The sequence below is a fragment of the Haloferax sp. S2CR25 genome (assembly GCF_031624535.1).
GTDB classification, from domain to species: domain Archaea; phylum Halobacteriota; class Halobacteria; order Halobacteriales; family Haloferacaceae; genus Haloferax; species Haloferax massiliensis.
This window is the reverse complement of record NZ_JAMQOO010000018.1, coordinates 1-40,435: the sequence shown is the minus strand read 5'-3', so window position 1 is coordinate 40,435 and position 40,435 is coordinate 1. Positions and strand designations below refer to the sequence as shown.

41 protein-coding genes and 1 tRNA gene are annotated in these 40,435 nt (G+C 65.0%); 32 read left to right on the top strand and 10 right to left on the bottom strand.

Going from position 1 to position 40,435, the window contains the following annotated elements; all coding sequences use genetic code 11:
• Positions 1-206: 206 nt before the first annotated feature.
• Both NDI65_RS21460 and NDI65_RS21455 read left to right on the top strand, forming a co-directional pair.
• Positions 207-283: transfer RNA gene (locus NDI65_RS21460), tRNA-Cys, on the top strand.
• Positions 284-759: 476 nt separating this feature from the next.
• A complete protein-coding gene (locus tag NDI65_RS21455) occupies positions 760-1,614 on the top strand; it encodes a hypothetical protein (RefSeq protein WP_089777046.1) in 855 nt (284 codons plus the stop codon).
• A 140-nt stretch (positions 1,615-1,754) separates the two neighbouring features.
• Here NDI65_RS21455 and NDI65_RS21450 read toward each other — a convergent pair whose 3' ends face one another.
• The gene (locus NDI65_RS21450) at positions 1,755-4,340 is read right to left on the bottom strand and encodes a heavy metal translocating P-type ATPase (protein WP_089777045.1); all 2,586 of its coding nucleotides are present in this window, start codon (positions 4,338-4,340) and stop codon (positions 1,755-1,757) included.
• 141 nt (positions 4,341-4,481) lie between these two features.
• Positions 4,482-5,081: an AsnC family transcriptional regulator gene (locus NDI65_RS21445; RefSeq protein ID WP_089777044.1), complete on the bottom strand. Its 600-nt coding sequence runs from the start codon at positions 5,079-5,081 to the stop codon at positions 4,482-4,484.
• A gap of 131 nt (positions 5,082-5,212) precedes the next feature.
• Here NDI65_RS21445 and NDI65_RS21440 point away from each other — a divergent pair, with 131 nt between their 5' ends.
• The 3 genes from NDI65_RS21440 (at position 5,213) to NDI65_RS21430 (ending at position 6,199) form a co-directional block, all read left to right on the top strand.
• Entirely contained in the window at positions 5,213-5,410 is a 198-nt protein-coding gene (locus NDI65_RS21440; protein WP_089777043.1) for a heavy metal-associated domain-containing protein, read from the top strand.
• Positions 5,411-5,546: 136 nt separating this feature from the next.
• Positions 5,547-5,729 (top strand): hypothetical protein, encoded by a 183-nt coding sequence (locus NDI65_RS21435; protein WP_007275386.1) that lies wholly within the window; start codon positions 5,547-5,549, stop codon positions 5,727-5,729.
• 110 nt (positions 5,730-5,839) lie between these two features.
• Positions 5,840-6,199 carry a hypothetical protein gene (locus NDI65_RS21430; RefSeq protein ID WP_004967592.1) on the top strand — a complete coding sequence of 120 codons (360 nt, stop codon included), beginning with the start codon at positions 5,840-5,842 and terminating at the stop codon, positions 6,197-6,199.
• A gap of 40 nt (positions 6,200-6,239) precedes the next feature.
• Here the strand turns inward: NDI65_RS21430 and NDI65_RS21425 are convergent, their stop codons facing one another.
• Positions 6,240-6,866 carry a GNAT family N-acetyltransferase gene (locus NDI65_RS21425; protein ID WP_310894338.1) on the bottom strand — a complete coding sequence of 209 codons (627 nt, stop codon included), beginning with the start codon at positions 6,864-6,866 and terminating at the stop codon, positions 6,240-6,242.
• 123 nt (positions 6,867-6,989) lie between these two features.
• Between NDI65_RS21425 and NDI65_RS21420 the strand changes: the two genes are divergently transcribed.
• The 4 genes from NDI65_RS21420 to NDI65_RS21405 all read left to right on the top strand — a co-directional run bounded on the left by NDI65_RS21420 (position 6,990) and on the right by NDI65_RS21405 (position 10,750).
• Complete coding sequence (locus NDI65_RS21420; protein ID WP_089777039.1) at positions 6,990-7,526, top strand: DoxX family membrane protein; 537 nt, start codon at positions 6,990-6,992, stop codon at positions 7,524-7,526.
• Positions 7,527-7,755: 229 nt separating this feature from the next.
• Entirely contained in the window at positions 7,756-8,757 is a 1,002-nt protein-coding gene (locus NDI65_RS21415; RefSeq protein ID WP_089777038.1) for an FAD-dependent oxidoreductase, read from the top strand.
• Entirely contained in the window at positions 8,754-9,869 is a 1,116-nt protein-coding gene (locus NDI65_RS21410) for an iron ABC transporter permease (protein ID WP_089777037.1), read from the top strand. The genes NDI65_RS21415 and NDI65_RS21410 overlap by 4 nt, the downstream gene beginning before the upstream one ends.
• Positions 9,869-10,750 (top strand): ABC transporter ATP-binding protein, encoded by an 882-nt coding sequence (locus tag NDI65_RS21405; protein WP_193310920.1) that lies wholly within the window; start codon positions 9,869-9,871, stop codon positions 10,748-10,750. Before NDI65_RS21410 ends, NDI65_RS21405 begins: the two co-directional genes overlap by 1 nt.
• 84 nt (positions 10,751-10,834) lie before the next feature.
• Here the strand turns inward: NDI65_RS21405 and NDI65_RS21400 are convergent, their stop codons facing one another.
• The 3 genes from NDI65_RS21400 to NDI65_RS21390 form a co-directional block, all read right to left on the bottom strand.
• The gene (locus NDI65_RS21400; protein WP_089777036.1) at positions 10,835-11,308 is read right to left on the bottom strand and encodes a peptidylprolyl isomerase; all 474 of its coding nucleotides are present in this window, start codon (positions 11,306-11,308) and stop codon (positions 10,835-10,837) included.
• A gap of 63 nt (positions 11,309-11,371) precedes the next feature.
• Positions 11,372-12,136, bottom strand: coding sequence for a ferredoxin Fer (gene fer / locus NDI65_RS21395; RefSeq protein ID WP_089777035.1), 765 nt, complete (start codon positions 12,134-12,136; stop codon positions 11,372-11,374).
• A gap of 155 nt (positions 12,137-12,291) precedes the next feature.
• Positions 12,292-13,272, bottom strand: coding sequence for a hypothetical protein (locus NDI65_RS21390; protein WP_089777034.1), 981 nt, complete (start codon positions 13,270-13,272; stop codon positions 12,292-12,294).
• A gap of 506 nt (positions 13,273-13,778) precedes the next feature.
• Between NDI65_RS21390 and NDI65_RS21385 the strand changes: the two genes are divergently transcribed.
• On the top strand, positions 13,779-14,069 hold the full coding sequence (locus tag NDI65_RS21385) for a winged helix-turn-helix domain-containing protein (RefSeq protein WP_089777033.1): 291 nt from the start codon (positions 13,779-13,781) through the stop codon (positions 14,067-14,069).
• A 150-nt stretch (positions 14,070-14,219) separates the two neighbouring features.
• On the top strand, positions 14,220-14,453 hold the full coding sequence (locus NDI65_RS21380) for a hypothetical protein (RefSeq protein ID WP_089777032.1): 234 nt from the start codon (positions 14,220-14,222) through the stop codon (positions 14,451-14,453).
• 342 nt (positions 14,454-14,795) lie between these two features.
• Here the strand turns inward: NDI65_RS21380 and NDI65_RS21375 are convergent, their stop codons facing one another.
• Complete coding sequence (locus NDI65_RS21375) at positions 14,796-15,335, bottom strand: Lrp/AsnC family transcriptional regulator (RefSeq protein ID WP_089777031.1); 540 nt, start codon at positions 15,333-15,335, stop codon at positions 14,796-14,798.
• A gap of 192 nt (positions 15,336-15,527) precedes the next feature.
• Between NDI65_RS21375 and NDI65_RS21370 the strand changes: the two genes are divergently transcribed.
• The 13 genes from NDI65_RS21370 (at position 15,528) to NDI65_RS21310 (ending at position 27,754) form a co-directional block, all read left to right on the top strand.
• The gene (locus NDI65_RS21370) at positions 15,528-16,010 is read left to right on the top strand and encodes a hypothetical protein (RefSeq protein ID WP_089777030.1); all 483 of its coding nucleotides are present in this window, start codon (positions 15,528-15,530) and stop codon (positions 16,008-16,010) included.
• Positions 16,011-16,313: 303 nt separating this feature from the next.
• Positions 16,314-18,002, top strand: a complete 1,689-nt coding sequence (locus NDI65_RS21365) for an ABC transporter substrate-binding protein (protein WP_089777029.1) — start codon at positions 16,314-16,316, stop codon at positions 18,000-18,002.
• A 51-nt stretch (positions 18,003-18,053) separates the two neighbouring features.
• A complete protein-coding gene (locus tag NDI65_RS21360; protein WP_089777028.1) occupies positions 18,054-19,073 on the top strand; it encodes an ABC transporter permease in 1,020 nt (339 codons plus the stop codon).
• 2 nt (positions 19,074-19,075) lie between these two features.
• On the top strand, positions 19,076-19,981 hold the full coding sequence (locus NDI65_RS21355) for an ABC transporter permease (RefSeq protein ID WP_089777027.1): 906 nt from the start codon (positions 19,076-19,078) through the stop codon (positions 19,979-19,981).
• 1 nt (position 19,982) lies between these two features.
• Positions 19,983-21,110: an ABC transporter ATP-binding protein gene (locus NDI65_RS21350; RefSeq protein WP_089777026.1), complete on the top strand. Its 1,128-nt coding sequence runs from the start codon at positions 19,983-19,985 to the stop codon at positions 21,108-21,110.
• Complete coding sequence (locus tag NDI65_RS21345; RefSeq protein WP_089777025.1) at positions 21,107-22,171, top strand: ABC transporter ATP-binding protein; 1,065 nt, start codon at positions 21,107-21,109, stop codon at positions 22,169-22,171. Before NDI65_RS21350 ends, NDI65_RS21345 begins: the two co-directional genes overlap by 4 nt.
• On the top strand, positions 22,168-22,530 hold the full coding sequence (locus NDI65_RS21340; RefSeq protein WP_089777024.1) for a hypothetical protein: 363 nt from the start codon (positions 22,168-22,170) through the stop codon (positions 22,528-22,530). The genes NDI65_RS21345 and NDI65_RS21340 overlap by 4 nt, the downstream gene beginning before the upstream one ends.
• Positions 22,527-23,609, top strand: a complete 1,083-nt coding sequence (locus NDI65_RS21335; protein ID WP_310894337.1) for a DUF917 family protein — start codon at positions 22,527-22,529, stop codon at positions 23,607-23,609. Before NDI65_RS21340 ends, NDI65_RS21335 begins: the two co-directional genes overlap by 4 nt.
• Before the next feature lie 8 nt (positions 23,610-23,617).
• Positions 23,618-24,535, top strand: coding sequence for a DUF1177 domain-containing protein (locus NDI65_RS21330; protein ID WP_310894336.1), 918 nt, complete (start codon positions 23,618-23,620; stop codon positions 24,533-24,535).
• 1 nt (position 24,536) lies between these two features.
• Entirely contained in the window at positions 24,537-25,196 is a 660-nt protein-coding gene (locus tag NDI65_RS21325; protein WP_089777023.1) for an AroM family protein, read from the top strand.
• 1 nt (position 25,197) lies between these two features.
• Positions 25,198-26,145: an aminopeptidase gene (locus tag NDI65_RS21320; protein ID WP_089777022.1), complete on the top strand. Its 948-nt coding sequence runs from the start codon at positions 25,198-25,200 to the stop codon at positions 26,143-26,145.
• A complete protein-coding gene (locus NDI65_RS21315; RefSeq protein ID WP_089777021.1) occupies positions 26,142-27,095 on the top strand; it encodes a nitroreductase family protein in 954 nt (317 codons plus the stop codon). Before NDI65_RS21320 ends, NDI65_RS21315 begins: the two co-directional genes overlap by 4 nt.
• Positions 27,095-27,754 (top strand): aspartate/glutamate racemase family protein, encoded by a 660-nt coding sequence (locus NDI65_RS21310; protein WP_310894335.1) that lies wholly within the window; start codon positions 27,095-27,097, stop codon positions 27,752-27,754. The genes NDI65_RS21315 and NDI65_RS21310 overlap by 1 nt, the downstream gene beginning before the upstream one ends.
• 176 nt (positions 27,755-27,930) lie before the next feature.
• Here the strand turns inward: NDI65_RS21310 and NDI65_RS21305 are convergent, their stop codons facing one another.
• Positions 27,931-28,731: a helix-turn-helix domain-containing protein gene (locus tag NDI65_RS21305; protein ID WP_310894334.1), complete on the bottom strand. Its 801-nt coding sequence runs from the start codon at positions 28,729-28,731 to the stop codon at positions 27,931-27,933.
• 385 nt (positions 28,732-29,116) lie between these two features.
• Between NDI65_RS21305 and NDI65_RS21300 the strand changes: the two genes are divergently transcribed.
• Positions 29,117-29,911, top strand: a complete 795-nt coding sequence (locus NDI65_RS21300; RefSeq protein ID WP_310894333.1) for a helix-turn-helix domain-containing protein — start codon at positions 29,117-29,119, stop codon at positions 29,909-29,911.
• Between the two features lie 50 nt (positions 29,912-29,961).
• Here NDI65_RS21300 and NDI65_RS21295 read toward each other — a convergent pair whose 3' ends face one another.
• On the bottom strand, positions 29,962-30,288 hold the full coding sequence (locus tag NDI65_RS21295) for a hypothetical protein (RefSeq protein WP_310894332.1): 327 nt from the start codon (positions 30,286-30,288) through the stop codon (positions 29,962-29,964).
• A gap of 347 nt (positions 30,289-30,635) precedes the next feature.
• Here NDI65_RS21295 and katG point away from each other — a divergent pair, with 347 nt between their 5' ends.
• From katG to NDI65_RS21270, 5 genes are all read left to right on the top strand, one after another.
• Entirely contained in the window at positions 30,636-32,792 is a 2,157-nt protein-coding gene (gene katG, locus NDI65_RS21290) for a catalase/peroxidase HPI (protein WP_310894331.1), read from the top strand.
• Between the two features lie 441 nt (positions 32,793-33,233).
• Positions 33,234-33,749: a hypothetical protein gene (locus tag NDI65_RS21285; protein ID WP_193310919.1), complete on the top strand. Its 516-nt coding sequence runs from the start codon at positions 33,234-33,236 to the stop codon at positions 33,747-33,749.
• Positions 33,750-33,834: 85 nt separating this feature from the next.
• On the top strand, positions 33,835-34,194 hold the full coding sequence (locus NDI65_RS21280; protein WP_226908679.1) for a hypothetical protein: 360 nt from the start codon (positions 33,835-33,837) through the stop codon (positions 34,192-34,194).
• Between the two features lie 471 nt (positions 34,195-34,665).
• Positions 34,666-35,811 (top strand): Fic family protein, encoded by a 1,146-nt coding sequence (locus tag NDI65_RS21275; RefSeq protein WP_089777302.1) that lies wholly within the window; start codon positions 34,666-34,668, stop codon positions 35,809-35,811.
• 49 nt (positions 35,812-35,860) lie between these two features.
• Positions 35,861-37,189: a hypothetical protein gene (locus NDI65_RS21270; protein ID WP_089777015.1), complete on the top strand. Its 1,329-nt coding sequence runs from the start codon at positions 35,861-35,863 to the stop codon at positions 37,187-37,189.
• A gap of 237 nt (positions 37,190-37,426) precedes the next feature.
• On the opposite strand, the gene NDI65_RS21265 is transcribed toward NDI65_RS21270, so the two are convergent.
• Positions 37,427-38,443 (bottom strand): site-specific integrase, encoded by a 1,017-nt coding sequence (locus NDI65_RS21265; RefSeq protein ID WP_089777014.1) that lies wholly within the window; start codon positions 38,441-38,443, stop codon positions 37,427-37,429.
• A gap of 689 nt (positions 38,444-39,132) precedes the next feature.
• Here NDI65_RS21265 and NDI65_RS21260 point away from each other — a divergent pair.
• On the top strand, positions 39,133-39,366 hold the full coding sequence (locus tag NDI65_RS21260) for a winged-helix domain-containing protein (RefSeq protein ID WP_089777012.1): 234 nt from the start codon (positions 39,133-39,135) through the stop codon (positions 39,364-39,366).
• Positions 39,367-39,374: 8 nt separating this feature from the next.
• Complete coding sequence (locus NDI65_RS21255) at positions 39,375-40,325, top strand: hypothetical protein (protein WP_139043096.1); 951 nt, start codon at positions 39,375-39,377, stop codon at positions 40,323-40,325.
• Positions 40,326-40,435: the final 110 nt, after the last annotated feature.

The window sequence follows — 40,435 nt, the reverse complement described above, 5'->3', positions numbered from 1 at the left end:
GATCCTCTGGGAAATCCAGTTCGCCGCCCCCACTCATACAGAGCCCGCTGGACTTCGGTCCAGTGGGCTTTTTTCATTTACAGCGAGCGGACGTCCGCTCGCACGCACACACTCAGAGCGACCGCGTCGAGTCGAGACACCGAAAACGCCCGACTCAGGTCGCACACCGTCAGGCTTAAGCACAAGACCGGGATACCAGTAACTGCGCCAAGGTGGCAGAGTTCGGCCCAACGCATCCGCCTGCAGAGCGGAACCCCCGCCGGTTCAAATCCGGCCCTTGGCTTTTCGTTTCGGATGTTGCTCCCGTGAGCGCGCGTCCCGGAATCGAATCAGCGAGTGACGACGCTATCGCACGACTGTGCTTCGAGTGCGTCCGGCGCGGTCTTCCGCGCTCGAACCCGTCGGGGGGCGAAACCGCAGTCTCCACGGATCGCACGTTCACCTTCCCGAGAGTCATCTCTGCGGCGGCCGTGGTCGTCACCGAGCGCCGCCGCTCGTTCGTGGGTCCGTTCTTCACGTGACGCGGTCGCCCGCGCGCATCACTCATCCATCACGATGCGGTACTGTCGCGCGACTGGTCAGTAACTCGCGGAACGTCCGTTGGGCCGACAGATTCAACCCGTCTCGACGCTCCGGGACCGGGACCGCCCGCCCGTCCCGCCGTATTGAGGGTGAGAGTCGTCGCCGGCGGTCGCGCGACGCGGTGACACGCTCCGAGGAAAAGTAATCGTTATACGCCGCGTGGCCCATGCCGAAACCATGCAACGACGCGCCGCGGTCATCTCCGTCGTGTTCTTCCTGGTCATCGGTGCCGGTGCATACTCGCTCATCGCGACTGCATCGACGCCGTCGGTCAGTTTCGAGAACCCCGAGTACTCGCTGGCACAGGGAGACGAGTTCTCCGTCCCCGGTAGCGACCAGGCGTACACGGTATCGTCGATAACCGAAGAAGAGGAATCGGGCGGCCACGGTGGCGGCACCACGCTGGTCCGTTCCGGCGAGCTCACGTACGTGAACGATTCGGCCCGTTACACGGAGACGTGGGACAACGAGAGCACCGTCACGCTCGACGGCACGGACTACCGTGTCGAGATCGCCAACGTCTCCGAGCCCAGCGAGGCGACGCTGGTCGAACTGTACAACGAGACGGCGATTCTCCAGGCCGACTCGAACGCCGACAACGAGACCGTCACCCGTGACGGCGAGCGGTACGTCGTCGTCAACGACTCGACGCTCGTCTCGGTCGACGAGTACTTCCCGGAAAACGAGACGCGCACCGTCGCCGAGGGCGACTCCTTCGACTACAACAACCAGTCAGTCACCGTCGCCGCCGTCGAGACTTCCGGCGTGACCGTCGAGTGGTTCGCCCCCGAGGAGAACACCGTCACCGTCGACAACGAGGCGAACCTGACTCTCTCCGGACAGCAGTACCTCGCGTACTTCCCGGACGGCGAGACGCTCGTCCTGACGCAGAACTACGACAGCTATCAGACCCAGCTGTCCGAAATCGAGCACTTCCACGAGACGGAAAACGGCCTCTGGGGTGTCACCATCGTCTCGTTCACCACGGTCATCCTCCTCATCGGCATGGCGTTCCTCCCGTCGCGGTACTGAACGCCACGTCGGTCACCGTTTTTCGCGCGCGCTGCCCGCGTCGAGCCACGCGACTCCCATTCCGTTGGCGATAGCTGAACAGCGACCCGCGTATCTGGAACGCCGCAATCGCGAGGAGAAAAGCGAAGGCGGCGGACCGACTACCGCCGCAGGAAGTCGAGGAAGTGGTAGTCGTGGTCCGGCGTGTAGGTCCGAAACAGGAGGCTGTTCGTGAGGACGGACACCGACGACAGCGCCATCGCGCCCGCGGCGAACACCGGCTGGAGGAGGCCGAGCGACGCGAGCGGAATCATCGCGGTGTTGTAGCCGAGCGCCCAGAACAGGTTCTGTTTGATTTTGGCGAGCGTCCCCGCGGAGATGCGGATGGCCTTCACCACGTCGAGCGGGTCGTCGCGCATGAGCGTCACGTCGGCGGCCTCGATGGCCACGTCGGTGCCGGAGCCGAGCGCCGTGCCGACGTACGCGGCGGCGAGCGCGGGCGCGTCGTTGACGCCGTCGCCGACCATCATGACGCTCGTCCCGTCGACCTGCAGAGACTCGACCGCGTCGGCCTTGTCCTCGGGGAGGACGCCCGCGCTGACGTTCTCGGGGTCGATGCCGACCTGCTCGGCGACGGCGCGGGCGGTGCGCTCGTTGTCGCCGGTAATCATGTGGACGGTCACGTCGCGGTCGCGGAGCGCGGCGACGGCCTCGGCGGCCGACTCCTTGATTTCGTCCGCGTCGGCGACGACGCCCGCGAGGTCGCCGTCGACCGCGACGAGCATCGCGGTCTTGCCCTCGCCTTCGAGGTCGCGGAGCGCGTCTTCGGCCGGCGCGGGGTCGACGCCCGCCTCAGAGAGGAGTTTGCGGTTGCCGACGAGGACGGTCTTTCCCTCGACGGTCGCGCGAATCCCGTGGCCGGGAACGTTCTCGAAGTCCGCCGGCTCCGCGAGGTCGAGGCCGCGGTCTTCCGCACCGGAGACGATGGCGCGGGCCAGCGGGTGCTCGCTGTTGCGCTCGGCCGAGGCGGCGTACCGGAGCACGGCGTCCTCGTCGAGCGTCCCGTCGTCGGCGGTGACGACGCCGGAGCCGTCGGCGGCGGGGCCGACGGCGACCACGTCGGTCAGCGTCATCTCGCCTTTAGTGAGCGTGCCGGTCTTGTCGAAGACGACCGTCTCGACGTCCTTGACGCGTTCGAGCACGTCGCCGCCCTTGAACAGGACGCCGTTTTGCGCGCCGATTGTCGTCCCGACCATCGTCGCGGCCGGGGTCGCGAGGCCGAGCGCGCAGGGGCAGGCGATGAGCACGGCTGAGGCGAAGACGACGACGGCGAACTCGAACGTCGAGACCGCGCCGCCCGCGGCGACCGGACCGCCCGCGACGAGTCCCCAAAGCGGGAGCGACCGGATGAAGCCGGAAAGCGCCTCGGGGAAGAGGAACCAGACGACGCCCCACAGGAGGGCGTTGGCGATGACCGCGGGCACGAAGTACGCCGAGATGCGGTCGGCGAGGTTCTGAATCTCGGGTTGGCGGCCCTGCGCCTCCTTGACGAGCGAGACGATCTGCTGGATGGCCGTCTCGGAGCCGACCTTGGTCGCTTCGACCACGAGGACGCCGTTTTGGTTCACCGTCGAGCCGACGACCTCGTCGCCTTCGGCCTTCGAGACGGGGACGGACTCGCCGGTGACCATGGACTCGTCGACCGCGGAGTCGCCGTCGACGACGACGCCGTCGGTCGGAATCTTCTCGCCGGGGCGGACCTTCATGCGGTCGCCGACCTCGACCTCGTCGAGGGGAATCTCGCGTTCGGTCCCGTCGTCGTCGACGAGCGTCGCGGTGTCGGCTTCGAGTTCGAGGAGGGTCCGGAGCGCCTCCGACGCCTGTCCCTTCGAGCGCGCTTCGAGGTAGTTCCCGAGCGTGATGAACACCAAGATGAGCGCGGCGGTGTCGAAGTAGAGACTACCGGCGAGGAGGCCGCTGAGGACGGCAATCGAGTAGACGTACGCCGTGGACGACCCCATGGCGATGAGCACGTCCATGTTGGCGGTGCGGTTCCGGACGAGCGCCGTGTAGGAGTTCTCGTAGAACTCGCGGCCGAGGAAGACCTGCACCGGCGTGGCGAACGCGAAGCCGACCCAGCCGACCGGGACGCCGGTGCCGGGTATCGTCTCGGGGAGGCCGCCGCCGAACAGTTCGACCGCCAGCATCGCCAAAAGCGGGAGCGACAGCGCCGCGCCGAACAGCGTCAGGCGCTTCTGTCGACGAATCTCCTCGTTGCGGGCGGCGTCGCGGGCGTCCTCTGCGTCTCCCTCGTCGTCGCCGTCGTCTTCGCGAATCGGCGTGTAGCCGGCGTCTTCGACCGCCCGATACATGTCGTCGAGGCTCGCGTCGGCGGGGTTGTAGGTGACGTGCGCCTCGTCGGTGGCGAAGTTGACTTCGGCGGCGACGACGCCCGGAACCGACTCCAAGGACTTCCGGTTCGCGTCGGCGCAGTTCGCACAGCTCATCCCGGTGATGCCGATGGTTCGGGTCTCCGAGAGCGCCTCGTAGCCGGCGTCCTCGATGGCGTCGTATATTTCGCCGAGCGATACCTCCTCGGGGTCGTACTCCACCGACCCCTCGTCGGTGGCGAAGTTGACGCTGGCGCTCGTCACGCCGTCGAGCGCCTCCAACGCCTCGCCGACGGTGCGCGAGCAGTTCGCGCAACTCATTCCGCGGATGTCTAAATGGGCCGTTCGGCTACTCATCTCACCTAGACGTACGTGCCCCTTGCTTACCTCGGTTGCCCCTTCAGAACCGAACGTCCGAGAGGGGCGGAACTTTAGATTCGAAACCGGCGGGTTCGACGCTCGGTCGCCGCCAGCACCGCCCGACCGTCGCCCGCCCGCTCAGTCGTCGTTCGCGCCGGCTTCGAGGCGGTCGTATCGGTCTTCGAACCGGCCGAGACAGGACGAACAGCAGAAGTGGTAGAGCGACCCGCCGATGCGGGCGCTCTCGCCCTCGCTCGTCACCGTGTTGCCGCACTCGGCGCATTCGAGGGCGAAGCCGGTCCCGTTGACCGTCGGCGTCCACTCGGCGGACTCCACGAGGCTCACCTCGTAGTCGCGGACCCGCGAGAGGTCGACGAGCTCGTCCAACTGGGCGCGGACGGACCCTCCGTCGAGTCGGGCGTGGGCGGTCACTTCCCCGTCGGCCGCGACGAACAGGTGTTGGACCGGGTCGGCCGCGCGGAGGGCGTCGCGGACCTCGTCGACGAACTCCGGGCGGACGGTGAGCCTGACGAGGACGGGCGTCCCGCCCGAGAGCGTCGACTGGTCGAGGTCGACGGTGAAGCGGCGGATGATGCCCTCCTCGCTGAGGCGGTCGATGCGGTCGGAGACCGCCGGCGCGGAGAGTCCGACTTCGGCGGAGATGTCGCTGAACGGTCGGCGGGCGTCTTCGGCGAGGAGTTCGAGGATGTGGAGGTCGGTTTCGTCGAGCGCGCGCATGGTCACGTTTAGCACTGCGATGTCATAGGTGTTCCCCGCGTTCGGCTTTGGATTCGAAAGCCGACACCGGTGGTTCGGCGAACCGACGAAAGGGAAATCCACTAAATCGAGAAGCCCCTATCTCGAACCGTATGCCGACAACCCTCACCGTCACCGGGATGACCTGCGAACACTGCGAACAGCGCGTCGCCGACGCCCTCGCCGGCGTCGACGGCGTCGAGGACGCGACCGCCGACCGCGAGGCGGAGCGCGCGACCGTCGAAGGCGACGCCGACGCCGACGCCCTCGTCGCGGCCGTCGAAGACGCGGGCTACGACGCGAGCGCCTGAACCCGAGGCGACGACGGGCCGGACCCCGCGAGCGGGCTCGAACGATGAAGACTCGAAGAATCGGACGGCGCGACCGACAAGTCGGTTCGACGCGCCGACCTGAACGGTTTTAGCCGGCGACCCGCTACGCTCGACCATGCACGCGCGGTCGTGGGCGACCGTCCTGTTCGCGCTCGCCATCGGGCTCCTCCTCGCGCTCGGCGTCGTTCGACTCGCCGCCGGCGACACCGGGGACTTCGCTCGAAACGCCGGAATCGCCGCCCTGCTGACGATTTTCGCCGTCGCGCTGGTCAGGGACTGGGAGTCGAGCGCGGAGTGAACCGGCGGGCGGCGAGTCGGAGTTGTGCCGGTCCCGCGGCGAACTGTCATCCGCCTGTCTTTCACTTCGGCTGTAGGCGGTTACAAGAGGCCGCGGTTCCAACCCCGTCTGTGTCTCCACCGAGCGACGACGACTTTCGCACGCACTCCCCCACCGCCCCGATAGACGACACGCCCACCGTCTCGTGTTCGCGTTGCGGCGAGGAGTGGGACCTCTCGTACGAACTGGACGAGCTACAGCTGGGGAACCAGTCGGTCGAGCAGTTCGCGCTCGACCATCGCCGCCACACCGGTCACTTCCCGGACGACGTCTCGCCGTGGGTCGTCAGCTGTCGGCGGTGTCCCGACGGCGAGCAGTTCCTCTCCGAGGCCAGCGCCCGCCGGTGGGCCCGCGCGCACGCCCGCCACACGCGACACGAGGTGTCGATGGACCACGCCGACGACGACGGGGTCGTCATCACGCCCGAGTGAGGCTCGGCGGCGTCCGGTTAGTCGCGCCGCTGGCGCGTGGTCAGTCACCGCCGCCGGTGTCGGTCGCCGGCCGCGCGGCCGGCGGGACCGGCGACCCGAAGTCGAGACGCATCTTCGTGTCCGCGCTCGGTGCGGGGACCGCTTCGAACCCGAGTTCGCGGTAGACGTGGACGGCCCGCTGATTCTCGGGGGCGACGTGGAGCACGAGCGCCTCGCGGTCGGCGTCCGCGGCGTCGGCGAGCGCGTGACGACAGAGCTCGGTTCCGATGCCGCGGTCGTGGCTGTCCTGATGGACGAACACCGCAAGCTCCGGCTCCGGGTCGTCGCTCGCGACGTACGCGGCGTGGCCGACGATTCCCGCGTCGGCGACGGCGACGAAGTTGCGGCCGCGCTCGACGAGCGTCGAGAGCCACGCGGCGATGTGCGCCTCGTCCGCCGGCGGCAGTCCCATCGACCGAGCGTCGGGGTCGTAGTCGCGGTACATCTCTCCGAGGGCGTCCCGGTCGGCTTCGTCGTACAGGCGGACGACGAGCGCCCGGCCGTCCTCGCTGACGAACCGCGGGCACCGCGGGGGACAGTGCGGCGTCCCGGCGCAGCGACTCGCGTCCCAGACGCCGTCGGCACCGCTCGTGCCGTCGGCACCGGCTGAACTGTCCGCTTCTGCCATACCGAGAACGCGTGGCCACGACCCTTGAGGGCGGTCGCCGATTCCCAGATTCCGAGGACTCGAAAATCGGTCCGGGTTTATACCTTCCCGGCGGCCCACGCTTCACATGTGAGGTGACAGACGATGGCCGCAACCGGCGAAATCGAGATGCTGGGGAACCGGATGGAGTTCGACTACGCCGAGGGCGTCACCGGCTACGTGCTCGTGTTCGCCCGGCTCGTCACGGGGTACTGGTTCCTCCACGCGGGGGTGACGAAGTACCTCGCCGCCGAGCCGTTTAACGCGGGCGGCTGGCTCGTCAACGGCACCACCGGCGCACCCGGTCCGGTCCACGCGTTCCTCGCGTGGGTCGGCCAGACGCCGGTGATGCTCGAATTCACGAACTTCATGGTCCCGCTGGGCGAGACGCTCATCGGGTTCGCGCTCGTCACCGGGGCCGCGGTCCGCCTCGCCGCCGCCGGGGGGACGTTCCTCATGACGTTCTTCTACCTCGGCAACGCCGAGTGGGGTCACGGGCTGGTCAACGGCGACCTGCTGGGGCTCGTGATGTTCCTCGTCGTCGGCGCGCTCGCGGCGGGCCGCATCCTCGGCCTCGACGCGTACCTCGAAGAGATGGAGTTCGTCCGCCGTCGGCCCGCGCTCAAGTACCTCCTCGGTTGAGGGGGACGCCCCGGCCGCGTTCGCCGCCGTTTCTCTCGGCCGGTATCGTCGAATATTCGCGTTCGTGAGCCTTCCTCCGGGGTATTTCGAAGCGTGCCGGCACGTTTAGGAGTCCCTAAAATCCGAAAGTGGTTTATTGTATTAGGGACGCCTAAAACGTATGAACGAAGACGGAGTCGACTTCGACCACGCGTTTCGACGGGCTGTTCTCACGGGGGCGGTCTGAGCCGTGACCGCCCGAGGCACCGACTCCGACTCCGACCTCGACTCGGCGGACGTGGTCGTCGTCGGCGGGGGTCCCTCCGGATGCGCCGCGGCCGTCTTCACCGCGCGGTACGGCCTCGACACCGTCGTTTTCGACCGGGGCAACGCGGCCTTGCGTCGGTGTGCCTACCTCGAAAACTACCTCGGCTTCCCCGCCGGAATCGGCGTGGACACCTTCACCGCGCTCGTGCACGAACACCTCGCCGAGGTCGGCGCTGACTACGTCGCGGACATGGTCGTCTCGGTCGAGCGACCGGGCGACGAGAGTGAGGTCACGGACGCGAGCGAGGCCGAGTCGGACGCGGACGACGCCGACGCCCCCCGCTTCGTCGTCCGCACGCAGGAGGGTCGCCGGGTCGAGGCCGACCACGTCGTCGCCGCCGCGTGGTACGACGGCGACTACCTCCGCGGCCTCGACGACGACGACGCGATGTTCGAGGAACACGACCACCACGGCGAGGTCCACGAGCACTTCGATTCCGACTACGCCGACGACGACGGGCGGACCCCCGTCGAGGGACTGTACGTCGCCGCGCCCTCGGGCGCTCGGAACGCGCAGGTCGGCATCGCCGCCGGACAGGGCGGTCACGTCGCCCGGTGTCTCATCGAGGACCGCCGGCGCGAGCGGGGCTTCCCCGGCGACCTCGCGCGCCACTACGACTGGCTCCGCGCCGACACCGAGTTCCAAGGCGAGTGGGGCGACCGCGACCGCTGGCGCGAGTGGTTCGACGGCGAGGTGCCGGACGACGCCGACCTCGACGACGAGCGCCTCGCGGAACTCCGCGAGTCCTACATCGACCGGGCGTTCGACACCCGTCGGACCGACCGCGAAGTCGAGGCCGCGGAGTCCCGCGGTATCCGGCGACTCGTCGAGACAATCGGCACCGAACGCGTCCTCGACGCGCTTCCCGACGAGGCGCTCGCTGACTACCTCGACGGGCGCGAACTCGGAGGTGTCGAGCAGTGAGCGGGACGACGCCGACAGAGCGCTCGTCCGAGTCGGCGCTGACCCGGCTGTTCGGCTGGATCGACGGCTCGCTCCTGTCGCTTTGTCTCGCCAGCCTCGTCGTCGTCGTGGCCGGCGGCCTCGTGCAGGTCAGTTTCGGCGCGTTCTCGATGACCATCGGCGAGGCGTGGCGCGCCGTCTTCGACCCCGCGGTCATCTTCGACCCGCAAGTCTGGCAGGTGTTCCTCCTCGGGGGCGAACTCCCCGACCTCGGTCGCCGGACGCTCATCGTCTGGAACATCCGACTGCCGCGGGTGTTCGTCGCCGTCCTCGTCGGCGCGAACCTCGCGATTTCCGGCGCTATCTTTCAGGCGGTCACCCGGAACGAACTGGCCAGTCCCTTCATCCTCGGCGTCTCGTCGGGGGCGGGACTGCTCATCCTCCTCACGCTCGTCGTCTTCTCGGGGCTCGCGGCGTACCTCCCGCTTCTGGCGGCGCTCGGCGGGATGTTCGCGTTCGTCCTCGTCTACCTCATCGCGTGGAAGAACGGCACGTCGCCGGTCAGACTCGTCCTCGCGGGCGTCATCGTCGGCACCGTCTTCCAGAGCCTCCAGACGGGGCTGTTCTTCTTCGTCGACGACATCGGCGTCGTCCAGTCGGCCATCGCGTGGACGACCGGCTCCCTCACCGGAACCGACTGGGAGCAGGTCCGCATGGCCCTCCCGTGGTCGATTATCGCCGTCACCCTCGCGCTCGCGAGCTCTCGGCAGCTCAACGTCCTGCTCCTCGGCGAGCAGACCGCCCGCTCGCTCGGGATGTCCATCGAGAAGGTGCGGTTCGCCCTCTCGGGCGTCGCGGTCCTCGCGGCCGCGGCGAGCATCGCCGTCGCCGGCATCGTCGGCTTCGTCGGCCTCGTCGTCCCGCACCTCGTCCGGAACGTGGTCGGAAGCGATTACAAGCGCCTCGTCGTCGGCTGTCTGTTCGCCGGCCCGGCGCTGATGGTCGCCGCCGACGTGGGCGCGCGCCTCGCGCTCAATCCGGTTCAGCTCCCGGTCGGAGTCGTCACGGGCCTCGTCGGCGGGCCGTACTTCCTCTATCTCATGCGCAAACAGCAGAACATCGGTGAAGTGTGATGTCGAACCAGCAATCAGAGAACCCCCAACAGATGGCACAACACGGCGAAACGGCCGCTGACGACAGCGGAAACGCGAGCGTCGAAGGTGAGACCGACCGCGAGAGCGCGGTCACCGGCGACGCGCTCGAACTCTCGTACCCGACGAGCGAGGGCCCGGTCGTCGAGTGCGACCGCATCGACATCCCGCGCGGCGAAATCACGGCGCTCGTCGGGCCGAACGGCTCCGGCAAGAGCACGCTCCTGAAGTCGCTCGCCAAACAGCTCACCCCCGACAGCGGGAGCGTCTACCTCGACGGGAAGTCCATCAGCGAGTACGACGACAAGGCGTTCGCCCGCGAGTTGGGGATGCTCTCCCAGCAGCACGACTCGCCCACGTCGCTCACCGTCGAGGACCTCGTCTACCACGGCCGGTACCCCCACCGGAGCTTCTTCGAGCAGGTCAGCGACGACGACCACGAGGCGGTCGAGCGCGCCATCGACCTCGCGGGCGTCGAGCACATCCGCGACAAGCAGATCGGTAACCTCTCGGGCGGACAGAGCCAGCTCGCGTGGATCGCGATGGTGCTCGCACAGGACACCGACGTCCTCCTCCTCGACGAGCCGACGACGTACCTCGACTTGCACCACCAGCTCCGCGTGCTGGAGACGGTCCGCCAACTCAACGAGGAACGCGGCGTGACGGTCGCGGTCGTCCTCCACGACATCGCGCAGGCCGCGCGCTTCGCCGACTACCTCGTCGCCATGCAGGACGGCGAACTGTACGACTGGGGCCCGCCGCGAGAGGTCGTCACCGAGGAGCTCCTCGCCGACGTGTTCCGCGTCGAGGCCGCGGTCAACTACACGCCCGACCCCGAAATCGTCCCGAAGCACTCGCTGTAGCGGGTCGACGCTCTTTCTCGTCCGGACGCGACCCCGCCCGACGGACGGGTCGAGACGGCTCCGACCCGGCCCGGTCCCGAACCCCTACTGGACGGCGAGGATTTCGATGTCGAAGACGAGCGTCTTCCCCGCGAGTTCGTGGTTGAAGTCGACTTCGACCGCGTCGTCGCGGACGGCGGTAACGTCGCCGTGTAGCCCGTTTTCCGCGTGGACGTGGAGGCCGACCTCGGGCTCGTCGCCGACCATCCCCTCGAACGTCTCGGGGTCGTAGGTTCGGATTCGGTCGGGGTCGAACTCGCCGTAGGCGTCTTCCGGCGGGACGGTCACGGTCGCCTCCTCGCCGGCCGACATCCCGACGACGGCCTCGTCGAGCCCCGGAATAATCTGCCCCGCGCCGACGACGAACGTCTGGGGGGCGTAGTCGTCGCGGTCCTTCTCCTGGGCCTCGAACAGGCCGTGTTCGACCGCCACCTCGTACCGCGAGGTGTTGAAGACGGTCCCGTCTTCGAAGCGTCCGACGTACGCGAGCGCGACGCGGTCTCCCGACTCGATTGCCATAGCGGGGGTCGGCGGAGGACGCGCATAAAAGTCGTCATCGAGGCATCCCACCGGGGGTTCGCGTCAGTCCCCCGGACTCATCTTCCGGGCGTGCTGCGGGGGGAGTCGGAGCTCGTCGAGTCCGGGGAGGTGTTCGATGTTGTAGACGACCCGGAGGTCGTCCGTCACTGGGAGGCTGATACACGACAGCCGGACGCCCTGCTCCAGCATCTCCTCGGAGAGGATGTGGTTCGAGGGCATCTTCACCTCGCCGTCGACGACCGCCACCGCGCAGTTCGCACAGGCCCCGCCGCGGCAGGCGAAGGGCCAACTGTGGCCGGCGTCCTCGGCCGCTTTCAGGAGGTTGGTCCGCGGCTCGACGAACACCTCGCCGTAGGCGTCGCCGTCGAGGCCGCTCTCGGCGGCCTTCTCGAACAGGTCGTCGTCGGTGAGCGACCAGCCGCGGTCGGTGAGCACGTCGTAATCGAGGAACTCGACCCGCGCTCCACGCCGGTCGGGTTCGGGCTCCGAGTCGGCGTCGACGCCAGCGCCCTCGCCGCCGGTCCCGTTTTCGGCGTGGCCGTTCCGGGCGGCACCGGCGTCGTGCCGTCCGTTTCGGGCCGCACCCTCGTCGGTCGGGCGTCGGCCGTCCGTCTCAACGGGTTCGAGTTCGTCGCCGGGCTCGTAGCCGCCCCGAATCGCCTCGTAGGCCGTCCGAACCGCCTGAAATTCCTCCGCCGACCCGCCGTGGTCCGGGTGGGCCGACTTCACCCGTCGACGGTACGCGTCGACGAGTTCGTCCTCGTCTGCGTCCGGGTCGATGTCGAGCGTCTCGAACGGGGAGTCCACATCGGGGCTAGTAGGAACTCGCGAGCATAAATCCACGGCCACCGGCCGTCTCGTCGTGGTTTACTCCTCGAACCGCGGTGCGACCACTCGGCCGACCGCGGCCGCGAGCCGCGGCAGTGCCGGTCGCCTCGGCGCGAGCGCGGGACGAACGCGAGTCAGTCGGCGGTGCGCTCGTGGATGGGGACGCTCGCCAGTCCGACCGCGTTCGACGTCGCGGAGACCGAAAGCGTCGCGTGCCAGCCCCCCTCGGTCGGCGTGACGTGCAGGGAGACGGGCTTCCACGACGACGCCCGGCGGTAGAGTTCGACGACGACCGGCAGCACCGGGAGCCGGCCCTCGCGCGCCGAGAGGGCGTAGCCTTCGAGGGTCAGTTCCGTGGCCCTCGTCGTCGCGTCCGGGCCGGGTCGCCACGGCGAACAGGTGTACGATTCCACGAGGTCGAGCCGTTCCATCTCCGCCAGCGTCGCCGCCAGTGCCCCCGTGGAGCCGGGCCGCGACGCGAGGTACGAGGCGGCGCGTTCGAGCACGTCAGCCTGCTCGGCCGACCCGAGATGGACGTGGAGCGCGGTCGCCATGCTCTCCAACAGGCGCAGACAGAGGTCGTCCGCGCTGGCCATCGTCTCCGCGAGGTCGAAGTACGCGTCCATCACCGCGGTCTCGACCGCCCGGTGGCCGGCGTCCACGAGCGCCTCGAACACCGCCGCCGCGACCCGGTGACAGAACTCGACCCGCTCGGCGCGGTCGCCGCCGTCGGCGCACTCCGCGCGGCCGTCCGCGTCGGGTCCGAGGTCGCGGGGGGGTTTCGGGAGTCCGGGCGTCGCCCCGGCGGTCGCCCACCCCTCTGCGGTCGCGCCCGTGTTCGCACTCGCGCTCGCGCCGCCGAACCCCGGACGCTCCTCGTGCTCCGAGACGATGAGGTCGTAGTACGGGACGTTCGGGTCGTACCGCCGGAGGGCGGAGCGATATCTCCTCGCCGCGCGCGCGGCGGCCTCCGCGGTCGTGCGGTCCTCGAACCGGAGGCCGTCCACCGGAACGGGGCGTTCGCCGGTCCGTCCGCAGACGAGTTCGTAGCTCCCGTCGTCGCTCGCAAGCGATTCGATGTGGGTCCGAATCTGGGTGAGTGTCGTGCCGACCATGATGTGTCAGTGCGTCGGTTCGCGGGCCGTCGCCGACGCCGCGGTCCGTTCGTCGCTCGCTCGACACATTGTTTAGGCTAACCTAAAACGTGTCGGTTCGAGCGGTCGGTCGGGAACGGTTCGGGCCGTTCGCCGCGGCGTCCGGTTCCGCACCGCGACCCGGCGCGCCCTGTTTCGAGAGGCCGCCCGCGACGCGACCTCTCTCAGCCGTCTGCCCGCGCTAACGCGCCCGAGTCGCTCGTTTTCGGTTCGAATTTGGGTCTAATTTGTGCCCCTCTCGGGGGCAACTCTGCGTCGAGTTCGGCGAATCGTTATCCGCGGGAACGCGACTAGATTAGGTAGACGATGCAACTCACGGACTGTGGGACGAACACGCTCGCGGCCGACCGGAAGACGACCGAGGCGGTCGAGCGACCATGACGAACTACAGCGGGGGCAAGCAGGCGCTGCGGCAGACGGCGACAGATGCACGTCACGAACACCGACACGGCGGCCCCGGAACCCAGATGCGGCGGCTGTTGTGGTGGCTCGTCGGCGGGACCCGCGGCGGGAAAAACCGCCTCAGAATCATTCGCGCACTGCACGAGCGGCCGCTGAACACGAATCAGCTCTCGAACGAACTCGATCTGAACTACAAGACCGTCCAGCACCACCTGGAGATGCTCACGGACAACGGCGTCCTCACCACGAGCGGTGAGGAGTACGGCAAACTGTTCTTCCTGACGCCCAAGATGGACGACAACCTCGACCTCTTAGACGACATCGCAGAGCGAACCGCGTTCGACGACGGCGACTGAGGCGACGCCGCGCGGTGTCTCCGGCCTCGCTTCGCCTCGAACTCCTTTCCCGCCCGCGGCGCGAACTCGGTGAGAGTTGTGCCTCATCTGGCCCCGAATTGGCCGTAAGTTCGGAAATCGAATTTCACCTCGCGGCCCGCACCCCGAGCCATGAGTTCCGATAGTGCACCCTCCAAGCGGGACCGACTCGAACAGTACCTCTCGACGCGCGCCTCGGAGGGCGCGTTCTACTTCAAGAGCAGACACATCACCGACGAGGTCGGACTGTCTTCGAAGGAAATCGGGTCGCTCGTCGAGTTGCTCCAGCGCGAGGCCGAGGCGCTCCACATCTCGCGGTGGGGGTACGCCCGCAGCACCTCGTGGTACGTCGAACCCGCCGACTGAGTTGCGAAGGCGCTCGACTGACGGCGTCGCAAAAGAATGTTGGTGGGGTTCCGGCCCGAAGTGGCAGGGCAACCGGGTCCGAGGCGGTGTGCAAGTCCGGGCCGACGGGGAGACGGGGAACGCGGCGGCCGACGACCGACCGAGCGACCGAGGGGCGGTGCTCGGTGGACGCGGCGCGCCGCCGACAGGGTCCGTCACAGAGAGGGGAGTTCTGTTCCCCGTCTTCGAATGAGCTAACGGTGAAATAGCGCTTTTCCGAACTTCGGGACAACACCGACCGAACTCCGGCCGAACTCCGTTCGGATTACACCCAATTCTCGCTCGCGGCGACCCGCGACTCGGTCACGACGCGTCGTCGGCGTCTTCGCCCGGCCTGTAGAACGTCCGGTGGAACATCTTGTAGGAGTCGGTGATGGGGACGATGGTGTAGGTGTCGACCACGTCGCTGTCTTGGAGGAGTTCGCGGACGTAGCTGTTGATGCTACTCAGGGAGGACTGCCAGACGCGAATCAGCAGGTCGTACTCGCCGATGCACTCGGCGACTTCGTACACCAACCCCTCGTCGAGGAGCCGCTCGATGAACGCCGTTATCTCGTCGTTCGTGGAGTGGCTGTCGTAGGAGATATGGACCTCGGCGTAGGGATAGTTGGCCGCCCGAAAGACCAACAGCGCGAAGATTTCGAGAATGCCGTCCTCTTGGAGCATCTTCCGTCGCCGCCGCGCGGCCGTCCGAGAGAGCCCGACGCGGTCGGCCAACTCCGTGTCCGAGATACGCCCGTCTTTGTTCAACTCGCGGAAGATGCGGACGTCCTTTTTGTCCATCCGGTCTTCGAGAAGCTCGACAACGCGCGGGTCCTCCATCCACTCCTGCGAATCGGGCATTGCTAGTCTCACGGTTATACCGCTTAGCTTCATATATATGAATGTTTCCTCGAAATCTCCGAATTGGATACAGTATGTGAACGAATCGTTTACTCGCGCCAAGGCGGCGGACGACCGAAATCGCAGGCCGTCGGTGGAACGCGCGTTCAGGCCCCCAAACACTTTTACTCCGCGTTCACGGAGGGTGACGACATGGTTCGCGGAAAAATCAATCGAACGAACAAGGCCCTCGCAGATTGGGCCGACATCCTCACTGAAATCGACGAGGTCTCGGCGGAACTCGAAGATTCCGGCTGGGAGACGCTCGTCCTTCACCCGGGAGACGTTTCCACGACGGACGCGGCGGCGGCCGCCGACTCCGGATTCCGGCTTCTCGTTCCGGATTCAGAACTCGAAGCCCTCGAATCGACAGTTTCTGGCCCTGATGCGGCGTTCGAACAGTTCGAGGTCTACCGCGCCCGCGACACCAACGTCCGAATCTTCGTCGTCGTCGTGAAATCCGAGGAAACGATGGAAGCGGTCCTCTATCCCGTGTTTTACGACGCCGACACCGACTCGTCGTTCGTCGAAACGCTCCGGACCGAATCCGAGATTCGGACGACGGTGAGCGACCTCGGAAACAGTCGCCGCTGTTCGTTCCGACACACCGAACCCGGCCTGTTTCTCCCCCAGTAACTGCCCGCGGGGTCGCTGATTCCGTCTCGTCCCCGACCGCTCTCGCCGCGACGTTCTCGTGATTGACGAGCCGAGTCTGTCCACTATTCTCACGATTAGCTGTGCATATTCGATCTCTATCGGGGAAGCCAAGACCGAATCGGCTTCTATATCTTCTCATGGGGTGTATTCGTCCATATCTGTGGGTTCTCGGTTCTCTCCAATATTATTACGAACTTACAATTAGATGAATCAACTTCTTTTATAGACGATATGTTCAATCACTAGGAAAGCTTTATACGAATGGGGTATCCACAAACCTCCATGCCAACCGGCAACATAGAGCGCAGAAAACTGCTGAAACTCATCGGTGCGGGCGCGACGAGTGTCGCGCTCGCGGGCTGTCAGGGGACCCAGCAGACCGAGACGAGCGACGGGAGTTCCGGGAGCGACTCGACTGCGACCGAACAGACGAGCGACGGCGGAAGCGGCGGAAGCGGCGGCAACGACTTCCACTTCATCGCCGGGCAGGTGTTCGGGACGCTCGACCCCGCAGAGCAGGTCGACTACACGCAGGGGCTCGCGGCGCAGAACCTCTACGACGAACTCATCACGGTCGACGCCGAGACGCTCCAGCCGACCGCCCACATCGCCGAGAGCTGGGACACCGAAGACGAGGGCCAGACGTGGGTGTTCACCCTCCGCGACGACGTGACGTTCTCCGACGGCACGCCGCTGACCGCCGACGACGTGGCGTACTCGCTCACCCGGATGCTGGAACTCCAGCGCGGCTACTCGTCGTTCTGGCTCGACTACCTCGACCCCTCGAACATCTCCGTCCGCGACGAGCAGACGGTCGCCTTCGAGTTCAATCAGGCGTACGGGCCGGCGCTGGCGACGTTCGTCCAGTTCTACATCGTCAACAGCGCCGTCGTCCAAGAGAACGAACAGGACGGCGACTACGGGAACGCCTACCTCCAGAGCAACTCCGCCGGGTCGGGCGCGTACGTCCTCGACGACTGGGAGCAGGGGAACTCCATCGAGGCGACCGCCTACGAGGACTACTGGAAGGGCTGGAGCGAGGACAGCTTCGACACGTTCCGCTCGACGGTCATCACCGAGGAGTCCACCATCAAGACGACGATGCAACAGGGCGAAGGCGACATGACCGACCAGTACATGGGCACGCAGGCGTACGCCGAGATGGACTCGTACTCCAACGTCCGCGTCCCCGAGGTGCCGCAACTGCAGTTGTTCCACTTCCCGCTGAACTGCCGGAAGGCACCGACCGACGACATCAACGTCCGGAAGGCCATCGCCTATGCCTTCGACTACGACAGCGCCGTCAACGACATCATCGGCGGCGGCGGCGTCGCGGCCGGGCCGGTCCCCCGTCAGATGGCGGGCCACAACGGCGACCTCGTCCCGATGGAACAGGACCTCGACAAGGCCAAGGAGTTCCTCGACAGGGCGGACTACTCCGTCGAGGAAATCAACGAAATCGGCCTCGAACACGTCGTCGTCGCCGGCACCGAGCTCCAGCGCCAGATGGGGCTTCTCAATCAGGCCGGGCTGAACGAACTCGGCATCGACCTCGAAATCAACCCGCTTCAGTGGGCCCGCCTCACCGACCGCGCGACGAGCGCCGAGTCGACCGCCCACATGACGAACATCTTCCACACGGCGAAGATGCCGTCGCCGGACAGCCACACCTACCTGATGTACCACCCCTCCTCGTTCGGGTCGTACATCTCCCAGTCGTGGTACTCCACCGACGAAATCGCGGCCACCCTCGAAGAGGCGCGCAAGTCCACCGACCTCCAGAGCCGGCTGGAGAAGTACGAGGAGGCGCAGGCGCTCATCGTCGAGGGCATGCCCAGCGTCTACATCGCCAACCCGCCGTACCGCATCGGCATCAACGAGAACGTCGAGGGCTGGCAGTACCGCGGCGTGATGTCGTTCGACTGGGACGTCCACTCGATGACTCGGAGCGGCGAGGGTCGCGCGGAGTAGCCGCCCGACGACTTCCGACGCCCCGCCTCGGGCCGTCTTTCCAACTCACCAATGTCATACGTAGATTACCTCGTTCGGCGCGCAATCCACTCGGTCCCCGTCATCTTCGGGCTGTCAGTGCTCATCTTCCTGATATCCCGCGTGATTCCGGGCGACCCCGTTCGGTTGGCGCTCGGACCGGAAGCAACTGACCAGCAAGTCGCGGCACTCCGCGCCGAGATGGGCCTCGACCAGCCCCTGCCGATGCAGTACGTCGACTGGCTCGTCGGCGTCGTGCAGGGCGACTGGGGGATGTCGCTCCGGACGAACAACAACGTCTTTTCCGACATCGTCGCTCGCCTGCCCGCGACGCTCGAACTGACCGTCGTCACGCTGTTTTGCGCCGTTCTGTTGGCGATTCCGTTCGGCGTCGTCGCCGGCACCAACAAGGACCGCTGGCAGGACCACCTCTCGCGCATCACCGCCCTGTTCGGCGTGTCGATGCCGCGGTTCTGGGTCGCTATCGTCCTGCAAATCGTCTTCGTCGTCAGCCTCGGACTGTTGCCCCTCTCGGGGCGACTCAGCGACGGCGTCGCTCCCCCGCCGGCGGTCACGCGCCTGTATCTGGTCGACAGCCTCATCGCCGGCCAGTTCGGGACGTTCCTCGACGCGGCCACGCACCTCCTGTTGCCGACCGTCGCGCTCGGCCTCGCCACGCTGGCGCAGGTGATGCGGCTCATCCGCTCGGACATGATCGACGAACAGCGCAAGGACTACGTCCTCGCCGCGCGGGCCTACGGCCTTCCGAACGCCCTCATCGAATACAAGTACATGCTCCAAAACGCCTTTACGAGTTCACTCACGGTGGTCGGCCTCGCGTTCGGCTTCCTCCTCGGGAACGCGTTCCTCGTGGAGATCGTCTTCGCGTGGCCGGGGATGGCGCGCTACGGCGTCCAGGCCATCCTCTATCAGGACTTCAACGCCATCGTCGGCGTCACCATCGTGGTCGGTATCGGCTTCGTGACCGCCAACTTCGTGGTCGACCTGCTGTACGGTTACCTCGACCCGCGGGTGCGGCTGGAGGAGGGATAGCCGTGTCCACGAAGACCTCCATCCCGTTTCTCGACACCGAGAGCGCCGCCCGGAAAGAGCGGATTCGACAGCTCAAACGCGGCTTCCGCACCTTCGCGGGCAACAAGCTCTCGCTCGTCGGACTGGCGATGATTCTGACGCTCATCATCGCGGCGCTTCTCGCGCCGTACATCGCGCCGTTCCCCGAACACGCCGGCGCGGGCGTCTACTTCGACCAGGCGAGCGAGCCGCCGAGCGCGACGCACCTGATGGGCACCGACACGACCGGCCGCGACATCTTCAGCCGCGTCCTGTTCGGCGCGCGCCTGTCGCTCCTGATGAGCGGTATCGTCCTCTCTATCGCCATCTCCATCGGCGTGACGCTGGGCCTCATCGCGGGCTACCTCGGCGGGACGACGAACACCGTCATCATGCGGGTGACGGACATCTTCCTCGCCATCCCGCCCACGCTCCTCGCCATGGCGGTGGTCGCCGCGACCGGCGCGTCGCTGTTCAACGTCATGGTCGCAATCGCCTTCTCGTGGTGGTCGTGGTACGCCCGCCTCGTGCAGGGCGAGGTGCTCTCGATAAAGGAAGACGAGTTCATCGAGTCGAGCCGGGCGCTCGGCTCGGGGTGGGTGCGGACGACGTTCAGGGAGATTCTCCCGAACGTCGTCAGCCCCATCACGGTCAAGGCGACCCTCGACATGGGATTCGTCATCCTCGTCGGCGCGGGCCTGTCGTTCCTCGGCCTCGGCGCGCAACCGCCGACGCCGACGTGGGGCGCGATGATCGCGCAGGGCCGCAACTACGTCACGAGCTTCTGGTGGATCGCCGTGTTCCCCGGACTGGCGATTTCCTTCGCCGTCCTCGGGTTCAACTTCATCGGCGACGGCCTGCGCGACGTGCTCGACGTGGAGGTGGACTGAGATGGGTGAGCCCATCTTGGAGGTGAAGAACCTCCACGTCCACTTCGAGACCCACGACGGGACGGCCGAAGTGATAAACGGCATCGATTTCACCATCGAGCGCGGCGAAACCGCGGCGCTCGTCGGCGAGACGGGCTGTGGCAAGAGCGTCACCGTGAAGTCCATCATGGGACTGCTCCCCTCGGCGACCATCCCCGAGGGCGAGATTCGCTACAAGGGCGAGGACGTGCTCTCTCTCTCCGACGCCGAGCGCCACTCGCGGCGCGGCAAGGAGATGAGCATGATAATGCAGGACCCGATGACGAGTCTCAACCCCGTCCTGACGGTCGGCGAGCAGATGATGGACGTGTTGAAGTGGCAGGGGCGGCCGCGGCTGTCGCTGTCGAAGCTCGTCCGCGACGCGCTGTCGACCGGTTCGAAGGCCGAACACCGGGAGCGGGCCATCGAGATGCTCGGCGAGGTCGAAATCTCGGCCCCCGAGCGCGTCTTCGAGAGCTACCCGGTCGAACTCTCCGGGGGGATGCGCCAGCGCGTCCTCATCGCCATCGCGCTCCTGTCGGAGCCGGACCTGCTCATCGCCGACGAACCGGGCACCGCCCTCGACGTGACGACCGAGGCGAAGGTGCTCGACCTCCTCGACGAACTCGTCGAGGAGCGCGACACGAGCGTCCTCTACATCACCCACGACCTCGGCGTCGCCCGCGAGGTCAGCGACCGCATCAACGTGATGTACGCGGGCGAAATCGTCGAGCAAGCGCCGACCGCCGACCTGTTTGCGAACCCCCAGCACCCCTACACCCGCGGGCTGTTGGAGAGCATCCCGACGCTGTCGACCGGCATCGGCGACGGCATCGAAGGGCACCTGCCCGACTACACGGACCCGCCGGTCGGCTGTCGGTTCGTCGAGCGCTGTCCGCACGCGGAGCCGGCCTGTTACGACGCGTACCCGTACCCGCGGCAGACCGGCTCAGACCACGCGACCGCGTGCCATCTGTTCGACGGCCCGCCCGCCCGCGAGCGCCACGAATCGCTCGCCGCCGACCCGGTTGACATCGGCACCGCGCCGTGGCTGGTCGCCGGCGGCGACGCCCCGGGAGACGTCTCAGCAGACGGGGGGACGGACCAATGAACGACTCAGCGTACACGACCGACTCGACGGCGGCGGCACAGCGCGACCGGGACCTCGACGACCCGATGGTCACGGTCGAGAACCTCAAGAAACACTTCCCGCTGTTCGAGGGTATCCTCCAGAAGAAGGCGGGGGAGGTCCGCGCCGTCGACGGCGTGAGCTTCTCCATCGCGGAGGGCGAGACGTTCGGCCTCGTCGGCGAGTCCGGCTCCGGCAAGACGACGACCGGCCGGTCGATGCTCCGCCTGACGGAGCCGACGAGCGGGCGGGTCGAAATCGACGGCCAGAACGTCGTCGACCTCTCCGACGGCGAGCTCAAGCGGTTCCGCCGGAACATGCAGATCGTCCATCAGGACCCGTCTTCGAGCCTCAACCCCCGCCACCGCGTCAAGTCGATCATCGAGGCACCCCTGAAGATTCACGACTACGGCGACTCCGAGGCCCGGCTCGAACGGGTCGAGGAACTCTTGGACATGGTGGACCTCCCGCGGGAGTTCATGTACCGCTACCCCGGACAGCTCTCGGGCGGCCAGAAACAGCGCGTCGGCATCGCCCGCGCGGTCGCGCTCAACCCGAAGTTCGTCGTCCTCGACGAGCCGACGAGCGCGCTCGACGTGAGCGTGCAGGCCCGCATCATCAACATCCTCGAAGAGATACAGGCGGAGTTCGGCATCACCTACCTGTTCATCACCCACGACCTCTCGCTCCTGAAGAACGTCGCCGACCGCATCGGCGTCATGTACCTCGGGCGGCTCGTCGAGGTCGGCGACGTGGACTCGGTGTTCGGGTCGCCCCAACACCCCTACAGCCGGGCGCTCCTCTCCGCCATCTCGACCATCAGCGAGGAGGACGAACTGGCGAAGCCCGACCGAATCACGCTCGACGGCGAGGTGCCGGACCCGAGAGAAAAGCCCAGCGGCTGTGCGTTCCGGTCGCGCTGCGCCCACGAGTTCGACGCCTGCGCGGTCGAGGAACCCGAACTGTACGAGCGCGGCCCGGACCAGGTCGCGCGGTGTTTCCTCCACGACGACCGGTTCGAGGAGGGAGCGGAGTGGGAATGACCGGGGAGCGCACAGACCGTCTCGCCGCCCTCCGGCGGGCGCGACGGAACCGCCCGTGGACCGACGAACTGCTCCGGTCGTGCGCGTCGGACCCGGCGGCGTTCAAGGCCGCCCAGCCGGCGTGTTCGGCCTGCGACCGGCCGTGCCGCGACGACGAGGTCTGCGCCACGGCGGTCGCGAAGTCCGACGGGCTGTTCGAATCGATGGGCCGCGACCAGACGTACCACCTGCTCGCGGCGGGCATGAAGCGACTCCGGGCGCGGGGGACCGCGACGCTTCGCAACGCCGACAGACAGCGGCCGAACGCCTTCCTCAGCGCGACGGCCGACGACGCAGACACCCCCGAGGCACCCCAATGACGACAGACGACACGCGGACGATAACGGCGGAATGGGTCGAAGACATCGCGGTCGGCGGCGCGGTCCTCGGCGGCGGGGGCGGCGGCTCGCTGACCAAGGGCATCGAGTTCGGCGAACTCGCCGTCGAGTACGGCCGGCCGACAATCGTCTCGGTCGCCGACCTCGACCCGACGGACGTGGTGCTGACCGTCAGCGGCGTGGGCGCGCCCGCCGCGACGGAGAGCCACGTCGACCCCGCGGACTACGTGCGCGCGGTCGAACTACTGGTGGACAGACTCGCGGCCGACGGGACGACCGTCGGCGCGCTGATGACGAACGAGATGGGCGGGTTCGCCACCGTCAACGGCCTGCTCCAGTCGGCCGTGACCGGGCTCCCGCTCGTCGACGCCGCCTGTAACGGGCGGGCGCACCCGACCGGGCCGATGGGCTCTATCGGGCTGTCGCAGGACGCCGAGTCGGTGCAGGCGGCGGTCGGCGGCGTGCCGGGCACCGCGGCCCGACTGGAGACGGTCGTCGAGGCGGAACTCGGCACGGCGGCGTCGCTCGTCCGGCACGCGGCCGAAGACGCCGGCGGCCTCGTCGCCGTCGCTCGCAATCCCGTTCCCGCGAGCTACGCCGAGGCGAACGCGGCGCTCGACACGTACGACCGGGCCGAGGCGGTCGGTCGCGCGGTCAGACTCGCGGACGACGGCCGCGACGCCGCCGACCGCGTCGCCGACGTGCTCGGCGGCGAGGTCTCGCTCGTCGGTCCCGTCGAGTCGTTCGCGCTCGAAACGACCGGCGGCTTCGACGTGGGCGAGGTCGAAATCGAGGGGCGCGAACTCACCTTCTGGAACGAGTACATGACGCTCGACCTCGACGGCGAGCGCCTCGCGACGTTCCCGGACCTCATCACGACGCTCGACGCCGAGACGGGGATGCCCGTCTCGACGGCGGAACTCGCGGAGGGTCGGTCGGTTGCGGTCGTCGTCGCGCCCGCGGCGAACCTCTCTCTGGGCGCGGGGATGGCCGACCCGGCGCTCTTCGACCCGGTGGAACAGGCGGTCGGAAAAGCGGTCAAATCACACGTATTCAACTAACGACACTCATGTTCGACAAGATTCAGCAAGCCTACGACATCCTCAGCCGCCCCGACGCGGACGGCGAACTGGTACGCGACGCACTCGAAACGCACGGTCTCGACACCGAGGTGACGACCATCTCGACCGACGAGGGATCGACCGACTTCGTCAAGACGGTCGTCCCCGGTCGCGACCCGGACGCGCCGACGCTCGGCGTCGTCGGTCGCCTCGGCGGCGTCGCCGCGCGGCCGGCCGAACTCGGCCCGGTCTCCGACGCCGACGGGGCCATCGTCGCCCTCGCGGTCGCGCTCCACCTCGGCGAGATGCGCGCCCGCGGCGACGTGCTCGCCGGCGACGTCCGCATCGCCACGCACGTCTGTCCGGACGCGCCGACCTCCCCCCACGACCCGGTGCCCTTCATGGGCAGTCCGGTCGATACGAGCACCATGAACGAACACGAGGTGGACGAGGAGATGGACGCCGTCGTCTCCGTCGACGCCACGAAGGGCAACCGCGTCCACTGCGAGCGCGGCTTCGCCATCACGCCCACGGTCAAGGAGGGGTGGGTGCTCAAGGTGAGCGACAGCCTCCTCGACATCCAAGAGCGGGCGACCGGCCGCCCGCCGAGCACGCTCACGCTCACGATGCAGGACATCACCCCCTACGGCAACGACGTGCACCACATCAACAGCATCCTCCAGCCGGCGACGGCGACCGACGCGCCCGTCGTGGGCGTGGCGACGACGAGCGTCTCGCCCGTCCCCGGCTGCGGGACCGGCGCGAACTACCTCACCGACCTGCTCGACGCGACCGGGTTCGTCGTCGAGACGGCCAAGGACTTCACTCGCGGCCGCGCGTCGTTCTACGACGAGGCCGAATACGACCGCCTCACGTCGCTGTACGGTTCGATGGGTCGCCTCCAGACGCTGGGCGAGGGCGTCTGAGATGTCGACGCTCGGACTCGTGACCATCGGGCAGGCCCCCCGGACCGACGTGACGCCCGACATCGCGGCGATGCTCTCGCCCGAGGTGGAACTCGTCGAAGTCGGCGCACTCGACCGGTTCGACTCGGCGGCCGAGGTCGAAGCCGCGGTCGGCCCGCGCGAGGGACAGCCGGTGTACGTCTCCCGACTCGCCGACGGGACGGCCGTCACCGTCGACCGCGAGTCGGTCGTCGACCTCCTCGGAGCGCGCATTCGCGACCTCGAATCGGAGGTGACGGCCATCGGCGTCCTCTGTACGGGTCACTTTCCGCCGTTCGACGTCAGCGTCCCCGTCTTCGAGCCGAGCGACCTGCTTTCGGCGTGGGTTTCGACCATCCTCGACGGGGGCACCCTCGGCGTCATCATGCCCAAGGAGGAACAGGAGGCCATGACGTTCGAGAAGTGGGCCGACTACGACCTCGTCACCGCCGCCGGGTCGCCGTACGCCGACGAAGACGAGGTGTCGGCCGCCGCGGCCGACATCGGCACCGACGCCGACCTCATCGTGATGGACTGCATGGGCTACACGCCCGAGATGAAGGCGACCGTCCGCGAGATAACGGACACGAGCGTCCTGCTCGGGCGGTCGGTGCTGGCGAAGACCGCAGAGGAGGTGCTCTGACGTGGCCGACTACCGCGCCGTGGCGAAGCGACTCCTCGCCGAGAACATGAACGCCCGTCCCGGCGAGACGCTCCTCGTCGTGACCGACACCGACACGAACCACATCGGTCGGCCGCTGTTCGAGGCGGGGGTCGACCTCGGCTTGGAGTCCGGCCTGTTCGAGATTCCGCCGATGGAGCGAAACGGGATGGAGCCGCCGGAATCGGTCGCCCGCGCCATGGAGTCGGCGGACATCGTGGTCTGTCCGACCAGCGCGTCGCTGACGCACACGCGGGCCCGAGAGGCCGCGACCGAGGCCGGCGCGCGCGTCGCCACGATGCCCGGCATCACGGACCAGATGTTCAGCGAGGGCGCGATTACGGCCGACTACGAGGAGGTCGAGCGCCTGACGGCGGCGCTCACGGAGAAGCTCACCGCGGCCGACGAGGCCCGCATCGAGGCCGGCGGCGCGTCGGCGACGATGTCGCTTTCGGGCCGCGACGGCATCCCGAGCGACGGCATCATCGCCGACTCCGGCGACTCCGGCAACCTCCCGTCCGGCGAGAGCTACATCGCGCCGGTCGAGGGGACGGCGACCGGAACGCTCGTCTTCGACGGCGGCCTCGCGGGCGTCGGCGTCCTCGACGACCCGCTGACGGTCGAACTCGACGGGGGACGCATCGCGTCCGTCGAGGGCGCGGCCGCCGACGAGTTCCTCGACGCGACGAGCGGCGACGACTGCGCCCGCCGGGTGTGCGAACTCGGTCTCGGGACGAACCCGGCGGCGAGCATCATCGGCACCGTCCTCGAAGACGAGAAGGTGTACGGCACCTGCCACGTCGCCTTCGGCGACAACCTCGGCTTCGGCGGCACCATCGACTGCGACTCGCACCTCGACGGCGTCATCCTCGAACCGACGGTCTCGCTCGACGGCGAGGTCGTCGTCGCCGACGGCGAGGTGCGCGTGTGAGCGACCGCACGCCCCCGGCCGGTGACCGCGCGAATACAGACTACACGGACCACACGGACCGGCCCGCGCTCGCCGCGGCGGCCGCCGAGGTGCCGGACCTCGCGCCGTGGCTGGCGCGCCGCGCGACGGTCCGCCAGTTCGACACCGACGCCGAGATTCCCGACGACGAGGTCCGCGCGATGGTCGACGCGGGTCGGAAAGCCCCGACGAGCGGGACGACCCAGATGTACAGTTTCGTCTGGATACGCGACCCCGACCGCCGCGAGCGGATTCACGAACTGTGTAGCCGCGGTACCGTGCAGGTCGAGGAGGCGAGCCAGTTCCTTCTGGTCTGCATCGACGTCCGCCGGATTCGACTGCTGTTGGAGCACCGCGACCGGGAGTTCCGGACGACGCCCGCGATGGGGCTGTTGGAGGGGTCGATAGACGCCTCGCTGGCCGCGATGGGCGTGATGCTGGCCGCCGAGAGCCGCGGCTACGGCGTCTGTCCCATCGGCAACATCCTGAACAACCTCACCGAGGTCGCCGCGACGGCCGACCTCCCCGCGGGCGTCCTGCCGATTTTCGGCCTCTGTCTCGGCGTTCCGCGCCACGGCGAGGCGACCGAGAACGCCCCGAGGGTTCCGCTCGACACGGTGCTCCACGAGGGCGGCTACCGCGACCCCACCGCGGCGCAACTCGACGCCTGCTACGACGCGATGAACGAGATGTACGGCGACAGCGTCTACGGCGACGACCGCCGCGAGTGGCAGGAGACGCTCGAACGCTACTGGGGGCCGAACGGCTTCATGAACCGCCGCGAGGGCGAACTGCTCGACGCGCTCCGACAGCAGGGCTTCTTCGCGGCCCGCGGCATCGACGAGCCGGCGGACGCGGACACGGCGGACGCGGACTCGGGCGCGCCGGACCCGGACGCCGACCGGAACGGGAACGGCGGGGGTGCCGCCTGATGGTCGAACTCGGCGTCCTCCGCGTGCTCACGCTGGACGACCCCGAGGAGGTCGCTCTCCACGGACGACTCGTCGAGCGACACTACCCGCACGTCTCGACGCTGTCGCGGTGCATCCCCGACCACCCCGACGGGATTCCGAACGCGGCCGCCGAGGCCGACGCACTCCCGCACATCGAGGCGCTCGGCCGCGAGCTGGCGACCGAGGTCGACGCGCTCTGCGTCAGTTGCGCGCTCGACCCCGGCGTGGAGGCGCTCGACGAGGCGCTCGACATCCCGGTCGTCGGCGCGGGCGCGAGCGTGGCGGCCGTCGCGTCCGCCCGCGGCGAGCGCGTCGGGACGCTCGGTCTCGAAAACGGGGCCGGGTCGAGTATCCGACACCTGCTCGGCGACCGGCTCGCGGCCGAGGAGGTCGTCGAGGACGCGGCGACGACGAACCACCTCACGACCGACGACGGGCGGGCGGCGATTCGCGCCGCGGTCGACCGCCTCGTCGACGCCGGCTGTGACGTCGTCGCGCCGAGCTGTACCGGCATCTCCTCGTCGGGCGCGATTCCCGACGTGCGGGCCGACGTCCCGATACCCATCGTCGACCCTGTCGTGGCGATGGGCGCGGTGGCGACGACCGCCGTCGCGCCGCCGCGTCCACCACGGCAGTAAGCTGCCGGACCACCCCGACGGCATTCCGCGCCGCTCGCGCCGCGCTCGGGGTCACGCGCGAGCGATTTTCTCGACAGTCGTCGGTCGATTGTACCGAGCCGCAGTAACGAGGTTCCGACTTCGAACGCTTCCGTCTCCGTGTTTCGAACCGCCCAAAGAGTCGGCCGGCCCCCGTCTCAGTCGTCGAGGTCGTCGTTTTCGAGCCGCCACGTGAATATCGCCCGGAGCACCGCGACGAGGCTGTTCGTCTCGCCGGCTCCCCAAATCGCCGTCTCCGAGCGGGGGTCCGACGGAGCCGCGTCTCTACCGTTGACGAGCACGCTCACGAGCGTTTGCGTTCCGTCGACCATCATGAGGCGGCCCGCTGGCGTGTCCGACCACATCCACAGCGTGTCGAACAGCTCCGCCTCGGGAATCTCTTCGTGAAGCGTGTCCTGAACGTCCGGTGAGACACCCGCGAGCCGAATCGAGACCCCGCGGTGTGCCGCCTCGCTCAGCGCCTCGGTGACGTCCTCGGTGAGCAGTCCCTCGACGGTCATGTAGACGATTTCGTCCTCCGCGCCGCCGATGAATTCGAGGACACGGTCCGTGACGGCAGGCTGGCCTTCAACCGTCCAGACGCCACGCTGTTCCTGCTTGCGCTGGGCAGTTCCGAGTTCCTGAAGCGCCGTCGTCAGAAGGGAGGTCCGCTGTCTCATCTCCTGTTCGAACTTCTGGCACGTCGTCTCCGCGGACACCACCCAGAACTTCTTCGGTGAGGACTGCTGGACGTCGACGAGTCCCCGTTCGCGCAGTTCGTCGACCGCGTCGTACACCCGAGTTCGTGGGACCTCGGAGACCTCGCTAATCTCCGTTGCCGTGCCGATACCGAGGCTGGTGAGCGCGACGAAAGTCCGTGCGGCGTACGCGCTGAGGCCGAACTGTTCCAGTTGTTCGATTGCGACAGAACGGAAGTCGTCGCCCGAATCTGTACTCATAATGGGTGCCTCGTTGTCTGCGAAACTCAGCCACGTCAGGTGGCTGAGGCGGCACGTGTCAATTGTGGTTGGGACACAGTACTTCGCTGTGTGCCGCGGTGGGTATTCGTCTCGGCTCGTTATAGTTGTTTGTGATTAACTGAGTGAATTCATCAAATGTCGATTGTCCGGACGTGGCGTCCGAGAACTGTGGGGTACTTCTCTGTCACTGAGAAAATAACAACGACGTGCTTAGAAACACGGCGTAAGCACGGGCACAACCCCGAACTAACTCGGCTGGCCAATCCCGTCGGAACGTATTCACTCGAAAAGTAACAATTGTTATCCGTTCGCCGATACAAGGGTTCGTGAGGAGACGGGACGCCTCCGAGTGCGGTTGAGACATATGAGCACGGAAGATTCACAAGAGGATGCTATCGACGTACTTCAGCAACTCGGACTCAAAGAGTACGAGGCAAAATGTTTCGTCGGTCTCACTCGCGTCTCGACGGGCACGGCGAAGCAACTCAGCGAGATTACCGACGTACCGCGGACTCGCGTGTACGACGCGGTTCGCGTGCTGGAGGCGCAGGGGCTCGTCGAAGTCCAGCACTCGAGTCCGCAGCGGTTTCGGGCCGTTCCGCTCGCGGAGGCGACCGAGACGCTCCGTGCGCAGTATCAAAACCGAATCGACCGGCTCACGAACGCGCTGGAGCGGACCGACAGAGTCGACTCGGACAAACAGGGCTCGGTTCAGGAAGTCTGGGCCATGTCCGGGGCCGAGGCCATCGCGAACCGGACGCACAAGCTCATCGACGACGCGGACGACGAAATCGTGCTCGTTCTCGGCGACGACTCGCTTCTGACCGACCGGTTCGTCGATGACCTGAACGCCCGAGCCGAGGCTGTGGACGTGCTCATCGGGGCGGCGACCGAATCCCTGCGACAGCAGGTGCGGGCGGCCGTCCCGAGCGCGACGACGTTCGTCTCCGGCCTCGAGTGGCTCCGCGGCGAGAAAACCGCCGAGAACCTCGCTATCGGCCGGCTCTTACTCGTCGACCGCTCGTCGATTCTCGTCAGCACCATCGTCCCCGCCACCGGCGAAGAACACGCGATTTTCGGCAGTGGGTTCCAGAACGGCCTCATCGTCATCTCGCGTCGGTTGCTGTCCCAGGGATTGCTCGGCCGCGACTCGGAGTAATCCGCTCACGACGCTGCCGTTCGTTCGCACGTCGGTTCGCTCGACGACGCCTACAGTACGTCGTCCGGCAGTTTCTTTCGGTGGTCGTCGATGACGCGCAACAGCGGTTCGATATCGTCGAAGCGCGGACCTCTGCGGATGTCGTACCAGTTCCCGTTCGGCTCGATGAGGCCCATCCGTTCGAGCTTCGGGAGGTGGACGTGGTACATCTGCAGTTTCAGTTTCCGAACATCGGTTCCGGGCCGAGCACGGCCGTCGTCGAGCGCGGAGCCGCTGGAAGTCGCCGTGAGAAGCGCGAGAAGCAGTTGGCGTCGTTCGACGTGTTGTATCGCCGCGAGCTGCGAATCAAACGAGAGACCGGGTGTTTCGTCGTTCATCGTGCGCGATATGTACGACCGTCACAGACCTAAATATTAGATAAATTCATACCTACTATCTTTTTGATTATCTGAGTGAGTACTGGGACCTCCCGTGCTAGCCGAATCGACCCGGCGTTGACCGACCCCGTTTGTCCGTACCGGGGCGTCAGTATAACCGGTGTACGCGGGCGCGAAATAAACCGCGCGCTCTCTCCGGTTAGCTACTCGAATTCGAAATAGAATCTGCACCTCGTGAGCGTCCTCATCGAGGATTATTCATAAATTAAAAAGATCGCTTTGGCTATAGCCAAGACTTAATTCAAAATCAGTCAATTTTATCACCCAAAAGCGGTAACTGTTGGCGTATGAATGGCTCCGACCATGACTGGTGGCCAGACCAGTTAGACCTCGAAATCCTCGACCAGAACGCCCAACAGATCGACCCGATGGGAGAAGAGTTCGACTACGCCGAGGAGTTCCAGAACCTCGACTACGACCAACTGAAAGCGGACATCGAGGAGGTCTTGACCGACTCGAAGGACTGGTGGCCGGCCGACTACGGCCACTACGGACCGCTTTTCATCCGGATGGCGTGGCACAGCGCCGGGACGTACCGCGCCCGCGACGGCCGCGGCGGCGCGTCCGGCGGCCACCAGCGTCTCCCTCCCATCAGCAGTTGGCCGGACAACGTGAACCTCGACAAGGCGCGACGCCTCCTCTGGCCCGTCAAGCAGAAGTACGGTAACCAGCTCTCGTGGGGCGACCTCATCGTCCTCGCCGGCAACGTCGCCCTCGAATCGATGGGCTTCGAGACGTTCGGCTTCGCCGGCGGCCGCGCCGACGACTACGCGGGCGACAAGGCCGTCAGCTGGGGTCCTGAAGAGGAGTGGGAGACGACCTCCGCCGAGCGCTTCGACGAGGAGGGTAACCTCAAGGAGCCGCTCGGCAACACCGTCATGGGCCTCATCTACGTCAACCCCGAGGGCCCCAACGGCGAACCCGACCTCGAAGGCTCCGCGAAGAACATCCGCGAGACGTTCAGCGGCATGGCGATGAACGACAAGGAGACCGTCGCGCTCATCGCCGGCGGCCACACGTTCGGGAAGGTCCACGGCGCCGACTCCGGCGACAACCTCGAAGCGGAGCCCGAGGCGGCTCCCATCGAGGAACAGGGTCTCGGCTGGAAGAACAACCACGGCTCCGGGAAGGGCCCCGACACCATCACCAGCGGCATCGAGGGTCCGTGGACCAGCGCGCCGACCCAGTGGGACATGGGCTACGTCGCCAACCTGCTCGACTACGAGTGGGAGGCCCACAAGGGCCCCGGCGGCGCGTGGCAGTGGCGGCCGGCCGACGAGTCGCCCGCGGACAAGATTCCGGACGCGGCTCCGGACGCGCACCTCCCCGACCAGTTCGTCGACCCGATGATGCTCACCACCGACATCGCGCTGAAGAAGGACCCCGACTTCCGCGCGGTGCTCGAAGAGTTCCGCGAGGACCCCGCGGAGTTCCAGGAGTCGTTCGCCAAGGCGTGGTACAAGCTCCTCCACCGCGACATGGGCCCGCCGTCCCGGCTCGTCGGTCCCGAGGTTCCGGACGAGGCGATGCTGTGGCAGGACCCCATCCCGGACGCCGACTACGACCTCATCGACGACGAGGACGTCGAGGAGCTCAAAGCCGAGCTTCTCGACTCGGGCCTCTCCGTCTCCCAGCTGGTCAAGACCGCGTGGGCCGCGGCGTCGACGTACCGCGACAGCGACAAGCGCGGCGGCGCGAACGGCGCGCGCATCCGCCTCGAACCTCAGCGTAGCTGGGAGGTCAACGAGCCCGACCAGCTCGATGACGTGCTCGGCACCCTCGAAGCGATTCAGGCGTCGTTCAACGACGCGCAGTCCGACGACACCCGCGTCTCGCTCGCGGACCTCATCGTGCTGGGCGGCGCTGCGGCCGTCGAGCAGGCGGCGGCGGACGCCGGCTACGACGTCGAGGTTCCGTTCGAGCCCGGTCGGACCGACGCGTCGCAGGAACAGACCGACGTCGAGTCGTTCGAGATGCTCAAGCCGGACGCCGACGGCTTCCGGAACTACATCGCGGACGACGTCGAGGAGCGACCCGAGGACCTGCTCGTCGACAAGGCCGACCTGCTCGCCCTCTCGGCGCACGAGATGACCGTCCTCGTCGGCGGCATGCGCGCGCTGGGCGCGAACTACCAGGACTCCGACCTCGGCGTCCTCACCGACGAACCCGAGACGCTCACGAACGACTTCTTCGTGAACCTGCTCGACATGGACTACAAGTGGGAGCCGGTCTCGGACGACGAGTACCTGTACGAGGTGCGCGACCGCGAGACGGGCGACGTCGAGTGGGAGGCCACCCGCTTCGACCTCATCTTCGGCTCGAACTCCCGCCTGCGCGCCATCGCGGAAGTGTACGGCGGCGACGACGGCGAAGAGGAGTTCGTCGAGGACTTCGTCGAGACGTGGCACAAGGTCATGAGCCACGACCGATTCGACCTCGAATAACCGCTCCGTCCGCTCTCGGCTGAGGCGTTCTCGAAGCCGGACCGCGGTGTCGGTCCCGTTTCTCTCACGTTTTCTTGTGACGCCTCGGAACGACTGTCAATTCCGACAGCTGACTCTTCGCCGCGAGTTCGGATGGCTAGCGCGCTCGTTCTTTGGTTCTAAAACGTTCCAGAAGTCTGCGGTCCCGATGGAGATTCGGTACGACACGAAACAACATCGGATTCAACGTGACCCACCGCGAAACGGGCCCGACGGGCTTTCGTGCGGTGAATGGACGGAGTCTAGATTTCAGTTGATTGAGGGTCTGTACGGCGCATTTTCAGCGGGGGGCAGTCGACCGTATTTTTGAATTCATTTCGTTCGCCAGGCGAACGCTGTCCTTTGCCCAATCTATATTTCCAATCTAGTGGATATATGTTCCATCGTCTCGTAGAACCGAGTATGCCCGACAAAGCCCGGAACGACCCCCACGCTTCGATGACCCGGGGTGAGCGAATCCGTGCCGCCGCTCGGACGCTTCGAACTCCTCGTACCGCGTCGTGGGTCGCGAACGAGACGGAAGTCTCCGTGAAGACGGCACAGAAGTACCTCAACCAACTCGTCGAGGACAACGTCCTCAGGAAGATAGAGCAGGGCGACCAGACGCTCTACTGCGTCGACCAGCTTATGGCGACCTATCGAGAGGTCGCGGCACTCCAGCGAGAACACAGTCGCGAGGAGCTGACGAATGCCCTCGATTCGCTGCGGAGCAAGATTACGGGCTGGAAGCAGTCGTACGAGGTCGAGACGCCGGGCGAACTTCGAGCGAGTATCGCGGACCTCGACGACGCCGACGAAGTCGAAACGAGACGAGAGGTTGCCAGCGAGTGGGAACACCTCTCCGACCGCATCCCAGTCGTTCGAGCGGCGCTCAACGAGTACGATTGGGCGACTAAACGAGACTCAATCTCCGCGTGACCAAATGGGGTTATCAGGAACTATCGACAGTTCGGTCTACGAAGGGCTGAAGGACGTTTTGCAGAGGCACCCTGCGGTCACGTCGGTGTCCTACGAACCGGATAGCATCGTCAAGAAGTTCATCCAAGCAGAGGTCGACCCAAATCGAGTCGTACCGACGACTGGGCCAGAGTCGCCGACGCTCGATGTTGAGTGGCGATTCGTTGGGGACGTGTCGCAGTTTCGGATACATTACGCAGATCCGAACACGGGGTTCAATTGTGGATGGCATCGTGACGACGACCACCCCGAACTCGGGGCAGTTCACTTCCAGTATTCTCTGCCAGATAGAGAAGAGACCAACCACGAGGCGACTCAGTTCGAGAAGCAGATTCCGACGGAGATTCTGTGGACGGTTCTGGACAGGTTGTTTCAGGAGCGGCTTCCGGAACTCACGATGGAATAGATCGAGTTGGGAACGAACGAAATCTTGGACAGTTCGTTCATTGAACCGGTGAGGGCACTTCTGGGGTCTCTCTGTGTCGAATATGCCGTTTTAGAAAATGACGGACCCGATGGGCTTTCGTTCGGTGAATGGACGGGGTCTAGATTTCAGTGGATTGAGGGTCTGTACGGCGCATTTTCAGCGTGGTCAATAGGTCTCATTTTTGGCTTCATTCCGTTCGAAATCTGAACGTCGGCATTTATCTCCCGGACAGACCGATTCGTTGTCAAACCGTCTCCTTGCTAGTAGACAACGGTGACTCGAACACGTTTTCTTGTTCAGTAGTTTAAATAGTAGTTTCACGAGACCTGGGCTCACTGACTGCTATTCCAAATTCTCCGGGTTGCTCTGTACATGCTGCGTCTCGTTTCCCAATCTTGTTCAATTAGTATATCCGTAGTTATACATGCTGGCGCCCAGTATTGGATGAAAATGCGGACGAAGAAGCTCCCAAAGGAGGCACCGGGGAAATACGTCGAGTACCATCCGCGTCCGTACTACTCACCAGACCCGCTTCCTCCAGAGCCGAAAATCGAACTCCCCGACGAGACACACGACCTCGTCGCCGACGCAGCCTACCAGATTGGCCGTGTCGATGGCATCAGTTCGACGGTCGATTTCGCTGCCGTCCTCTATACGACGCTCATCCGAATCGAGGCAGTCGAGTCGGCCCGAATCGAGGGCGCAGAAGTCGATTATCAGGACGTCGCCGCGTTCCACACGAAACACGAAGACAGCGCCGATGCAGAGGAACAAAGCAAGGACTTGCGTGAGGCCCTGAACTACGAGGAGGCGCTTCTGTACGGTATCGACCACGTCGAAGGCGGGGGCGAACTCACGCTCGATTTGATTAAACATCTTCACGAGATGCTCCTCGATGGTGTCCGTAACGAGGGCGATGTCGTCGGAGAGTTCCGTGACCACATGGTCCGGCTCGATAGTCCAAACCCAGTCAAAGACCCGTTTATTCCTCCGTCGGCGTCGTCTCTCGATGACCTCATGTCTTCGCTCGTCGAGTACGTCGAGTCGGACGGTGAGTACCACCCACTCGTCGACGCCGCGATTATTCACTACTTCTTCGAGACGGTCCACCCGTTTTCGGATGGGAACGGTCGTCTCGGCAGACTCGTCATCATCCTCTATCTGGTCGACCAAGGGTACATCGAGAGTCCGTACATCTATCCGAGTGCCTACTTCAACCGGAACAAGGTCGAGTACGTCGAGAAGACGCGCGCCGTGAGCGAGCAGGGTGAATGGGTCGAGTGGATCGACTTCTTCCTCGAAGCGCTCCGGTCGCAGGCCGAAGAGTCGTACGACCGCACGTGGGCACTCAAAGAACTGCAGTCGAGGTACGAGACGGACTACGCCGGAAACACGTCGACGGACCGGTTCGCCCGCAAATTGCTCGAAATCCCGTACTTCACGGCGAACGACATCGTCCGGGAACTCGACGTATCACGTGGAACTGCGTACAACGTCATCGAGAACCTCGAAGACGCCGGTCTCATCGAAGAAGTGACCGGGGCCGAGTGGGGCCAAGAGTACAAGGCGGTCGACGTGTTCGACGTGTTCGAGTAGGCCGCTTCGGCGCGAAGGTTTAAGTCATAAACCGGGACCATCCCGGTTTATGAACCGTCGAACGTTCCTCACCTCGCTCGCACTCGCATCGACTGCCGGTTGTACGACGACGAAGTCTGATTCGGCCGTTGCATCGTCCGGGGAGGACACATCTCCATCCTCCGAGGCGACGACGAGTGGACCAGTACAACGCCCGGTTGGGGAGTCGTACTCACGGCCCGATGGTGCTACCATTGTGGTTGCATCCGCTCGGTTCACTGGAGCAGCACGGTTGGTCGACGGAACCACAATCAGCCCAGAGGAGGGTAACGCTTTGATCTTAGCTGACGTCCGGGCAGCGAATACGGGTGAATCGGTCGTCGACCTCCCTTCTCGTGACTCTCTGGCACTTATCACCGGTGGGAGCCAGTACCGACCTCTCAAACCGAAGGGGAAACCGGGCGGGGAACCGACGCTGTCGTTCCCGTTCGGTGGGGCACTTTATGAAACAGTCGAAGACGCCCATCCTAACGTCACCGCGCTGGGCTGGGTTTTCTTCGAGGTCCCGGCTGACTCGACGGATTTCCGTCTATCACTCTCCGATTCACGTTCGTCTACCGTGGAAGCATATTGGGAAGGGTCGGTTGACCCGAGTTCACTCCCGGACATGGAGGTCACGTCGCTCGACGCCCCGGAAGAACACGTCAACGGTGGCGAAATAGAGTTCTCTGTGTCGGTGACTAATACAGGCGGAAACCCTGGGCTGTTCAATCAACGGTTCTCTGTCGTGCGGAGCAACGTGCCGAACGCACCGGGCGGCATACTCGATGCGACGGTCGAACCCGGAGAGACGGTGACGATCGAAAAAACGCTTCCAGCAAAAGGGGTTCAAGACGTAACAATCGCAGTGCCTCCCGCGTTCGAGAAAACGACTCACGTCGTTCCCACGAAGGCACAGTTTGGAAGCTCTCACGAGCTACCGAACGGTGTCAAACTTCGGGTAGACAAACCGATAGTCAGTGATACGGTTTGGGTCGAGGAAAACGGAGGTGGCTTCGAGAACCGTTCGATCGACAGACGCTCGTTCGCTGTCTTCGAGATAACTGCGTGGAACCCGACGGATTCGATCATCTCAGAACCCGAGAAGGACTGGTTCGAAGTCGAAGGCAACGGGTTCGTCGATTCGAATTCGAATCGTGGGTTCGCACGTGGACTGCGTGAACCGGTCGAGATGCCATACTTTCGTGGTTCGCGTGAGATTGCCCCCGGAGAAACGACGAATGGTGTCCTCTACTTCGACGTTCCAAAGAACACGAGTACTGGCGACATCGCTTGTCGAGTGAAATGGCCGGTGACGGAACGTGCGAACAAGGTCTGTGAATGGAAGATGGGCGAATAACCCAGACGCACAGTTGCATCTCCCGATGAAAATTTGGACGAGACGTATTCGAATACCTTCTAGTTCGCTAAATGGTGTGCCTGAGCACCGAATGAAATCACGGACAGCTCGTTCGTTGGATTGGTGAGTGGCTTTCTGGAGTCTCTGAGCACCAAATATACAGTTTTAGGAAATCATGGACCCGGCGGAATGTAAGTGGTATGTACTGCTGGCATCCCAAATTCCGGAGACATCCTATTACCGCACCTCCCGAAGAACGCGACGACGGACCTCCATCCGCTCACGGTGCGTGCGCTTGTCGTAGTGCTTGTCGAGCACGTCCACAGACACGTTCATCCGCTCACTCACGATCTCGACCGGGACGCCGTCGTTCAGCGACTCGGTGATCGCACCGCGGCGAATGTCGTGCGGCGAGACCGTCGAAGGACAACGAGACGCCTTATCGCGCCTATCGGCGGGTCTGCAGTCGTCCGGGTCTACTTCTGCGTGCGGACACGCCCCCCACTCGCACGGGCGCGTCACGGCGTAGATACTCGTTCTGTACGCGCCCTTCGAGAGCCGACCCTGTGACGACGAGATAAGCGGCTCGCGGCCGTACTCGTCGGTCACCTCGTAGTGGTTCTTCGCGAGATAATCGTCGATGACTGCGGCGACGGGGTGGCTGAGAGACACGTCCCGTTCGCCGTTCTCCTCGTTCTTCAGCGGGGTTCCCTCCTCGGGACGGTGCCGGAGCTTCAGGCACGGTTCTTCGGGGTCATAGTCGTCCACGTCGAGCGAGTAGATTGAGCCGGTGCGCATCCCGGTGTGCCACAGGATGAGCATGATCACGTGGTCCCGAGAGGCGTAGTTGAACGTGTCCAGCCCGTTCAGGATCTCTTTCGCGCGGTCGCCGCGCAGCACGCGGTCGCGCACGTCGTCCTGCGGTTTCAGGTTCGGAAGCGGCACCTTCTCGCGAAGTCCCTCTTCGACGGCGTCGATGTCGGCCCACAGATCGAGGGCTACCCGAAGCGTCGTGAGGTAGTTGTCCAGCGTGACCGGCTTGATTGCGCCCTTCTTGTAGCTGTAGTACTTGTACAGCGTCCGGCCGGTCACGTCGTTCAGATTGTCGATATCGTGTTCCTCGCAGAAATCGAGGAACGGGTTCAGCCGGTAGCCGTGGTTCATGAGCGTCGTTTCGGACACGTCGCCCTCGCGGAGATCGAGGTACATCTCCACGCCCTCCTCGGGGGAGAGTGGTTGGAGATCGTCGCTCATGCGTCGGCCTCCAGCTCGAGGTCGTCGTCGCAGTTACTCTGGAGTACGACTTCCTCGCGAGAAAGTCGCTCACCGCTCACCTTATCCCGGAGTTGATAGAACCGGCCGTCAACGTCCTTGGTGGACGCGCACCGTTGGCACCAGAAGTGGTCTTCCGCCGCTTCCCACGTTCGGTGTTCTCGCGGACACACGAACTGCCATCGGTCCGTCCGGTTCTCATCGCAAATGACCTGCGTAGTCGTCATCACAGTTGGGCGGCCACCCGTTTTGTAATAATACGCCCGCTCGTACGGGGAGTGAAAGTGAAAGTGATCGAATTGGCCGGACGTACCCCCGAAATCGGGCGTTTCTGCGAGTGAAACTAAACGGTTCTTCGGCGACTGTACGTGCGCTCGTGCGCGGGGTTCAATAGCCCGCGGAAGTGAGTCGAACATGGCTTTCGTGGCTACAGCACGGAAGCCCGCGCGGGCCTGCTGTCCTACCAGCGAGGTCCGCTTCTGCAGAACCTATCGGAGAGCGATAGGTTCGCGAAGGTGCTTCCGTGCCTCACCTCACGAAGTGGTGTACCATAATTCTTTCTCACTACCTAGTGAGGTTTAGAACACCATACTATGATTGAAACATGATAAGTAGACTGGTGAAATATCAGAACCACCGTGGTGAACGAGAGACGAAAACCCGGTAACTGGATGCAGTTGCCGATCGATGAGCGTATCCTTGAGGTCCTCAGCTCATCTGAGTTGGTTCTCTCACCGACTATCATTGCAGAGAATATCGATAAGAGTCGAGCTGAGGTCAGTCGGAGACTCGGAGAACTTTCTGATCGTGACTTTGTTGATCGAGTCCGACGTGGTCGTTACAAAATCTCTGATCTCGGAAACCAGTATCTCTCAGGAGAATTTGACGCTAGTTCCCTCGAGTGAACTATCATATGACCCCGGACGACCGCATACAGGTATACTTCGAAAAAGATCAAGCAGAGGTTCTGAACCGCCAACTTGAGCAATACCGTCATAATGAACAGATTGCTCTCAGGCTCATCGTCAGTTTGGGCGTGACGACCGGGGTTAGTGTCCTATCTTCTTTGACATCTCTCGTACTAAGTGTTCCTGAGATATCTGGTATAATCAACACGCTTTGGGGTTCTGGGGCCGGTTTTGAGACTCAATCAAACGTCCTTGTTGGTGCGATCTTCTCCTTCGTTTCACTCTTTTTGTTCTTTTATGCGCTCGGAAAGTTCTGGATGGTCCTCAGTACAGATAACCCAGTTCCGTTGTTAGGAAACGAGCCGTTCAGATCTGATGGAATTAATCTCCGCAAGGACGAGTATGGTACTGAGTACCGATTGTATCTGTCGAAAAATTCACAGTTGCTGAACCAGCAATCTCGGCTGATAAATGCGGGTTACTTTTTGGCATCTGTAGCAGTTGTGTCTCTAATTATTGGCTTGGTGTTTTTATCGAGCGGAAGATTATTGTCCACCTCTGATATTGGTGAGCTAAACTTTATAATCACCATTGTGTCGGTATTCGGAATATCATTCTTGACTTCACTACTCATCGTTGAACGTCTCCAACGAGAACGAAACCCCAACGAACGGAATCCCGACTTTCACATAACTGGGTCCAATCCCGAATTGGTTAGAACAATCCCACTTCTTGCTCCCTTACTGGTCATTATTGCTCCGGGAATACTGCTGATTCTAGCCAACGCAATGCTCTGGTGGGAGAACAACCAAGCCGCAATCGGGTTCCCCTTACTCAATTTATTCACCAAGTATGGGGTTGCTCAGGTTACTATCGTTGCAGGCGTCCTCTTTGGGGTCGGTTCGCCACTGTTGGTCAGGGTGGTCAGAACAGGCATTAAGGCACTGTCTAGTTAAGCCAGTTTGAGGAACGAGCAGGTCGTTGAGTTAGTTGGTCAAGATGCTCGCAGACCTGCTCAGCGAGTGCTTTGCGACGGATTTAGAAGAAACTTGGGAGCGTGAGCGGA

Bases quoted from the DNA above. Each gene is read 5' to 3' on its own strand.
- NDI65_RS21455 (WP_089777046.1), top strand. From the start codon at position 760: ATGCAACGACGCGCCGCGGTCATCTCCGTCGTGTTCTTCCTGGTCATC.
- NDI65_RS21450 (WP_089777045.1), bottom strand. From the start codon at position 4,340: ATGAGTAGCCGAACGGCCCATTTAGACATCCGCGGAATGAGTTGCGCG.
- NDI65_RS21445 (WP_089777044.1), bottom strand. From the start codon at position 5,081: ATGCGCGCGCTCGACGAAACCGACCTCCACATCCTCGAACTCCTCGCC.
- NDI65_RS21440 (WP_089777043.1), top strand. From the start codon at position 5,213: ATGCCGACAACCCTCACCGTCACCGGGATGACCTGCGAACACTGCGAA.
- NDI65_RS21435 (WP_007275386.1), top strand. From the start codon at position 5,547: ATGCACGCGCGGTCGTGGGCGACCGTCCTGTTCGCGCTCGCCATCGGG.
- NDI65_RS21425 (WP_310894338.1), bottom strand. From the start codon at position 6,866: ATGGCAGAAGCGGACAGTTCAGCCGGTGCCGACGGCACGAGCGGTGCC.
- NDI65_RS21420 (WP_089777039.1), top strand. From the start codon at position 6,990: ATGGCCGCAACCGGCGAAATCGAGATGCTGGGGAACCGGATGGAGTTC.
- NDI65_RS21405 (WP_193310920.1), top strand. From the start codon at position 9,869: ATGTCGAACCAGCAATCAGAGAACCCCCAACAGATGGCACAACACGGC.
- NDI65_RS21400 (WP_089777036.1), bottom strand. From the start codon at position 11,308: ATGGCAATCGAGTCGGGAGACCGCGTCGCGCTCGCGTACGTCGGACGC.
- NDI65_RS21390 (WP_089777034.1), bottom strand. From the start codon at position 13,272: ATGGTCGGCACGACACTCACCCAGATTCGGACCCACATCGAATCGCTT.
- NDI65_RS21385 (WP_089777033.1), top strand. From the start codon at position 13,779: ATGCGGCGGCTGTTGTGGTGGCTCGTCGGCGGGACCCGCGGCGGGAAA.
- NDI65_RS21380 (WP_089777032.1), top strand. From the start codon at position 14,220: ATGAGTTCCGATAGTGCACCCTCCAAGCGGGACCGACTCGAACAGTAC.
- NDI65_RS21375 (WP_089777031.1), bottom strand. From the start codon at position 15,335: ATGCCCGATTCGCAGGAGTGGATGGAGGACCCGCGCGTTGTCGAGCTT.
- NDI65_RS21370 (WP_089777030.1), top strand. From the start codon at position 15,528: ATGGTTCGCGGAAAAATCAATCGAACGAACAAGGCCCTCGCAGATTGG.
- NDI65_RS21365 (WP_089777029.1), top strand. From the start codon at position 16,314: ATGCCAACCGGCAACATAGAGCGCAGAAAACTGCTGAAACTCATCGGT.
- NDI65_RS21360 (WP_089777028.1), top strand. From the start codon at position 18,054: ATGTCATACGTAGATTACCTCGTTCGGCGCGCAATCCACTCGGTCCCC.
- NDI65_RS21350 (WP_089777026.1), top strand. From the start codon at position 19,983: ATGGGTGAGCCCATCTTGGAGGTGAAGAACCTCCACGTCCACTTCGAG.
- NDI65_RS21345 (WP_089777025.1), top strand. From the start codon at position 21,107: ATGAACGACTCAGCGTACACGACCGACTCGACGGCGGCGGCACAGCGC.
- NDI65_RS21340 (WP_089777024.1), top strand. From the start codon at position 22,168: ATGACCGGGGAGCGCACAGACCGTCTCGCCGCCCTCCGGCGGGCGCGA.
- NDI65_RS21335 (WP_310894337.1), top strand. From the start codon at position 22,527: ATGACGACAGACGACACGCGGACGATAACGGCGGAATGGGTCGAAGAC.
- NDI65_RS21330 (WP_310894336.1), top strand. From the start codon at position 23,618: ATGTTCGACAAGATTCAGCAAGCCTACGACATCCTCAGCCGCCCCGAC.
- NDI65_RS21325 (WP_089777023.1), top strand. From the start codon at position 24,537: ATGTCGACGCTCGGACTCGTGACCATCGGGCAGGCCCCCCGGACCGAC.
- NDI65_RS21310 (WP_310894335.1), top strand. From the start codon at position 27,095: ATGGTCGAACTCGGCGTCCTCCGCGTGCTCACGCTGGACGACCCCGAG.
- NDI65_RS21305 (WP_310894334.1), bottom strand. From the start codon at position 28,731: ATGAGTACAGATTCGGGCGACGACTTCCGTTCTGTCGCAATCGAACAA.
- NDI65_RS21300 (WP_310894333.1), top strand. From the start codon at position 29,117: ATGAGCACGGAAGATTCACAAGAGGATGCTATCGACGTACTTCAGCAA.
- NDI65_RS21295 (WP_310894332.1), bottom strand. From the start codon at position 30,288: ATGAACGACGAAACACCCGGTCTCTCGTTTGATTCGCAGCTCGCGGCG.
- katG (WP_310894331.1), top strand. From the start codon at position 30,636: ATGAATGGCTCCGACCATGACTGGTGGCCAGACCAGTTAGACCTCGAA.
- NDI65_RS21285 (WP_193310919.1), top strand. From the start codon at position 33,234: ATGCCCGACAAAGCCCGGAACGACCCCCACGCTTCGATGACCCGGGGT.
- NDI65_RS21275 (WP_089777302.1), top strand. From the start codon at position 34,666: ATGCGGACGAAGAAGCTCCCAAAGGAGGCACCGGGGAAATACGTCGAG.
- NDI65_RS21270 (WP_089777015.1), top strand. From the start codon at position 35,861: ATGAACCGTCGAACGTTCCTCACCTCGCTCGCACTCGCATCGACTGCC.
- NDI65_RS21265 (WP_089777014.1), bottom strand. From the start codon at position 38,443: ATGAGCGACGATCTCCAACCACTCTCCCCCGAGGAGGGCGTGGAGATG.
- NDI65_RS21260 (WP_089777012.1), top strand. From the start codon at position 39,133: ATGCAGTTGCCGATCGATGAGCGTATCCTTGAGGTCCTCAGCTCATCT.
- NDI65_RS21255 (WP_139043096.1), top strand. From the start codon at position 39,375: ATGACCCCGGACGACCGCATACAGGTATACTTCGAAAAAGATCAAGCA.